Source organism: Moheibacter sediminis (assembly GCF_900176425.1).
Lineage (GTDB): Bacteria > Bacteroidota > Bacteroidia > Flavobacteriales > Weeksellaceae > Moheibacter > Moheibacter sediminis.
In genome coordinates, this window is record NZ_FWXS01000004.1 from 115,344 (window position 1) to 173,014 (window position 57,671).

Annotated in this window: 59 protein-coding genes (1 of these 59 only partly in view); 12 read left to right on the top strand and 47 right to left on the bottom strand. The window is 35.6% G+C overall.

The window, feature by feature from the left end; translation table 11 throughout:
* Positions 1 to 181: 181 nt before the first annotated feature.
* From B8977_RS07255 to B8977_RS07280, 6 genes are read right to left on the bottom strand one after another with little or no spacing between them, the layout of a single operon-like run.
* Complete coding sequence (locus B8977_RS07255) at positions 182 to 856, bottom strand: HNH endonuclease family protein (RefSeq protein ID WP_084017033.1); 675 nt, start codon at positions 854 to 856, stop codon at positions 182 to 184.
* A 2-nt stretch (positions 857 to 858) separates the two neighbouring features.
* The gene (locus B8977_RS07260) at positions 859 to 2,385 is read right to left on the bottom strand and encodes an AAA family ATPase (RefSeq protein ID WP_084017034.1); all 1,527 of its coding nucleotides are present in this window, start codon (positions 2,383 to 2,385) and stop codon (positions 859 to 861) included.
* Positions 2,386 to 2,388: 3 nt separating this feature from the next.
* On the bottom strand, positions 2,389 to 2,847 hold the full coding sequence (locus B8977_RS07265; RefSeq protein WP_084017035.1) for a hypothetical protein: 459 nt from the start codon (positions 2,845 to 2,847) through the stop codon (positions 2,389 to 2,391).
* A complete protein-coding gene (locus tag B8977_RS07270) occupies positions 2,847 to 4,256 on the bottom strand; it encodes a restriction endonuclease subunit S (protein ID WP_159447469.1) in 1,410 nt (469 codons plus the stop codon). Before B8977_RS07270 ends, B8977_RS07265 begins: the two co-directional genes overlap by 1 nt.
* Positions 4,256 to 6,595 (bottom strand): N-6 DNA methylase, encoded by a 2,340-nt coding sequence (locus B8977_RS07275; RefSeq protein ID WP_084017037.1) that lies wholly within the window; start codon positions 6,593 to 6,595, stop codon positions 4,256 to 4,258. The genes B8977_RS07270 and B8977_RS07275 overlap by 1 nt, the downstream gene beginning before the upstream one ends.
* A gap of 3 nt (positions 6,596 to 6,598) precedes the next feature.
* On the bottom strand, positions 6,599 to 6,796 hold the full coding sequence (locus B8977_RS07280; protein WP_084017038.1) for a helix-turn-helix transcriptional regulator: 198 nt from the start codon (positions 6,794 to 6,796) through the stop codon (positions 6,599 to 6,601).
* Positions 6,797 to 7,153: 357 nt separating this feature from the next.
* Between B8977_RS07280 and B8977_RS07285 the strand changes: the two genes are divergently transcribed.
* Complete coding sequence (locus B8977_RS07285; RefSeq protein ID WP_084017039.1) at positions 7,154 to 7,903, top strand: hypothetical protein; 750 nt, start codon at positions 7,154 to 7,156, stop codon at positions 7,901 to 7,903.
* A gap of 490 nt (positions 7,904 to 8,393) precedes the next feature.
* Here B8977_RS07285 and B8977_RS07290 read toward each other — a convergent pair whose 3' ends face one another.
* The 4 genes from B8977_RS07290 to purM form a co-directional block, all read right to left on the bottom strand.
* On the bottom strand, positions 8,394 to 10,076 hold the full coding sequence (locus B8977_RS07290) for an AAA family ATPase (protein ID WP_084017040.1): 1,683 nt from the start codon (positions 10,074 to 10,076) through the stop codon (positions 8,394 to 8,396).
* 58 nt (positions 10,077 to 10,134) lie between these two features.
* Positions 10,135 to 11,331, bottom strand: coding sequence for a multidrug effflux MFS transporter (locus B8977_RS07295; protein ID WP_084017041.1), 1,197 nt, complete (start codon positions 11,329 to 11,331; stop codon positions 10,135 to 10,137).
* 167 nt (positions 11,332 to 11,498) lie between these two features.
* Positions 11,499 to 12,491: a succinylglutamate desuccinylase/aspartoacylase family protein gene (locus B8977_RS07300; RefSeq protein ID WP_084017042.1), complete on the bottom strand. Its 993-nt coding sequence runs from the start codon at positions 12,489 to 12,491 to the stop codon at positions 11,499 to 11,501.
* Between the two features lie 105 nt (positions 12,492 to 12,596).
* Positions 12,597 to 13,586 carry a phosphoribosylformylglycinamidine cyclo-ligase gene (gene purM / locus B8977_RS07305; RefSeq protein WP_084017043.1) on the bottom strand — a complete coding sequence of 330 codons (990 nt, stop codon included), beginning with the start codon at positions 13,584 to 13,586 and terminating at the stop codon, positions 12,597 to 12,599.
* A 219-nt stretch (positions 13,587 to 13,805) separates the two neighbouring features.
* Between purM and B8977_RS07310 the strand changes: the two genes are divergently transcribed.
* The 4 genes from B8977_RS07310 to B8977_RS07325 all read left to right on the top strand — a co-directional run bounded on the left by B8977_RS07310 (position 13,806) and on the right by B8977_RS07325 (position 17,879).
* Positions 13,806 to 14,330: a hypothetical protein gene (locus tag B8977_RS07310; protein WP_084017044.1), complete on the top strand. Its 525-nt coding sequence runs from the start codon at positions 13,806 to 13,808 to the stop codon at positions 14,328 to 14,330.
* 163 nt (positions 14,331 to 14,493) lie between these two features.
* Positions 14,494 to 15,045: a hypothetical protein gene (locus B8977_RS07315; RefSeq protein ID WP_084017045.1), complete on the top strand. Its 552-nt coding sequence runs from the start codon at positions 14,494 to 14,496 to the stop codon at positions 15,043 to 15,045.
* Between the two features lie 136 nt (positions 15,046 to 15,181).
* Complete coding sequence (locus tag B8977_RS07320) at positions 15,182 to 16,369, top strand: carboxypeptidase-like regulatory domain-containing protein (RefSeq protein ID WP_084017046.1); 1,188 nt, start codon at positions 15,182 to 15,184, stop codon at positions 16,367 to 16,369.
* A 52-nt stretch (positions 16,370 to 16,421) separates the two neighbouring features.
* Positions 16,422 to 17,879 carry a hypothetical protein gene (locus tag B8977_RS07325; RefSeq protein WP_143736378.1) on the top strand — a complete coding sequence of 486 codons (1,458 nt, stop codon included), beginning with the start codon at positions 16,422 to 16,424 and terminating at the stop codon, positions 17,877 to 17,879.
* Between the two features lie 31 nt (positions 17,880 to 17,910).
* On the opposite strand, the gene B8977_RS07330 is transcribed toward B8977_RS07325, so the two are convergent.
* Positions 17,911 to 19,158 carry a CinA family nicotinamide mononucleotide deamidase-related protein gene (locus B8977_RS07330; RefSeq protein ID WP_084017048.1) on the bottom strand — a complete coding sequence of 416 codons (1,248 nt, stop codon included), beginning with the start codon at positions 19,156 to 19,158 and terminating at the stop codon, positions 17,911 to 17,913.
* Between the two features lie 19 nt (positions 19,159 to 19,177).
* Positions 19,178 to 20,047: a lipoyl synthase gene (gene lipA / locus B8977_RS07335; RefSeq protein ID WP_084017049.1), complete on the bottom strand. Its 870-nt coding sequence runs from the start codon at positions 20,045 to 20,047 to the stop codon at positions 19,178 to 19,180.
* Positions 20,048 to 20,269: 222 nt separating this feature from the next.
* Here lipA and B8977_RS07340 point away from each other — a divergent pair, with 222 nt between their 5' ends.
* The 3 genes from B8977_RS07340 (at position 20,270) to B8977_RS07350 (ending at position 23,604) form a co-directional block, all read left to right on the top strand.
* On the top strand, positions 20,270 to 22,402 hold the full coding sequence (locus B8977_RS07340; protein WP_084017050.1) for a TonB-dependent receptor: 2,133 nt from the start codon (positions 20,270 to 20,272) through the stop codon (positions 22,400 to 22,402).
* 113 nt (positions 22,403 to 22,515) lie between these two features.
* On the top strand, positions 22,516 to 23,025 hold the full coding sequence (locus B8977_RS07345) for a hypothetical protein (protein ID WP_084017051.1): 510 nt from the start codon (positions 22,516 to 22,518) through the stop codon (positions 23,023 to 23,025).
* A gap of 93 nt (positions 23,026 to 23,118) precedes the next feature.
* Positions 23,119 to 23,604, top strand: coding sequence for a GNAT family N-acetyltransferase (locus B8977_RS07350; protein WP_084017052.1), 486 nt, complete (start codon positions 23,119 to 23,121; stop codon positions 23,602 to 23,604).
* An 18-nt stretch (positions 23,605 to 23,622) separates the two neighbouring features.
* On the opposite strand, the gene B8977_RS07355 is transcribed toward B8977_RS07350, so the two are convergent.
* The 16 genes from B8977_RS07355 to B8977_RS07430 all read right to left on the bottom strand — a co-directional run bounded on the left by B8977_RS07355 (position 23,623) and on the right by B8977_RS07430 (position 31,622).
* The gene (locus B8977_RS07355) at positions 23,623 to 24,465 is read right to left on the bottom strand and encodes a VOC family protein (RefSeq protein ID WP_084017199.1); all 843 of its coding nucleotides are present in this window, start codon (positions 24,463 to 24,465) and stop codon (positions 23,623 to 23,625) included.
* A 2-nt stretch (positions 24,466 to 24,467) separates the two neighbouring features.
* Complete coding sequence (locus B8977_RS07360) at positions 24,468 to 25,031, bottom strand: YdeI/OmpD-associated family protein (RefSeq protein WP_084017053.1); 564 nt, start codon at positions 25,029 to 25,031, stop codon at positions 24,468 to 24,470.
* 2 nt (positions 25,032 to 25,033) lie between these two features.
* On the bottom strand, positions 25,034 to 25,648 hold the full coding sequence (locus tag B8977_RS07365) for a DinB family protein (RefSeq protein ID WP_084017054.1): 615 nt from the start codon (positions 25,646 to 25,648) through the stop codon (positions 25,034 to 25,036).
* A 17-nt stretch (positions 25,649 to 25,665) separates the two neighbouring features.
* A complete protein-coding gene (locus tag B8977_RS07370; RefSeq protein ID WP_084017055.1) occupies positions 25,666 to 26,058 on the bottom strand; it encodes a VOC family protein in 393 nt (130 codons plus the stop codon).
* Between the two features lie 18 nt (positions 26,059 to 26,076).
* Positions 26,077 to 26,520, bottom strand: a complete 444-nt coding sequence (locus B8977_RS07375; RefSeq protein ID WP_084017056.1) for an SRPBCC family protein — start codon at positions 26,518 to 26,520, stop codon at positions 26,077 to 26,079.
* Positions 26,521 to 26,550: 30 nt separating this feature from the next.
* Positions 26,551 to 26,961: a VOC family protein gene (locus tag B8977_RS07380; protein ID WP_084017057.1), complete on the bottom strand. Its 411-nt coding sequence runs from the start codon at positions 26,959 to 26,961 to the stop codon at positions 26,551 to 26,553.
* 42 nt (positions 26,962 to 27,003) lie between these two features.
* A complete protein-coding gene (locus B8977_RS07385; RefSeq protein WP_084017058.1) occupies positions 27,004 to 27,387 on the bottom strand; it encodes a nuclear transport factor 2 family protein in 384 nt (127 codons plus the stop codon).
* Entirely contained in the window at positions 27,368 to 27,787 is a 420-nt protein-coding gene (locus B8977_RS07390) for an SRPBCC family protein (RefSeq protein WP_084017059.1), read from the bottom strand. Before B8977_RS07390 ends, B8977_RS07385 begins: the two co-directional genes overlap by 20 nt.
* 107 nt (positions 27,788 to 27,894) lie before the next feature.
* Positions 27,895 to 28,362 (bottom strand): DinB family protein, encoded by a 468-nt coding sequence (locus B8977_RS07395; RefSeq protein WP_084017060.1) that lies wholly within the window; start codon positions 28,360 to 28,362, stop codon positions 27,895 to 27,897.
* A gap of 1 nt (position 28,363) precedes the next feature.
* A complete protein-coding gene (locus tag B8977_RS07400; RefSeq protein WP_084017061.1) occupies positions 28,364 to 28,804 on the bottom strand; it encodes an SRPBCC domain-containing protein in 441 nt (146 codons plus the stop codon).
* 60 nt (positions 28,805 to 28,864) lie between these two features.
* Entirely contained in the window at positions 28,865 to 29,287 is a 423-nt protein-coding gene (locus B8977_RS07405) for a VOC family protein (RefSeq protein ID WP_084017062.1), read from the bottom strand.
* 17 nt (positions 29,288 to 29,304) lie between these two features.
* Complete coding sequence (locus B8977_RS07410; protein ID WP_084017063.1) at positions 29,305 to 29,679, bottom strand: DoxX family protein; 375 nt, start codon at positions 29,677 to 29,679, stop codon at positions 29,305 to 29,307.
* Between the two features lie 3 nt (positions 29,680 to 29,682).
* A complete protein-coding gene (locus B8977_RS07415; RefSeq protein WP_084017064.1) occupies positions 29,683 to 30,174 on the bottom strand; it encodes a DUF4199 domain-containing protein in 492 nt (163 codons plus the stop codon).
* The gene (locus B8977_RS07420) at positions 30,161 to 30,586 is read right to left on the bottom strand and encodes a DUF1801 domain-containing protein (RefSeq protein WP_084017065.1); all 426 of its coding nucleotides are present in this window, start codon (positions 30,584 to 30,586) and stop codon (positions 30,161 to 30,163) included. Before B8977_RS07420 ends, B8977_RS07415 begins: the two co-directional genes overlap by 14 nt.
* 64 nt (positions 30,587 to 30,650) lie before the next feature.
* Complete coding sequence (locus tag B8977_RS07425; RefSeq protein ID WP_084017066.1) at positions 30,651 to 31,046, bottom strand: VOC family protein; 396 nt, start codon at positions 31,044 to 31,046, stop codon at positions 30,651 to 30,653.
* 54 nt (positions 31,047 to 31,100) lie between these two features.
* Positions 31,101 to 31,622: an SRPBCC family protein gene (locus B8977_RS07430; RefSeq protein WP_084017067.1), complete on the bottom strand. Its 522-nt coding sequence runs from the start codon at positions 31,620 to 31,622 to the stop codon at positions 31,101 to 31,103.
* A 170-nt stretch (positions 31,623 to 31,792) separates the two neighbouring features.
* On the opposite strand from B8977_RS07430, the gene B8977_RS07435 reads away from it, so the two are divergent.
* Entirely contained in the window at positions 31,793 to 32,767 is a 975-nt protein-coding gene (locus tag B8977_RS07435) for a GlxA family transcriptional regulator (RefSeq protein WP_084017068.1), read from the top strand.
* Here the strand turns inward: B8977_RS07435 and B8977_RS07440 are convergent.
* The 7 genes from B8977_RS07440 to B8977_RS07470 form a co-directional block, all read right to left on the bottom strand.
* Positions 32,764 to 33,453 (bottom strand): Ig-like domain-containing protein, encoded by a 690-nt coding sequence (locus B8977_RS07440; RefSeq protein WP_084017069.1) that lies wholly within the window; start codon positions 33,451 to 33,453, stop codon positions 32,764 to 32,766. The genes B8977_RS07435 and B8977_RS07440 overlap by 4 nt on opposite strands.
* Before the next feature lie 97 nt (positions 33,454 to 33,550).
* The gene (gene lptB / locus B8977_RS07445; RefSeq protein ID WP_084017200.1) at positions 33,551 to 34,279 is read right to left on the bottom strand and encodes an LPS export ABC transporter ATP-binding protein; all 729 of its coding nucleotides are present in this window, start codon (positions 34,277 to 34,279) and stop codon (positions 33,551 to 33,553) included.
* A 48-nt stretch (positions 34,280 to 34,327) separates the two neighbouring features.
* Positions 34,328 to 35,518, bottom strand: a complete 1,191-nt coding sequence (locus tag B8977_RS07450; protein WP_084017070.1) for an aspartyl protease family protein — start codon at positions 35,516 to 35,518, stop codon at positions 34,328 to 34,330.
* A 14-nt stretch (positions 35,519 to 35,532) separates the two neighbouring features.
* Positions 35,533 to 36,252: a DUF4197 domain-containing protein gene (locus B8977_RS07455; RefSeq protein WP_084017071.1), complete on the bottom strand. Its 720-nt coding sequence runs from the start codon at positions 36,250 to 36,252 to the stop codon at positions 35,533 to 35,535.
* A 46-nt stretch (positions 36,253 to 36,298) separates the two neighbouring features.
* Positions 36,299 to 38,266, bottom strand: a complete 1,968-nt coding sequence (locus B8977_RS07460; protein WP_143736380.1) for a T9SS type B sorting domain-containing protein — start codon at positions 38,264 to 38,266, stop codon at positions 36,299 to 36,301.
* A 121-nt stretch (positions 38,267 to 38,387) separates the two neighbouring features.
* Complete coding sequence (gene metK, locus B8977_RS07465; RefSeq protein WP_084017073.1) at positions 38,388 to 39,668, bottom strand: methionine adenosyltransferase; 1,281 nt, start codon at positions 39,666 to 39,668, stop codon at positions 38,388 to 38,390.
* 150 nt (positions 39,669 to 39,818) lie between these two features.
* Positions 39,819 to 41,024, bottom strand: coding sequence for an aminotransferase class I/II-fold pyridoxal phosphate-dependent enzyme (locus tag B8977_RS07470; protein WP_084017074.1), 1,206 nt, complete (start codon positions 41,022 to 41,024; stop codon positions 39,819 to 39,821).
* A gap of 164 nt (positions 41,025 to 41,188) precedes the next feature.
* On the opposite strand from B8977_RS07470, the gene B8977_RS07475 reads away from it, so the two are divergent.
* Entirely contained in the window at positions 41,189 to 41,650 is a 462-nt protein-coding gene (locus B8977_RS07475; protein ID WP_084017075.1) for an Lrp/AsnC family transcriptional regulator, read from the top strand.
* 107 nt (positions 41,651 to 41,757) lie between these two features.
* Here B8977_RS07475 and B8977_RS07480 read toward each other — a convergent pair whose 3' ends face one another.
* From B8977_RS07480 to B8977_RS07500, 5 genes are all read right to left on the bottom strand, one after another.
* Positions 41,758 to 42,138 (bottom strand): nuclear transport factor 2 family protein, encoded by a 381-nt coding sequence (locus tag B8977_RS07480; RefSeq protein WP_084017076.1) that lies wholly within the window; start codon positions 42,136 to 42,138, stop codon positions 41,758 to 41,760.
* A gap of 259 nt (positions 42,139 to 42,397) precedes the next feature.
* Entirely contained in the window at positions 42,398 to 43,867 is a 1,470-nt protein-coding gene (gene rpoN, locus B8977_RS07485; protein ID WP_084017077.1) for an RNA polymerase factor sigma-54, read from the bottom strand.
* A gap of 23 nt (positions 43,868 to 43,890) precedes the next feature.
* A complete protein-coding gene (gene asnS, locus B8977_RS07490; RefSeq protein WP_084017201.1) occupies positions 43,891 to 45,339 on the bottom strand; it encodes an asparagine--tRNA ligase in 1,449 nt (482 codons plus the stop codon).
* 399 nt (positions 45,340 to 45,738) lie between these two features.
* Positions 45,739 to 46,959, bottom strand: a complete 1,221-nt coding sequence (gene odhB, locus B8977_RS07495; RefSeq protein ID WP_185116600.1) for a 2-oxoglutarate dehydrogenase complex dihydrolipoyllysine-residue succinyltransferase — start codon at positions 46,957 to 46,959, stop codon at positions 45,739 to 45,741.
* A 27-nt stretch (positions 46,960 to 46,986) separates the two neighbouring features.
* Complete coding sequence (locus B8977_RS07500) at positions 46,987 to 49,731, bottom strand: 2-oxoglutarate dehydrogenase E1 component (protein ID WP_084017079.1); 2,745 nt, start codon at positions 49,729 to 49,731, stop codon at positions 46,987 to 46,989.
* 297 nt (positions 49,732 to 50,028) lie between these two features.
* On the opposite strand from B8977_RS07500, the gene B8977_RS07505 reads away from it, so the two are divergent.
* The gene (locus B8977_RS07505) at positions 50,029 to 51,258 is read left to right on the top strand and encodes an isocitrate dehydrogenase (NADP(+)) (protein ID WP_084017080.1); all 1,230 of its coding nucleotides are present in this window, start codon (positions 50,029 to 50,031) and stop codon (positions 51,256 to 51,258) included.
* Positions 51,259 to 51,352: 94 nt separating this feature from the next.
* Here B8977_RS07505 and B8977_RS07510 read toward each other — a convergent pair whose 3' ends face one another.
* Positions 51,353 to 51,973 carry a hypothetical protein gene (locus tag B8977_RS07510; protein WP_084017081.1) on the bottom strand — a complete coding sequence of 207 codons (621 nt, stop codon included), beginning with the start codon at positions 51,971 to 51,973 and terminating at the stop codon, positions 51,353 to 51,355.
* Between the two features lie 154 nt (positions 51,974 to 52,127).
* On the opposite strand from B8977_RS07510, the gene B8977_RS07515 reads away from it, so the two are divergent.
* The gene (locus tag B8977_RS07515; RefSeq protein ID WP_084017082.1) at positions 52,128 to 53,210 is read left to right on the top strand and encodes a DUF3810 domain-containing protein; all 1,083 of its coding nucleotides are present in this window, start codon (positions 52,128 to 52,130) and stop codon (positions 53,208 to 53,210) included.
* Here B8977_RS07515 and B8977_RS07520 read toward each other — a convergent pair.
* From B8977_RS07520 to hemW, 6 genes are all read right to left on the bottom strand, one after another.
* Complete coding sequence (locus tag B8977_RS07520; protein ID WP_084017083.1) at positions 53,207 to 54,130, bottom strand: hypothetical protein; 924 nt, start codon at positions 54,128 to 54,130, stop codon at positions 53,207 to 53,209. The genes B8977_RS07515 and B8977_RS07520 overlap by 4 nt on opposite strands.
* Positions 54,131 to 54,187: 57 nt before the next feature.
* Positions 54,188 to 55,429, bottom strand: coding sequence for an ornithine--oxo-acid transaminase (rocD, locus tag B8977_RS07525; protein ID WP_084017084.1), 1,242 nt, complete (start codon positions 55,427 to 55,429; stop codon positions 54,188 to 54,190).
* 53 nt (positions 55,430 to 55,482) lie between these two features.
* Positions 55,483 to 56,277 carry a glutamate racemase gene (gene murI, locus B8977_RS07530; RefSeq protein ID WP_084017085.1) on the bottom strand — a complete coding sequence of 265 codons (795 nt, stop codon included), beginning with the start codon at positions 56,275 to 56,277 and terminating at the stop codon, positions 55,483 to 55,485.
* 150 nt (positions 56,278 to 56,427) lie between these two features.
* Positions 56,428 to 56,670 carry a hypothetical protein gene (locus B8977_RS07535; RefSeq protein WP_084017086.1) on the bottom strand — a complete coding sequence of 81 codons (243 nt, stop codon included), beginning with the start codon at positions 56,668 to 56,670 and terminating at the stop codon, positions 56,428 to 56,430.
* The gene (locus B8977_RS07540) at positions 56,667 to 57,461 is read right to left on the bottom strand and encodes an alpha/beta hydrolase (protein ID WP_084017087.1); all 795 of its coding nucleotides are present in this window, start codon (positions 57,459 to 57,461) and stop codon (positions 56,667 to 56,669) included. Before B8977_RS07540 ends, B8977_RS07535 begins: the two co-directional genes overlap by 4 nt.
* Positions 57,462 to 57,635: 174 nt before the next feature.
* Positions 57,636 to 57,671 carry the 3' portion of a radical SAM family heme chaperone HemW gene (hemW, locus tag B8977_RS07545; RefSeq protein WP_084017088.1) on the bottom strand. Its footprint extends 1,089 nt past the window's final position, so the window shows 36 of its 1,125 coding nt (coding positions 1,090-1,125); its start codon lies off the right edge, out of view; it ends in the stop codon at positions 57,636 to 57,638.

Genomic DNA, 57,671 nt, shown 5'->3' on the forward strand with positions numbered 1-57,671 from the left:
CACAACAGCAGGTTAGGAAAAATAGCGGGTTTGGTGTTAAATTCAACGACAGTTCTACGATTGCGTTTAATCTTGCTTCATCTATATTAGCGTATTAATTTCCTTTGGTATTGAGTACTCTTTTATTGGTTGCCACATAATTTTCCCAAATGGTATGAATCTGTTTTATCTTATAATATCATCATGAATTATATTTTGGCTGTTTTATCAGCTCATTAAATCTAAATATTATATAGTTACAAAAAGCACTGTACTTTCCATTACTCTTTTCAGTATAAAATTGTTTTTCAGTTTCCAGAATTTTTTTTGTCCAAGTTACTTTAGAGTGTTTGGCTATTAATTTAGTTTTTGCATCTTCCCACAAATTAATCCTTAACTCTTTCAAAGGCTGACAGTTTAATTTTAGCAATTCAATATCATATGCTACATTACTGTTATTCCTATCAACCACTTCGCCAATCAAGTTATACGTTATCAGACTTTCACATACATTTTGATGAGGATTTAAAATTCTAAAAGGAATATTCCCTCTGCTTTTGTCACAATGTTCACCATTATTTATACATACCCCAATCATATTGTTATAAATCAACGATAATCTTTTATGATATGCTTCACTATGAGGAGAGTCAACATGTTTTTCTTGCGAGATATAATGTTCAACTGAAACATACTTCTCATCAACAATTTTTTTCATACAGTAACCACATAGGTAACCTTGTTCGTTTAATAGTGCCTTTTTTAATTTTTTATCTGTATCTCCAAAACCTTTATATGATTTAGGTTCTGGTGTATTATTTCTGTAATCTCTTAGAGTATTGGGTTCTAATACAATCTTCTTCTGAATATACTTCATATCTAATCATAATCATCAAAATTATCTAAAGCTCTTTGGGTTTCTATATCATCAAGACCTCTTTCATTGATAATGTTGTCCAATACTTGTTTAGCCTTATCCAATTGCTTAGATTCTAAAAAATCATAAAAGGAAGATAGTAAATCTTTGCCAATGTCTGAGCTTTTTTCAGTACCGAAAGCTTCAAATAATATCGAATTATAATCTCGCCCCTTGACAAAATACTCTTTATCTGACACTTTTCCCTCCATTAATCTTCTTAGTAATATGTTATGTTTTATACCTCCAATAATTTCGGGAGAGTGAGTTGTTATGATATCAAAATCATTAAATGTGCTTTTAACTCCATCAGTATCGTAATACAAATTTTTAAAGAATTCTTTTTTCCATTTAGGATGTAGGAATGTATCAGGCTCATCAAACAAAAACAAACTTTCATCATTTGTTGAAATAATCTGTTTTAGTCCGTAAATAGATAAAAGTTGTTTCTCACCCTCACTTAAATCTTGGCTAGATATTTCAATATTTTTTTCTGGAGCTATCTCTTTGACTAGCGTAATTTGAACTTTATCCAATAGCCCCATTATATCTAAAGCCAACAGAGTTTGAAAAATGTCTTTTTCTGATGCAAATGAATCGTCTGTACTATACCCAGAAAGATTAAATAAAACGTCTGGAATAAAATAAGAAAATGATATGCCTCTCTTTAGGAATTCAGATTCTTGCGATGCCTTATTAAATTTATCAAGCGCATCTTTGATAATTCCTTTTGCTCCCCAAAATTCTTTTGACGAGCCTTTTGACCAACTTGGACTTTTTAAAACAAGAGTTATATCAGTAAAACCAACAATACCAAATTTTTCCCTTATAAATTTATACACATCGCCACTTTCCTTACAAAAAAGACTAAACAGCAATAAATTAAATTGATTAGGATTAAAGTGAAAAATAGGTGCATTAATATTTAATCCTAATGTTTGCTTGTCACTATCTTCACTAACAAATGTGAACCAATCTTTAAAGAAATCATAGGTGAATTTTTGAGTTAATTTGCTCAACCTTCCATCAAATCCTGCATAATACAGTACTACATTTTTAGGAAGTAAATCTTTTACAAGATACTGTGTTTTGAATAAAAAATTGTTCACATCATCATTGTCAAAAATAGAATCCGTATACTCCAGTCTTATCCAATTTTTATCAATGTTACTAAACTGTAGTTTTATATAATCAATTCTGGAATCCTTAGAGATCGAAGTTTCTTCCAATACTCTTTCTGCCCTAATGAAATACGATATAGTAAATTTGAAATCAATTGACTTGATTTTTTTTTCAATATCTTGTAATGTATTAGCTTCGTATAGATTCCCAAATATCTTTAAGATTCCCTCTAACAGGGTTGTTTTACCAGCACCATTCTCTCCAATAATGACATTGAAAGTATCTTCATTTTGGAACCCTTCTGTAAAGTTGATTTCAAAATCTGAAAGTAACTTATAGTCTTTTATATATAAATTAAGTAGTTGCATAATCTAAATTCTACCTGTTATAATCTGATCAACTAAATTTAAAAGATGTTGAGCCGATAATTGATTTAACTCATCTTGGACAAATGGGAATTCTTCGCCTCGATAATTAGTAACCTTTAATAACCTATAATTATGTGTATTGGCTAAATGTTCTATATGTTTCGATACATCATTATAAACTCTACTAGCACAAATAATAATATCACAATTGTGCTGTAGTATGTAAGCATTCAATCTATCATGTAAATTCCAATGCCATAAATAATCTCCCATACTTTCTATACCTACTTTGATTCCATTACATATCAATACATCTGAAATCTCACCTGATGGCAATGGTAATGAATATGTATGTGAAGTATTTATGTAGAACCTGATTAATTCTTCTCTAATAATCTTAATTGTTCCTGACTTCCCTCTATCTTGGGCACCCCAAACCTGTATGATTGTTTTTTGCTTCATTAGTTTTTAAATATTGTTTTTTCAAAGTCAACGAGAGCTTCTTTTACTAAATTATTAGATACATCGTTGTAATCAGAAGCTTGTAATCTTAACTTCCTGATATTATTAGAAATGATTTGCTGTAGATTTTTATCACTAGGCAAAGGGATTTCTAAATTATAAAAATCACTTGAACTTATTCTAGGCATTCTTACGCCACTATACTTATCACTAATCTGTCTTTGGACTATTGATGAAGAAAGTACATCTAAAAAATAAGACTTGTCAATTTTACTTTCATCAATATTAAAAACAAAAAATTCGGAAGAACAAACAATATCTGAAAAATCACTTGTATTGTGCCAATATTTATTTAAATAAGGTCGTAACTTTCCATAAATAATAAAGTCTTTAGGAACTTTTAGTGTTTGACTTTTTATCTGAGAGCCCTTAACAATTGGTAGGTCTATCAATTTTCCAGTATCTCTCTCTACATTTTCCATTCCTAGGTAATAAAACTCCTCATTAGGATATTTATATGTCTCAAAACGAAGGGACTTCCTGTCAATATCATAGTTAAAACATGTGATTAAAGAAGACAGCTTTACAGTGTTATATATAGACTTTATGTTCAAAGACTGAGATTGTAAGGATAATACATCCCATCGATCTAAATTTTTAAAATTAATAAAGGTCAATCCGTTAATCCCGTGTGAGTTTAAAATATTTTCAACTCCTAACTCCTTTAATAAATACTTTTCAATTTCTTTTTCCGTTTCTTTAGCTTTTATTTTTGCATTCTCTGCATCTATTATCTTTTGATAATAAGCATCTACAAGTTTCTTTTGAGTTATTTCATTAGAAACTTTTTTCTCTTTAGCATCTTCATCATCTAAAGGAGGAAGCGGAATTTCGACTGCTAAAAATAAATTTTCCTGTAAATAGTGTCTATTCGTAGTGCCTGTACTACTATTCTCGCAAAACTTAATAAATTCAGGTGTTGTTGTTATCAATGTCAAATAGTGTGGATTTATTTGAGTGTAATCTACATCAAATGTCCAAAAGTTTCCCGTGATTATCGCTCCATCAACATCTGAAGTGACAACACCAAACGCTCCATTTCTTGCATCTATTTTAGATAAGAGAAACTGACCTTCTTTAATCAAAAATTGATTTTTAGTGCCTATTTTATCACCTATTTGTATATCTCTTAAATAAACACCTCCATTATTTGTTTTAATAGTAACTCTCTTATATTGAATACCATTCAGTATCTCTACATTTGTTTTATTTCTCTTTAAGAATTTACCTATAGGTACAAAAGGGAAATCTTGCTTGAATGAAAACGTATCTTCAATCAGATATTGAACACTCCAATTATAGAGTTTAGAAAACTTAACAAATGTAATATTTGAAATATTATTACTCATTACCATTCAATTACAATCGGTTCAGAATTATTTTTTATCCTTTGTGCTTTACCAGTTTTAGTATTCCATTTATATTGGAATACAGGCTTTAATTCCTTCCATAATTCATTTTGTTTACGATATGGTACGTATTGTGGTAAAATAACATCTTTTAACTCATTATCAATGGATGTTCCAGTACTGCTTATTCCTGCTTTTTCAACAGTGGCAATAGGAATATCATAATCAAATCTTTCCTTTACAATTTGTCTAACTTCCAATTCTATATCTTCTGTAATTTTTCTTTTCCTTACTCTTAATTCTTTTTTTACAGAAGCTAAAGGGGCATCCTTACCTCTTAAAGCTAATTGACGCTCTATGTTTTTTAATTCTTCCTCGTATTTTGCTGATACTTCTGCTATAGCTTCATTTTCATATTGTTTCCAAAGAGAGACTTCATTCTCTGTGAATTTTTTCATAAACAGAAGACTTGATTTTACAGTAGCTCCACTTTTCATAAAGACATCTTGTGGAATAGAAACGATAAGTATTAACTTAGCGACACTTTCAAAATACTGTCTTACTTTTCCCAAATTCTGTGTATTCAACACACCTTCAGGTAAAACAATACCTAATCTACCTCCTGGTTTAAGTAGATTAATACACCTTTCAATAAACAAAACTTCTGTTAGTCCACTTAATCCTTCTTTCCCAATATATAAAGTGTCTAATACTGGCTTTCCTTTGGTCGTTTCTTCGTCAAAAAGAAGTTGTTCCATTGCTTTTTCATAAACCTCTGCTCCATACATTTTTTTGTATTTAGTAATTCGATTTTCATCAGATATTTGGTCAGCTTTGGTTATTAATAATGATTTCTCTACCCTCGCACCAAAAGGAGGATTGGTTAATATAACATCAAATCTATTTTCAAAAATACCGTTGATATTTAAAAGCCCATCTCTATGATGCACTCCACCATGTCCATCACCATGCATAATCATATTCATTTTGGCAGTTCTTGCCATTCTTGGATTAGCATCTGTACCAAAAATACAAGAAGCCGAAAGTTTTTCCAGTCTAGAAATAAACTTACTTTTTTCTTTAGCTATTTCTTGTTCACTACTTTTTCTAATTTGAGTTTCATACCCCAGTTTTTGAATGATAGTGTTGGAAACTTCTTTCAATTTTTCAAGTTCACTTTCCGCCTTTCCTTCCGATAACTCATCAAAAGCAAGGTTAACTTTATCTTTTTCAATTTTAATATCTTGTTCTATCTTGTCTCTAACATATTCAAAAGCTTTAATCAAAAATCCACCAGAACCACAACAAGGATCACACATCACTTCATCTTCTTGAGGATCCAATATATCTACCATAAAATCAACAATGGTTCTAGGGGTAAAAAATTGCCCTAATTCACCTCTAAATGTACCTCCTAAGAACTCTTCAAAGGCAATACCTTTTACATCATCGCTAGTTGTGGATAGATTATATTTTTGAAGTTTACGTACTATATCTTTAAAAGAAGCCTCCTTTATTTTTATCTTTTCATTTTTGTCAAATAATTCATCTTCTTCAAATTCATCCTTTGTCAATTCAAACCAATAATCCATATATGGAATATCATCTTTAGGTCCGTTTCTTTTAATATTAACTGGTCGAATATTTTTCTCGTAATTAGCTTCTTGCTTTTCAAATTGTTTTAGGGTGAAAATATTTTCCTCATCAGGATTTCTTTCGTACCTTATCTTCATAAAGAGAATTTTACTAATCTCATCAAAGGCAGCTTCAGGTGATAATTTATCATTGTTACGGATTACATTATGACATTGGAATAAAAGTTTAGAAAACTCATCACGTTCAAATGCCTTAGTTTGCCCCAATAATTTTTTAATTTTATCATCATTATTTGCTTCTTTGGCATTAGGTATATCTAAAATTTCATCACTTAATGTTTTCGGAGTTACATCCAAATTGACTTTGAAAACTTTTGTTTCCTTTTCGTTAGTTGTTACAAAAAATGGAGCATTTGCAAAACGAGCATAATTTTGACCTTGATAATAATCTTCACTTTTAATATCTATGTATTCTGCTTTACATTCTACAACAATTATTGGGTTCTTTCCTTCTTTTTTCTCTTCTTTACTACGCCAGACAACAATATCGGCACTTGCTCTCCCTGTTCCTCTCTTAGAACCAGTAAGCGAAACTTCTTGCTGCATTTGTTCTAATTCGTAACCATACGAATTGACTAATTTCAAAATGTATTTTTGCCTTACTTCCTCTTCGGGGGTTTTAACCAATTCTTTACCCTTTAGCGGGGCATATATTTTATTACCATTTATTCGAAGCTCTAACATTCTCTATTTAGTTGAGTTTAATAATTCTTTGATATCCACTTTTAACAGTTTTGCAATCTCCGCTAACGTTTCTACAGAAGGCTGCACTTCATTGGTACACCAACGGGAAACCGTACTTGCACTTTTGCCCAGCTCTTTAGCTAACCATTTACTGGTTTTAGATTGTTCTGTCAATACAATTTTCAGTCGATTGATTTTCATACGATGCTATTTAATACGCATATTGTGCGAATTTAATGTTATTAATTATACAAACAAAGCATTGAAAAGGGATTTTTCATTAAGTCCTACTTTGCAATAAGCCCCGAATTTATTCTCCTTTTCCGAACTCATAATTTAAACGTCTCCATGTCATCCTGAACATAGTACTGCGGCGTATTTGAGATTAAGAATTTGATATTAAGAAGGAGAAGCGCAGCTTCGGATAAAGTTCAGTAATCAAGCATAGCTTCGGGTATTTAGCGAAGGATCTAAAAAAAACCAAAAATCCAGATTCTATTCTCTATGAACCATTCTCTATTTTCTAAAAAAAGTATTAACATTTAAAACCCTATTATTATGACAACAAACACCAACGGCGGCGGTCACTCCAATAGTGAGACAGGACACGCCAAAAACGTAGCCCAGTTCCAGAAGATCATTACAAAATGTGAACTGCTCGCGGACTTCAACCCGCCCAATCCGCTCATCTACATGGTTGAGCTCAAAAAATTCTACATATCAGCAAACGAAATCATCCGTTTGGTACATGAGGCAAAAGGAGGAGCCGATGTCTTCATCAATGAACGCCAGATCGAATTCCAGAAGCTCGACTCGGTGTCAACACGTACCATCAACATCCTGGCGGTAATTGCCAACGAACCCAAAATTGTAGCAGATGCACGCACCATAGTGAGAAGAATTCGCGGAGAAGCATCCAAACCCAAAACCGATGAAAACCAACCGGGACAGGAAACCAATACCCCGCGCTCCAACTCCCAGCAGTCTTATGACAAGCTCATCGACCATTTTGTGGCATTGATAGAATTGGTAAAACAGGTCAATGGTTACGAGCCCAACGAAGAAGACCTTACCATTGCAGGGCTCGAAGTATATTTAGCAGACTTGGTCATGCGAAACAAAAACGTAATTCAGGCCAATGCAGAACTCGCAAAAACAAGAAAAGAAAGAGACAAAAAGCTCTACCATGCTGTCGAAGGTCTTGTCAACAGAGCAAAACTCGTAAAGCTTTACGTAAAAAGTCTCTATGGGTCATCAAGCACAGAATACAAACAAATCAACGCAATCAAATTCCGAACATTACAATAATAAAAACCCAACACCCGCAAAACATAGCTTTCTGTGGGTGTTTTTATCATTCCGACCTCCTCTCATTCTAAGGTCTATGTCATTCCGAGATTTGATATTAAGAATTTGATATTAAGAAGGAGAACCGATAGGTTCGGACAAAGTTCGGTCATCAAGCGCAGCTTCGGACAAAGTCCGGTCTGGGGATTAATGAAGGATTTCACCACAGAGATGTTTCATTCCGACCCTATTATCATTCCGTTTTCCTGACTGTGCCGCCCGTTATTGCGACTGCGCACTCCGTTATCCCAACTTCACATTCCGTTATTGCGACTGTACGCCCCGTTATAGTAACTGCGTGTTCCGTTATTCCTACTGCACGCTCCGTTATTGCGATTGTACCCTCCGTTATTGTAACTGCACGCTCCGTTTTTCTGACTGCACGTTCCGTTATTGTGATTGCGCTCTCCGTTTTTTGAACTGTACGCTCCGTTATATCTTCCGTAACATCTTAATTCACTAAAAAAATCATCGACTGCTTGATTTCATCAAAAGAAACTTCATTCTTCAGTTCAGCATAAATTTTTGCTAATGAAGTTTTTTCTTCTTTGGCTTGTTTTTGGGCAGCAGCTTTTACTTTTTCAAATATCACTTCTGAAGGACGGTAGATATCCAGATCAATTTCCTTGTCAATTTCCGCGATGTGGATCAGGTGACTGAGGATGGTTCCCTTTCCCAAACCTCGTCTTTCAGCCATCTGATCGATGGTCAGTTTTTCCTCAACCAATTTTTTTGTCAATTGATAAGTAGAAACTTTCTCGGCTTTTCCTTTTTGGGTCAATTTTTCTTTTTGCTTCGCCAATTCTTTCTTATCGGTAATCCCGCCGCAATGCACGATGAAACCTATGAACTCATTTTCCAGATCTTTTTCATCCAGAGAATCATCCCACTCCTGTGACAATTCCCGAAACCTGAAATCGGCACGCATCGCCAGTTTATCAACTTCCAGTGCCGTTTGATTAAGTCCTCTTAGTTTCAGTCCTGACAAATCGCGCAAACGCGAAAGAGCCACATAACCCTGTCCCTTTTCAAACGCACGGCTAAGATCGATCATCGCAGCATCCATCGTCATTCCCTGGCTTTTGTGTACTGTAATTGCCCAGGCCAGACGCAGTGGGATCTGCACAAAAGAAGCCAGAGGTTTTCCGGTTTCGTCTTCGATGGCCCAGGTTTCAACTTTCGCTTCGATGAGGTCATTGTCAAGTGTTTTTACCAACGGATTTCCCTTGTCTGTAAAACCTGTAACCCTCCCCAAAGTGCCGTTCACATAACCCACTTCATAATTGTTTTTGATGAACATGACCTGCGCACCCGTTTTGAGTTCGAGGTTTTCGGGAGCCAGAACAGATCTTTTCAGGATTTCAAGCAAGCCATCATTTCCTTTGAGCATTGCAGGAAAAAATTTTGATGAACTTCCGATTTGTTCGAGGTAAGCTTTATTGATTCTTTCCACATCGGCATTGTGCGTAAACAATTTGGTTTCCTGTTCGCCTTCGTCGGGATGAAATTCTACTCTTGATTCCAGTAAATCGATTGATCTTTGGGAAACTTCTCCGTTTCTGATTTCATTTAAAATGCTATTCAAATCATTTTCAGATTGGCGGTGCTGTTCGGTCAGGTAACAAATCACAGGTTCTGCTTCCAACCATGCATCGGACATGAAAGCGAATTTTTGACGTGAAGTTTCTTCCTGATTTCCAATCGGTGGTAACTGAAAGAAATCTCCTGAAAAGATGACCTGAATGCCTCCGAATGCCAATTCATTTTCTTTGAAAAATTTAAGTACGCGGTTGACCAATTCCAGTTGGTTGCGGTGAAGCATAGAAATTTCATCGACAATCAATACTTTGACATTGTCCATCTTGTCGCGGAAATATTTCTTTTCCTTGAGGTTGGACATTTGTTTGTAAGAAATTTCATCTTTGATACCGATTCCAGACCATGAATGAATGGTCTGCCCGTTCATATGCGTAGCCGCAATTCCCGTCGAAGCGGTCGTTGCCACCGGAATTTTATGTTCTTTGAGGTAAGTGATGTATTGGTTGAGCACATAGGTTTTTCCCGCGCCGGCCGAACCGGTAAGGAAAACATTTCGTCCGGATTTGAGTATGGCTAAGGCTTTGGATTGATTCATAATTTCTTAGTTTCAAGTTTAAGTTTTTAAATTCTAAGTTGAGAGGCAATCTAATAATTTATTTTCTTACAACTTTTTGTGCAATGTGCAGAAAAATGGTTGCTGAAATCGCCAATCCGCACATCGTGATGAACATTGTATTGGCTGAATTTCCTTGAAATATTCCAATTGTTGCAGCAACTACAGCACCGACGCCCATTCGGATAGAGCCCCCTAAAGCAGATGCAGCACCTGCATTGTTGGTAAATGGAGCCAAAGATGCGGCAGTTGCATTTGGGTTAATGAATCCTGTCGAAAATAAAATCAGAAACAATCCGGCAACAACCCATTGGTAAGGCATTTCCGGAATTACATTGATCAGAATTAAAATCAAAATGGAAATAACGCTCAGTATGATGGCTGCAAGGTTGGCAATTTTGATATAATCCACATATTTATTCAAAACCCCATTCAGGTAGCTTCCCGAAATCAGCCCTGAAGCATTTATAGCAAAAAGAATTGAAAATGTTCCTTTGTCCAATTTATACAAGGTTAGAAATACAAATGAAGCAGAGGAAATGTACGCAAACAAAATCGACATCGCGATACTTCCCGCCAAGGTGTACATCAGGAAAGAACGGTTTTTAAATATTTCGAAATAATCTTTGGAGATTTTTCGAATGCGTAATTTATTGGAGTGCATGTACAAACTGGTTTCCGGCAAGAGAAAATAAATCATCGCACTGACCAATCCCGCAAAAACTGCCAAAAAGAAAAAGATGTAATTCCAGTCTGCTTTTTCAATGAATAAACTTCCCGCCGTAGGTGCAATCAATGGCGCAACACCCATGACAAGCATAATGTAGGAAAATGCTTTGGCTCTTTTGTCTACGGCATAAACATCACTGATAATCGCATTGGAAGCAACCATTCCGACGCATCCGCCCAAGGCCTGCAACAAACGCATCCCTATCATCATTTCGATATTGACAGAAAATGCACATCCCAAACTTGCCAGAATGTAAATAGCTAAACCAAACAAAAGCGGTTTTTTACGTCCGTATTTGTCCACAATCGGACCGTAAATTAATTGCCCGACAGCAATTCCTACAAAATAAGAAGTCAGTGTAAATGCGACGTGTTTTTCATCTGTATAAAAATCCTCAGCGATCCTCTGGAAACCCGGAAGATACATGTCAATCGTGAAAGGACCAAGCGCTGCAAGTATCCCCAATAGAATGATCAGGAAATTCTTGTTAATCGTAGTATGTTGCATAATGAAGACTGCAAATTTACTTCATTTCAACCGAGGAAACCTAAAATTATGAGGTTATTAAATAAATTATCAAGAATTAATTTTATCCAGACGAAGGAGAAATCTAATTTTATTCAAGAGACTCTTCGTTTCGTTACACTACACTCAGAATGGCAAAACAAATTAATTTATTCCTCCATGTATTCGTTATCGGATAATTTCAATTTGGTGGATATATTGAAAATAGCATCACCTTGAAAGACAATTGCACCTTGGTTTTCATTGATGATGTAGCCTGAATTCGGTGCCAAAACAGGATTTTCTACTTTTCCATACGGATCGGTAATCCAAGCAACCGTTTGATTTTCTTCGACATAATCCCCTGCGGCAACAACACTTTGAAACAACCCTGAGAAATCAGCTCTGAGCCAAGTTGAATTTTCGATGCAAATCATCGGGCGTTCTGCAGCTTTTTCAGTGTGTTTTTCATTGAGCATTCCCAAATGCTTCAAAAATCTTTTGGTTCCATAAATCGCCTGCAACACCACATCTTTGTTAATTTCCAATGATTTCCCACCTTCAAACAAAAGGTATTTTACGCCTAAATTATCACAGGCACTTCTGAAAGAACCTTCGATATTTTTGGAATACAATAAAAACGGTGCCTGAAAAGCGTCTGCCATTGTTTTTAACTCCAGATTTTCTTCTTCAATTCGAACGTGAGGAACGTTGAAACGGCTTCTTCCTCCGGCATGAAAATCAATCACATAATCCACTAAAGGAACTATGTGTTCCATCAAATGATAAGCGAACTGACTTGCCAATGAACCATTGATACTTCCCGGAAAAACACGGTTCAAATCACGTCCGTCGGGAAATTCTCTTGATTGATTGACGAATCCGAAAACATTGACCAAAGGAATACAAATGATGGTTCCGATTTCGGGAATGTTGATTTCTTTCTGAATGATTTGGCGTACGATTTCTATACCGTTGAATTCATCGCCGTGCAATCCTGCACTCAACAAAACCACCGGGCCTTTTTGATTGGAATGTGAAACAATTACCGGAATTTTCAAATCAGTCATCGTGTGCAACTTGGCAATTTTTAGGTTGACAGTTTTGGTTTTGCCAGGTTTGATTTCTTTATTGAGGATTTTGAAATTTTCGGTTTGGGTCATTATCAATTCACTTTAAAATTCAAATTTAAGGATTTCAAATTTTATTAAATGAAAAAGTCCCGCTAAAAAACGGGACTTCAAATATTTTCATGAATTCTTAATTGACTAATGCAAAACAATTTTTTCTTCGTTGTTTTCGATTTTTCCAATCAACATACTTCCTTCAACCAAATCCAAAACGGTTTGTGCATCGGATTCATCACAAATCACAACCATTCCAACACCCATGTTGAAAGTTCCGAACATTTCATTTTCCTCTATACCGCCACGTTTCATCAATTCTTTCATAACCGATGGAACATGAACTTTTGATTTTTCAATTGTTGCACAAAGTCCTTCAGGAATGATTCTCGGCACGTTTTCGATCAATCCGCCACCTGTGATGTGTGCAATTCCGGAAAGTTTAACTTTTTCCTGAATTTTGAAAATATCGTTTTGGTACAATTTCGTAGGAACCAAAAGTGTTTCGTACAAAGGTTTTCCTTCAAATTCTTCATTGAAATCAGGAAAAATTTTTCTAACTAATGAAAATCCGTTGCTGTGAAATCCGCTAGCCGCCAATCCGATAATTACTTGTCCTGCTTTAATTTGAGAGCCATCAATGATGTCTTCTTTTTCCACCACGCCTACGCAAAATCCTGCAATGTCATAATCTCCTATTTTATACATTCCGGGCATTTCAGCAGTTTCTCCGCCGATCAATGCCGTTCCTGTTTCTTTGCAGGCTGTCGCAATTCCTCCTACAATTTCAGCGGCAATGTCCGAATCTAATTTTCCGCATGCCAAATAGTCTAGGAAAAATAAAGGCTTTGCGCCATGACAAAGAATATCATTGGCACACATAGCGAAACAATCAATACCGACTGTGTCGTATTTTTTTACATCCAATGCAATTCGCAATTTTGTTCCCACACCATCTGTTCCGGAAACCAAAACAGGATTTTTGTAACCTGCTAATTGGTAAAAAGCACCGAAACTTCCGATTCCGTTCAAAACATTTGAATTGTGGGTTTCCGAAACTGCTTTTTTGATTTTGGAAATTGTTTGATAACCTTCTTCTTTATCTACTCCTGCTGACTTGTAGGTATTGCTCATTTGATTTTGTTGAAATTATTGTGTTTTGCAAAAGTAATTAATTTAAGAAGAGATTCCTATCAGATTTTGAACTTATCTATTCACAATTTATTGGGTTTTAAATTTAGCAATTCATCAAGCTGAAATTACGATTGGTAAAATAATAGATGAATTATTGAAGTGAAAATTTAAAATTTGGCATAAATTATGAAAACGGGTAATTAACAAAAAAAGTAAAACATGAAAAAGTTATTTTTAACAGCTGCTATTGCAGTTTTCGGATTAGTTGGAGTAAATGCACAGTTTGAAGCAGGAGCTTACCTTGGAGCACCAATCGGAGATTCAGATGGAGCCAGTTTAAATGCAGGAGCAACATTTGCTTATTATGTTCCAATTGTTGAGGGTTTAAAAATTGGAGGTATTGCGGGAGTTGATCATTTCTTTGGTAAAGATTACCGTGGGTTTGATTATCCGGATGCCACATTCATTCCGATAGCAGCGTCTGCAAAATACAATTTCAATCCAAAATTATTCGTAGGATTGGATTTGGGTTATGCAATTGGAGTAAGTGACGGAGCCGGCGATGGGGGATTCCTCGTGCGTCCGAGATTTGGATTCAGTTTACCGATTGTAGATTTGTACGCATATTATAAATCTATCAGTTATTCTTACGATAGCCCTGGAAATTGGAATAATAACGACTGGGACTGGGATGATACTTGGAATTTAGGATCTGTAGGTGTAGGAGCATCGTTCAAATTCTAATTAGATAAATTATTATAAATTTTAAAAGCTGAGAGGTAAGTTTCTTCTCAGTTTTTTTTATTGAAATTCACCTTCTTAAAATTTATTAACATTTTTTTATGTTAAAGTTAATGTTTGGCATAAATATGGATAGAGGAAAATCAATTATTAAAATATATTTAACATGAAAAAATTATTTTTAACAGCTGCTTTTGCAGCTATTGCTATGGTTGGAGTAAATGCTCAGGCTACGGGTGTAGAAGCTGGTGCTTATGTGGGTATTCCGGTTGCAGATGCTTCTGATGGAAGTTCTATTAACTTGGGTGCTACAGTTGGTTATTATTTTGAGGTAATTGAAGGGCTGAAAGTCGGAGGTATTGTTGGTTATGATCATTTCATTGGAAAAAGTGGAGATGATGTAATCATCGGTGGTACTACTTTTTCAACTGATGCTGTAGATTATGGATTTATTCCGATTGCTGCTTCTGCAAAATACAATTTTGTGCCTAACTTTTTTGCAGGATTGGATTTAGGATATGCAATTTATGTTGGTGACGGAGAAGGTGACGGTGGATTTTATTTCCGTCCGCGTGCAGGTTACAGCACTACAAGTTTCGATATCTATGCATTCTTCAAAGGAATATCAAACAAATACACGACAGATTATGGAATTTATTCTACAAGTGTAAGTTCTACATTAGGATCAGTGGGCGTAGGTGCTGCTTATAAATTCTAATAAAAATAATTTATAAAATAAAATGTCCGGTAATAAATGCCGGACATTTTTATTTTCACTTTGTCTGTTCCAACAAATACATTTAATTTTGCATTTACTAAGCTAATCAATTTTAAATATACTAAACTAAGTAATTTTGTATAAATCTTTATTCCTCCTTTGTGTTATTCCTATATTTTCCTGGTCTCAGGGAATTGTTAGCGGATTTGTAATTGATAAAGACAATCAACCCATTGACAGTGTTATGGTTTTTTTTCATAAATCTGATGATTTAAATACCGTAACAGATAGGCAAGGCTATTTTAAAATTGATTATTCAGATATTGAAATCACAGGTTGGAAACTGACTTTTTATAAAGAGGGCTACAAAGAACAATCAATTGCTTTTAAAAAATTAAGTGATTTGATGGTTGTAACATTGGAGCCACTTGTCAAAAAAGCAGAAACTGTCATTTACGAAGATGAAATAGTAGAACTCGACGGAGGGATTGTTTACAGTAGTTTTGCAGTTGATAGTTCGAAAATAATTAATTCTATTTTAGATAACATAAAAGCCCGTCATTCATCAAATTATCCGCTAATAAATACGACTTATCAGGTGCGAGGTTTTCATTCGCTAACTGAAAGGCTAAGCGAGGAGAGAGAAGATACTTTACTTTATCTGAAAAATCCGCTTCATTTGGAATTGACTTCTTACAATGATAAAAGTATTCACCTCAATTCCAAAATTGCAGTTCAGCCAACTTCTACACTTTTCGTCAGAAATAATATTTATAATGTGCCTAAAGATTCGCCTTTCTTTTTGTACGAACAGTTTTCTTGGGTTGATTTCATCAATAAGGATTTTCTCAATAAAAAAAGGAATTATAAATATAAAATACTGAGTCAGGATGAAACAAGTTATGTCATAGAATTTAAGGTAAAAAAGCCGCAGGAAGGGAATTGGTCTGGCATAATGGTAGTAAACAAAGAAGATTTTGCAATCCTCAAACTTGAAGTAAATTTAGAATTTAACCGAAAAAACAGTTATTCTATCGTTTCTAAAAATCTTACAAAAAACTCAACTTCCATTATCTATTTCGAAGGTGCAAAAATTGGTTGGGAATTTAAAAAATCTAATTCCGGTTTTTACAAAATAAACAACCTCAATTCTGATTACAGAATCATTCACATAGGTGTAAGTCCAGATTATACACCTCAGTTTTTAGTGAAAACCAATATGAGTTTTGCGGAAGAATCTTTGCCGGAAGAGTGCAAAATTTTACCACTAAATGATTTGCTTTTCATTGCATTTCAAAAAAATTATGCTGCCTTTAAAGATTAATTTTTAAACAAAATAAACCGTTTAACTTTTACGTTATACAAAAAATGGTATTTTGAAATTCCGGGGGGAGCAAAGGCTGTATTTTTTGGGGATTTATATTTTCTCCAATTTGACTTTTGCACAAGATCCAATTATTTTCAATAATGATCGATACAGCGGGATAAGCACAGTAGGGATTTCTCCCACACAGCCATTTTTAAATCCAAATGGTTGGGATGTCCACATTTTTTCCGAAAATATTTTTGCCAACAGTGACTATATTTATATTTCTGAGACAAGTTTATTGGGGTTGACAAGTGGAGGAATTAAAAGTGCTGACATCAGTAACGGAATTACCGGAGAAAATACAGCCAAAATATCAGATTATTACAACCATGATAAATTCGGATATCATATAAGCTCTGATTTGATGGGTCCTTCTTTTTCTTTGAATTTGAATATTTTTGAAAAAGATTTTTCAGTAGGGCTTTTCACAAGGCTTCGCATACAAAGTTCTGCAAAAGAAATAGACAATTATTTGCAATACACTAATCAGGAAATAACAGAACCGGTTTTGTATGATTTGAGTCCTTTTAAAACCAATTTTATGAATTGGGCAGAAGTGGGTTTAAATCTTTCGACAGAAATTTTTCCATATTCTCAATACCAATGGATTGTTGGTGTAAATTTAAAATATGAAATGGGATTGGATGCATTTTATGTAAACAATAAAGAAAACGCTGTTATGCGCAGGGAATATCTGCCCAATCCGGAAGATCCTGAGCAAAATATAAAAACGCTTTATGCCTCGGATTTTGATGTAGAGGTCGGTTATGCAACCAGTTATAATTTTGATGCTGACCGATATGAATTTAATCCTAAAGGAAAAGGATTTGGAATTGATTTAGGAATTGCGATAGTAAACCCTGACCGTTGGGAAGAGTCTTATGATTTCAAAATGAGCTTGAATGCGCTGGATATCGGATATGTGAATTTTACAGGAAACGTACATAATTTCATTGGGGACAATTTAAGATACACCAACAATCCTGTGTTTGATGATGTAGATTTTGAATCTCCGGAACAATTTGCTCAATTAATAAGCAATGAAATTTACGGAAATCCTACTGAATCTCTAAAATCAAATGCTTTCAAAATTGGTTTGCCGACAAGCATTCATTTTAATTTGAGTAAAAATGTAGGCGAAAATCAATTCTTAAATTTTGATTTAATTCAAAGAGCTCCGATTTTTGAAAATAGTCTGAAACGCGCTAACATTGCCAATATTTCTTATTCAGTTCAAAAACCGGGAATAGGTTATGGCGCATCGCTTTCTACATATGAATATGAAACTATTCAAATGGGAGGATTTCTACGTTGGGGACCTTTGGTTATTGGCAGTGAAAATATACTTCCGATTTTTGTAAGGCACAAAAAATTACATGCACTTGATTTCTATATCGGTTTGAAATTATACCCGCTTTGGGATAATGATATGAAAAGAAGAAGCCGTGAGGATTGTAAGTGTTAATGCAGGATGGGTGTATGATGTTAAATTTAATCTAATTTTTAATTTTAACAAATTCAAATACGTTTTGTAACGCCAGTTTTGAAACTTGAGAAATAAAATCTTCTCTTTCTAAATAGGGAAAGAAATACATTTTGGTTTCAGTCGAATTTCCATCAGTTACTGCAATCCAAACCGTGCCGACTTCTTTTCCGTCTTCGCCTTGTGCAGGACCGGCAACCCCTGTCGTGGAAACTGCGATGTCAGTTTTCAATAATTCCCTAACACCTTTTGCCATTGCGGCTGCAACTTCTTTACTTACAACTGTATAATTTTCAATTAATTCATTCGGAACTTTTAAAATATTTTCTTTTACGGAAGTCGCATAGGAAACTACAGAACCGTAAAAATAATTTGAACTTCCGGGAGCAGAGGTAAGCATCGTAGCGATTGTTCCACCCGTACAGCTTTCTGCCGTCGAGATTGTTAAATTTAATTCTTTTAACTTTTCTCCTAAAATTAATTCGATGGAATCTTTATTTCTTGAATCTAAACGAGAACCAATAATCGGTATTAATTTTTGAACCTCAGCCTCAATTCTATTTTCAATTTCTGTTTTGTAGTTTCCTTTTGCCGAAATTCGAAGTTTAACTTTACTTCTTTCAGGCAAATAAGCAAAATGAAAATCTGAAGGTAAATTATCTTCCCAATCGGTCAACGCAATCGCCAAATCACTTTCCGGATAATTGGAAACCGAAAGAAATCTGTGAACCACAAAAGGTAAATCGAATTTTTCTTGCAATCTTGGAACCACTTCCGTTTTGATGAGATTTTTCATTTCAAACGGAACACCTTGCAGGTTAATGAGGATAGTATCTTGAAACTCAGTCCAGATTCCCGGTGCCGTTCCCAATGCATTTTTCAAAGCTATCGAACCTTGCGGCATCAATGCTTGGGCTCTATTCAGCTCATTCATTGTTCGGTTTAATTTCAAATATCGTTCTTCCAATTGAGCCAAAATTTCTTCATCCATTACCAATTCAGTTTGTAGAAATTCGCACAAAGCATTTTTTGTCACATCGTCTTTTGTTGGACCTAAACCTCCTGTTGTGATGATGACATCTGAATCGGGAAGAATTCGATTTAGAGTTTCAATGATAATTTCGGAATCGTCATGTATGGAAAGAATTTCTTCAACTTCCAATCCTATTTCGTTTAATTTTTTTGCGATGTAAGCAGAATTGGAATCAACGATTTGTCCAATCAGAATTTCGTCTCCAATGGTTACCAAACGTACTTTCATTGATTAATTAATCTGAAAATTAAAGAATATGCTTTTCTGCATGATAAGAAGAGCGCACCAAAGGACCGCTTTCCACATGACGGAAACCTAATTCCTTTCCAAATTCCTCGTATTTTTTGAATTGTTCAGGCGTGATAAATTCTTTAACTGGCAAATGTTTCTTAGTTGGTTGAAGGTATTGACCCAAAGTGATGATATCAACCCCGGCATTTCTGATTTCCTGAATGGTTTCGAAAACTTCTTCTTCCAATTCACCTAAACCAAGCATAACACCGGTTTTGGTCCTATGTTGGCCTTGTTCTTTCAAGTAACGAAGCACCTCTAAACTTTTGTCATATTTCGCCTGAATTCTCACTTCACGTGTCAAACGGCGAACGGTTTCCATATTGTGAGAAATCACTTCAGGAGCCGCTTCCAATATTCTATCCAACATTTTAGTATTTCCCTGAAAATCCGGAATCAATGTTTCCATTGTCGTTCCCGGACTGATTCTGCGAACTGCACCGATGGTTTCAGCCCAAATAATTGACCCCATATCTTTCAAATCATCGCGGTCAACAGAAGTGATTACTGCATGTTTAATTTTCATTAATTTGATAGAACGCGCAACTTTCTCAGGTTCTTCCCAATCTACTTGTTCAGGACGACCGGTTTTTACACCACAGAATCCGCAAGAACGGGTACAGATGTTTCCAAGAATCATAAAAGTAGCAGTTCCCGCACCCCAACATTCGCCCATATTGGGACAGCTTCCGCTCTGACAAATGGTATTGAGCTTATATTTATCTACTAATCCGCGCAATTCACGGTGATTTTTACCGGTAGGTAATTTCACACGAAGCCATTGTGGCTTTTGAATTCTTCCGTCTTCTTTTACGATTACTTCCATAGAATTCCCAAAATTACGAATTAGGTTTTATATAAAACGATTTTACGATTGAAAAAGCCAATCTTTTCATTGTTTTATTAAATTAATTAAAATGTTATGATGAATTAAAATTATTCGGTAAAATGTAAATCTTTTCCAACTCATCCCTTAAAAATTACAGCTCATCCATTCAAATTTTTATATCAAATTTGCATTCATGAAATTCGCTTCAAAATTCATGACATGAAAAAATCTCTACTCACTGCAATCTTTACTATTATCGCCGCCTGCACAGTCTATTCACAAACAACCATCTCCGGAACCATTCTCAAACCATCGGGTTTACCTGCACAAAATATAAACGTTACTTTAGTCGGAACTTACGATGGTGCATCTACCGACGAAAAAGGATTTTTTACATTTGAAACTGAAGAAACAGGCGAATTTGATTTAGAGTTAGAAGGTACGGGTTTTGTTTCTCAAATTATCACCATCACTATTCCCATCGAATCTCCTTTGGAAATTACCATAGAAGAAGCTACTGAGCTCGATGCTGTGGTTTTTGGTGCCGGAACGATGAAGGCAGTTGGGAATACTAATCAAACCGTTATGAGTTCACTCGATATCGTTACGACTGCAGGTTCAGACGGTGATATCATCGCAGCGATGCAAACACTTCCCGGAACCAATAATGTTTCCGAAGATGGGAGATTGTTTATTCGTGGAGGAGAAGGGGATGAAACTTCGATTTTCATCGATCGACTTCGGGTGTTCCAGCCTTACAGCCAAACCGCACCGAATACTCCTGCTCGCGGGCGATATTCTCCTTTTCTTTTCAAAGGAATTAATTTCAGTACGGGTGGATATGATGCGCCTTTTGGGCAAGCACTTTCCGGAATCCTTGCGCTCGAAACCCAAGATTTTCCCACAGAAAACAGCATCGATTTAGGTTTTATGTCATTGGGCGTGAGCGGTGCTTTCAACAAGGTGTGGGAAAAGGACGCACTTAGCGCAAGTTTGGCTTATTACAATTTATGGCCGGCGTTTAAACTATTAAATACCCGTGACGACTGGAGACGTGCACCAGAAGGTTACAGCGGTGAAACCGTTTACCGACATCAGTTCAAAAAGGGTCTGTATAAATCGTATGCCGCTTTGGAATATTCAAGAATGGATATGAGTTACAACGACATCAACCAGATAAACCCTGTGAGATTCAGCATGGATAATACCAATTTTTACTGGAATAATTCTTATGTGCATAATTTTTCGAAGAAATTAGAGGGTTTCATCGGATTTTCTATTGCGAATGCAGACACTAATATTAATCAATCAGCAGATGAATTCAAAAAGAATGAATTTGGATTGAATGTAAAAGCTGAATTTGACTGGAAATTAAATTCAAAACATAATTTCAGATTCGGAAGTGAATTTGTCGGAAGAACAAATGAAAACCAAGACGTTTTGCAAAATACAACTTCCGAAATCACCGAAAATCTTTTTGCCGCTTATGCTGAATATACTTGGTATTTCATCAAAAGGTGGGGAATCAAAGCGGGAGTCCGTTCTGAGCATTCAGATTTTGTTGATGAATGGAATGTTTCTCCGCGAGTTTCGCTCGCTTACAAACCTTCGAAAGACCATAATTTATCCATTTTTTATGGCGAATATTTTCAATCCCCAATGTCTGAAATAGGATATTACAATCCAGCAGATTTCATGAAATCAAAACAATATTTGCTGAATTATTTCTACCAAAAAGAAAAACAAATCGTCCGTGTGGAATTGTACCAAAAAGATTACGAAGATTTGGTTCGAAATGATGGGAATTTCAATTATACTCAAAACGGAAACGGTTATGCAAGAGGAATTGATGTTTTCTGGCGAAACAGAGGAAGCCATATCAAAAATATGGAATATTGGGTTTCTTATTCATACATCGACACCAAACGTTTGTATAAAGATTTTCCTGTTGAAGCACAGCCTTCATTCGTCGCGAACCATAATTTATCCGTTGTGGGAAAATATTGGATCCAGGAATGGCGTTCGCAGATTGGATTTACCTATCAGTTCGGTTCAGGAAGACCTTACACCAATCCTAATACAAATGGATTTCTTTCCGAAAAAACAAAAACATTTAATACAATTAATTTAAGCTGGGCATATTTAATTGACCAACAAAAAATACTTTACATTTCATTTTCAAACCCAATGGGATTCAAAAACGTGAATGGTTACAATTATTCTTATACGCCAAATGATAATGGAATTTATGACCGAATGGCTTTGAAACCTTCTATGGACAGATTTTTCTTCATCGGGTTTTTCTGGACAATCAGCGAAAACAAAGAAAGAAATCAACTCGATACTTTGTAAATTTTCATCCATTAAACCTGTCAATTTGTCGATGAATACAGTATTCCATCATGTAACACTTTTTTTGGTATGCGATTTGATTTAAAAAATTTAACAAATAAATATTCAATGTTATGAAAAGAATTATTCCCTTGTTTTTACTTGCAATCTTTGCAGTAACTTCATTTAGTTGTACAAGTGATGACGAAGTATCAGTAGATTACGACACGTTTCCGGTAGTTTATGATTTGAGAAATGTAAACTTCCAATTGGTTGATAATGTTTACACTATCGCCAGAACGATGGACAATCCTATGTATGAAACCGATATGATGCTGATTTATTTACAAGTTGGAAATACGGGAAACGGTTCTCCGATTTGGCAGCAAATTCCAATCAATCTTTATTTAGCTGACGGAAATGAAGTTGATTATAACTTTGATTTTTCGAGATATGATTTCCAGATTTATGCAGGTGGAACTTTTAACCTGGCAGGAACTTCTTATGTAAATAACAAAACATTTAGAATTGTTTTTATTCCCGCAAGTTATGGTAAAGGGACTGACAACCAAGTAGATTACAGTAATTATGAAAGTGTCATCAATTTTTATAACATTGATGATGTGAATGTAGGAACGCTGTAATAGACTTTTAATATAGATGAAATTTGCTCTGAGAATCCAAATGGAAATTCAGAGCAAATTTTTTATACATTTATTCCAAGATCAAATTTGATTATGATATTTCCTCCATTTCATTCATTTCCAATTTTAGAAAATCAAAATATTCTACTTCGTGAAGTTCAACATGAAGATTCAGAATTTATTACAGAAATTTCTTACTATGACGGACAAAAAGCAAATTCAATTGCGCAAGCGAAAGAAATGAATAACAAAATCAATAAAAATTACAAAGAAGGCGATTCTATACATTGGTTGATTTTGGAAAAAAATACTCATCAAATTGCAGGAACGTGTGGTTATTATCGTGGATTTACAAATAATAGTGGAGAAATAGGATGCATTTTACTGCCGGAATTTCAAGGCAAAGGAATCATGCAAAATGCACTTCGATTAATAATTGATTTTGCAACAAATGAAATGAAGCTAAATAGAATCTGGGCCGCAACATCTATTGAAAACCATCAAGCTATTAAATTGTTCAACCGACTTGGATTTCATGAAACGAAAAGTGATGAAAACACTGTAACTTTTGATTTTTAAATGAATTTGAATTCTCTATTATTCAATCGCTTTTTTATAAGCTTCCAAGTCAAATTTTTTCATTTTCATTACAGCTTCCATTGCTTTAGATGCTTTGTCAGGATTGACCATTGTTTCTTCTACAATCGAAGGGAATATTTGCCACCACACACCAAATTTATCCTGAATCCAGCCACACATACTTTCCTTTCCTTCTTTGGCAAAAGCATTCCAGTAAAGGTCGATTTCTTCCTGTGTATTTGCTTCAATTACATTTGAAATTCCTTCCGAAAAAGTAAAGTCATGCCCCGTTCCCCCATCCATCGCCATCCACAAATGACCGTTGAGCGAAAACTGTGCATGCATCACATTGCCTTCCATAGCACCCTCCTGGTATTTTGAAATTCCGTCAGATTTGGAATTGGGAAATAAATCCATGTAAAAGTTCATAGCTTCTTCAGCCTTTCCATTTTGATTTTGAGTAAACATAAGTGTAGGAGTAAATTTCTGTCTATGAACATCAGAAAGTTTTCCAAACATCAATTGCCACGAAATCCCGAATTTATCCTGCACCCAACTGTATTTTTCGCTCCAATCATATTTATCCAAAGGCATCAGGACAAATCCTTCATCTGCAAGTTGACTGTATATTTTATCCAATTCATTTTTATCTTCCAATACGACCATAAATGAAGTTGAAGGGGTAGGTTTGAATTCCGGGCCGCCATTTAATCCCATGAATTTCTGACCGCTCAGTTCAAAGTTTACAACCATTGACGTATCAACTGTCGTTTTACCTTCTCCGAAAACTGAAATGTAAAATTCAGCAGCTTCTTTTGCGTTGCCTTCAAACCAAAGGCATGGGTACATTTTATTGTTCATAATCAATCTTTTTTATATTTATCGTACAACCCGATTCCTTGTAAAATCATAGGTTTAATTTTTTCGATTCTAGACATTTTTGTTTTTTCTTGTTTTGCTTCGTCTATGAAAAGGCTGTATTCTTTTTGTTTTCCAGGTATTAATTTTTCAAAGGCAGATTTCAGATTTTCATCCAGATTTAATTCATCTTGTAATAATTCAGGAACCGAAACTGATTGGAATTTTTTGGCTTTTATTTCTTTTCCTTCCTCAGAATTTTTAATCGCTTCTTTCACATATTCAAGAATTTGTTTTTCATCAATTTCCTCCATCAAATTAAATCTCCATTGACGCAAAGCTTTTGTTTTTTCTTGTGCGCTAATCAAAACTTTGTAAGGATCAGTGAGGAAAACACCATTGTAAAACCAAAGGGTAAAATAATTTTTGAAACCTACAAACCCCACAATGTTTTTTCCATTATGTGTGTAAACAGTCGTTCCCCACTTGATTGTTTCAGTCAATTCCGTTTTGTTGAGAATTTTCTGAAGCAATTCCAATTCTTTTCCCCAATGGTTGATTTTATCCATTTTTATTTCTTTGGAAAATTCGGATCATTTTTCACTTCATCAATTTGGAGCGTATGTCTTGCAGTATGCCCTGCAATGAACAAAAGACTTTGATAAGCATCGGTTGCACCAGCGGGAGAATCGTTGATGCGATTTCTCAGCTCGTTGATGTCTGTTTTTTTTATGAAATTAATTAACTCTTTTCTTTGGTTTTTAAAATCTTTCAAAGCCACTTTCGGCTGATTATAAATCCCTTTTTTCTGAAGCATTTCAGGTGCCTTGTATTTCTCCGATCTATTGGTCATAAATCCGAGAATATCGTCATCCGAAAGAACCACATCTTTCTTTCGATCAGGATTTTCGGGTTGTTCCATGTAAGTTTTCAGCATTCCGAAAATCATATTTTCTGTGGCGATGATATGTTCTACACATTGACTCACAGACCATTTGTCTTCTGAAGGTTTGAACTGCATTTGCGCCTCGCTCAGTCCGGAAATACTTTTGCTTAAATTATTTTTGGTTTGTTTGTAATAATCCAAAAGAAATTCTTTGTCGTGAAAGACAAGTTGTTTTTCATCTGTTTGAGCTGAAATGAAATAAGTTGGTAAAAGAAACAGTATTAAAATTACACTTTTCATAATGATTTTTTTTTAAATTAAATTTTAGCAAGTGCAAAAACCGCTCCTGCCGGGTCTTCGATCATAGCATAGAACAAAGTACCTTCTTTGGATTTGTATTCTTTCAATAATTTTCCGCCCAATTTGAGCGCGTTTTCCACAGATTCATCTACATTTTCTACGCTTATGTAAGCAACCCATTGTGGCGGAACGCCTGTGTTTGCACCGCGGCTGTGGCAAATTCCCGCAACTGAATTCCCCTTGGCATCTTTCATCACATAATCCTGATATGCGTTCTCGCCGTCTTTCATGTCCAGTCCTTGCGAAGTCCAACCGGCAACAGATTGATAAAATTCTCGTAATTCGTCCGCTTTATAAGTTGTCAAATCGCGCCAATTGATGCTTCCCTGCACGTATTTTGGTTTTTCCATGTTTAATTGATTTCGAAATTATTCAGAAATTTCTTTCAACTTCTGCAAAGCTTTTGGCCAAGTTGTATCAAAATAATCTAGGTATTCTTCATTGGTGTCGACTTCCACAGAAACAGTCGTTATTCCGTTATTTTCATCAAAAGAATAATTTTCCAATGCACCCGCCCAGCCTTCAACCTGTGGGCCGCTTGTGATTTCATTATCGCCTTCGAGCATTCCGATGTGACGGATGGAAATGAATTTATTAGGAATGTTTTCTGCGATCTCAGCTATCATGCCTCCTTTTTTCCCTTCATGCTCTCCGGTGAAATAGATTTTATCGCCCTTGTTCCAGCTGCCTTCAAAATCTGAAGTCGGATTGAATTCTGCTGTCCACTGTTTGTAAGTTTCTTTGCCAATAATGGTTTCATAAACTTTTGAAACCGGTGCATTGATGTCGATTTTATAATTTGATTTTTTCATTTGATTGAATTTTAAATGATTAATTTTTAATTATTCTTCACTTGGAATTTTAGACATATCCATGAAGAAAACCTCCCAGGTATGTCCGTCAAAATCTTCCAATGTTCGTTGCTGCATAAAACCATAATCACGCAGTTCGGTAGGTTCCGTTCCACCTGCCTGAAGCCCAGATTCCATGATTTTATTCATTTCTTCCACACTCTCTACGGACAATGCAAAAAGTCCGGCTATGTTAGATTTTGTATCTGCAATGGGTTTGTTTGTAAAAGTTGAAAATTTCTCATGACTTAACAGCATTACAAAAATGCTGTCGCTCCAAACCATACATTTTCCAGTATCGTCTGAAAATTGAGGGTTGTTTTCGAAACCTATCGAAGTATAGAAATCCATTGATTTTTGAATGTCTTTTACTGCTAAATTGATGAAAATTTGTTTTGTCATAATTTTAATATTTTGATGAAATCTGAATGCAGATTCTGTTATTTATTTTGAATTAATTGGATTTAAATGCGAGATTAATTTTTTGATTTTCCCGTTTTCAAATTCGAATACATCACAAAATGCGAGAAGAATGGGATTTTGATTTTTAGGTTTTGCAAGCACTGTGCCTTCAGCTATCACGACGTTATTTTCTTCCGTCATTCGGTTCAAAGTAATTTCAGGTTTGCCTTCGAAACCTTCATTTTCAATTTCCGCATCAAATTCCGTTTTCCCTTGTAATTTTCTATGCCCATGGATTTCCCAAATTACATCTTCGGTCAGACAGGAAAGAATTTTTTCATGGTCTAACTCATTGAATGCATTCATGTAGCATTCTACTGTATTTTTGTTGGTCACCGATTCAACTTTAAGAAATGCGCTCAACATAATTTTTAAAACTATTCATAATCGCTTGCCAGCCATCTTGCTGCATTTCGATTGGATTTTGATTTTCAGGATCAAATGTCGTGGTTACTTTTGTCTGATTTCCGTCCGAAATAAATTCAATAGTAGCATTTCTACCATCGAGCATATTGTAAGATAATTTCTTTCTATCAACGATTTCGTCATAAATTGCTTCAAAATCAAATCCAAAACTTCCGTCTTTGGCTTCCATTCTTGCATTGTATTTTCCGCCGACTTTTACATCATTTTCAGCATGCGGACAACACCAATCTTCCGAAGCCTGGTTCCATTTAGTGATGTGTTGAGGTTGCGTATAGGCATTCCAAACTTTTTCGATGGGAGCCTGAACGTCAGCGGCTACAGTGATTTTTTGATTTTCCATAATTTTATTATTTCAGGTTTAATTTATACTATAATGTAAAATTATAATTTAGTTAGAAAATTGCAGATGTCAATTTATGCCATTTTGTGGGTGAATTTGTGACAATTTTAATTTTGGTTCAAAATCTTTTTTATCAAAACAATTTGCCCTAAATGATAATGGGAATGTTCAATAATTCCATGGAGGTTTCGATAATAATTGCCGTATTGGTCTTCGAAGAAAATTTCATCCAATTTTTCTTGCGGAAATGTTTCAATTGTGTGGGCTAAATTCTCAGCATGAATCCAAAATTCAGTTAAGAAATTTTGCCATTCTTCTTCAGAATTGAACTCCGGCATTTCCCAACTTAATTTATCTTTTGTGGTCAATGGCTTTCCTTTTAAAAATTCAGCTACTCCGACTGTGTAATAATCTATATGGTAAACCAAAGCCGCAATGGTATTGAAATCGTGAACTTTTGCTGTTGCCTGTTCCAAATTAATTCCATCCAAAGTTTCTTTGAAATTGACCCAAGTCCAGTTTCCTCCGAAATGGACATCTCTGAATTGTTGGGCTATTTGTTTTGCGATTTCCATTTTATTTAAGCATATAATCAAACGCGCCTTTTCTCAAATGAATTCCATATTCCAACCAAGCTTTCATACAAGAAAGAAAATTGCCCCAACCTTCGGTTTGTCCGATTGCCCATTTGATGACTTTTTCATCTGCCTGATAACCTTCTTCGCTGACGCGCACTGTCGTGTTTTTATTCCTGTCTTCTTCCAATTCAATTTTTACAATGGAATTCGGGTCCCAATCCAAAATGATCAGTTGATTTGGAATAATTTCTTTTATCTGAACCGGATAACTTCCATCAAATTCAGGAAATTCCCACATGACTTCTTTTCCTTGCTCCAATCTTCCAGAACCTTTTGAAATAAAATATTGTGACATGATTTCAGGATTAATGATGGCTTCGAAAACTTCGTCAATTGGTTTATAAATGGTTATCGCTGCTTTGGATGTGATTTTTCCCATGATTTTATATTTGATTTAATTAAAAAAGGAGATAAAAATTCATCTATCTCCTTTTAATTTTTAGTCTTGTTGAGGATTTGCACAATTGATCATCCAGCAAACGCCAAATTTATCGGTAAATGAACCGAAATAATCCCCCCAAAACATATCTTCCATCGGCATTTCAATTTTGCCTCCAGCTGAAAGTCCGTTGAAAATTTTGTCAGCTTCCTCACGACTGTCAGGCGAAACGGAAATGTAATTGTTGTTTCCGACGTTTAAAACATGACCTGCGGAAGGCAAGCAATCTGAAGCCATCAGATGCTGGTCTTTTCCGATTGGAAGCGAAACGTGCATCGCTCTGTCTTTTTCATTTTCGGGAATTTCCATTCTGGGAACGCTGTCCATTTTCTGAACAAATAATTCTCCGCCAAAAACGGACTGATAAAACTTGAAAGCTTCTTCAGCATTTCCATCAAAGTTTAAATAAGGATTTAATTTCATAATAATTTGTTTGATAATTAACTACAAATAAGTTTTTTATATTTTTCACGGTTATCAATGATCATCCAAATATTGATCAAAAGCAATACCCCTGCGATTGCCAGACCTTCAGGCATATATACTGCGTTGTGGATAATAATTCCAACCATAACAGGTAATATTACGATTGCTCCCAATGCTCTTGTTTTGGGAATGATGAATAACAATCCACCAATTAATTCTATAAACCCAATTAAGGGCATCAACCAGACAATAGTTCCAAAAGCTTCGTTTACTTTTTGCATTTCAGGTTCTATCGGGGGTATGGGCATATAATGTAAGAATTTATCCAATCCGGCGTTGATGAACATCAATCCGAAGAGTGTACAGAGTATTAATTTTATAATTTTCATAATTTAATTTTTTACAGTTTTCGTTCGTACAAAATAGGCAACTACCAAAGTGGTGATGATTCCCATCATAAAAGAAGCGATAGTGCTTTGAACGGCATAATTTTTATAATTAAAATTTGCGGTGGCTTCTGTGGTAGTTTTGTAATAACCCAATTCTACCGAACGTTTGATTACATTAGGGAAATATTCAGGCGAGATGATGTAAGAAATAATCCATTGCGTTAAAGGAGCAAAAATGGTAACAATAACTGTGATGATCATTCCGGAAACGAATCCTTGTTTGAAATTCATTTGACCATTGTAATAATTTTTCCTGATGTCTTTGAGTGCGAAAACAAATACAGCAATAGCAGGAATCGCATACAAATTGGTAAGATACAAATGATAATCAATGTATTTGCCATGTAAACCGGACAGCTTTTCTAAAACCATCCACAGCAGGGACATGATGATGAAAATCAATGCCCACTTCATTTCAAATTTAAATCGTGCCATATTTTTCTTCTAAAAATTTTATTGTTTCTTTCATCATTTTATCCAGAACATTTAAATCGATATCAGACAATTTATTGACATAAATACAAGCTTTTCCCATTTTGAATTTCCCTAAATCTTGCAGCAAATGTTCATGCTCTTCCAATCCTGTAAAAGTGTACAGTGAAATGGCAGCTTTGCGCGGTGAAAATCCCAATAATGGAGCATCGCCTTCGTGGCCGCTGTCGTATCTGTAATGGTAATTTCCAAATCCTACGATGCTTGGACCGTACATTTTGGGTTCAAAACCCGATACATTTCGCATGAGTTCGATTAGCTCATAACTGTCTTTCTTTTTCTGTTCGGAATTACTAAATGTTTCGATGAATTCATAAACGTCGGCATCGGTTGTTTCGGTTTTATTTTTTGCCATTTTTTTTAAATTAAATTTTTTAAAAAATAAGGGAGAACTGAATTCAATTCTCCCTTATTTTAAACTATTGCATGGAAAACAACCCGAACGGATTTCCTTCGCTGTCTACACAAATGGAACAGAAACCAAATTCTCCAATATCCATTTTTGCATGCTGAACTTGCCCGCCGGCAGCTTCTACTTTCGCAGCTTCTACGGCACAGTCTTCACATGGGAAATAAACCATCGTATTGACGCAAGCGCCGTCGCCTTCTTTGGTTCCGGGCATTTCGATGAGCGCACCGCTCACACCTTGGTTTTCCGGTGAGGAGAAAAATGACATTTTCATATTTCCGGGAGCTTCGCCTGGCGGCATTGGTGCGTCTGTGAAATTAATTCCCAATACAGCGTTGTAAAATTTCTTGGCGCGTTCGATGTCTTTTGCATAAATTTCAAACCAGCAGATGATGTTTTGATTCATAGTTTTTTATTTTTTTATTATAGAATTTAGAAATACTTTAAACATCCAACATAATTATTCCTCTAATTGATTTTTGAGATTTTGTAAGCCTTCTTCGAAATCCTTGTCCATATTAAAGAACAAATTCATGAAATTCCACGGATAAGGAGAAGTTCCTTTAACTTCCCATTTGATCAAAGTTTTATCAGCTCCTTGCGCTTCAGTTGACATTACGGATTTTGCGGGTCCCATAGTTTCATCAAAGAACAAGTCAGATTTCATGTTGGAGCCGTCTAGGTCTGTGATGACTTGTTTTCCTTTTCCGACCATCCAATTTTCGCTGCTCCATTTGTAAGTAAATCCAACTGTTCCGTCGGTGCCTTCGTAAGAAGTTTTCATTTCCGGATCCATTTGGTGCCATGTTCCGTATTTTTCCTGGTTTTTCAGAAATTTTATGTGGTTGTAAACTTCCTGCTGAGGTTTGTTGATGACGATTTCACTCTTTCCGCTAAATTCTTTTGGCGCAAATGCTGCTCCAATTAGTACGATTGCGACCAACGCCACAATAAAGATTAAGATTCCTTTTAAAATTTTCATATTTTTTTTATTTGTTTAAATAAAGTTAGATAAAATTTCAATACCTAATAAATGTCATGTTTTTAATTAATTCAAAATTAAACTTAAATCCAAAAAGAAAAGTGGCTCATTTTGCTAAATGATGGGGTGATTTGTGACAAATTTTATAAGTTTGAATAAATATTTTGAATATGCAATTAGCACTTTTGGTTACCAAAAATCACCGTTTATTGAGTCTTGTAGCGGCTTTGGATTTGTTTGAAATGGTTAATAGGATGTTGGTGGAGTCAGGGAAAGAGGCAGGTTTGGAATTGTCTTTTTTAGGACTTTCACCCAATTCTCCTTTCGGGGAAAATTTAAATCATATCAATTATTACCAAATAAATGAATCAATTCCGAAACTGGATATGATTGTAGTTCCGGCTTTTGCCAATCGGGAAATGCCCAATAATATCGCAATGAATCAGGAATTCATAGGTTTTCTAAGGCAGCAATATGAAAAAGGGTGTGAACTAGCGAGTTTGTGCACCGGTTCTTTTTTGCTGGCGGCAAGCGGATTGCTGAATGGTAAAGCTGCTACAACGCATGTGGATGCGGCAGAAGGTTTTTATTATGCTTTTCCGTTGGTGGATTTGCAGCCGCATGCAGTCATCACGAGTGATTCAAATATTTATACGAGCGGCGGTGCTACGAGCAGTTTTCATTTGAAACTTTTTATCGTTCAGAAATTTTTCGGGAGAGAATTGGCACTTCAGATAGCGAAAGCATTTGCGATTGATATGGACAGGGATAATCAATTGTATTTTGATCAGTTTAAACCAAGTTTAGCTGAAGGTGATGATTTGGTAAGAAAAATTCAATTGATGATTAATGAGCGTTATTCTGAAATCAGAAATGTGGAAGAAGCGATGGAGGAAGTGCCGTCGAGCCGTCGAAATATCATTAGAAGATTTAAGCAGGCAACTGGAATCACGCCGATTCGCTATTTGCAAAAAACTAAAATCGAAGCTGCAAAGAATTTATTGGAAACCACCAATAAAGATATTTTGGATGTGATGGTTTGCTCCGGATACAACGATATGAAAAATTTCCGTCAATTGTTTAAAACCTTTACAGGACTAACTCCGAAAAGCTATCGTGAAAAATATGGGATGAGGCTGGGTTAGTTTACATAATGATCTACACAATTACTAATTATTTCAGGTATTCCTGATATCTGAACTCTTGCTGACATGCTGAAACTTCCTGTTTCACCATTGTTAAACTGATAGCTTAATCCGTCAACATTTCCATCTGTGAAATGATGAAAATTAATATAATTAAATGCTCCAGGACAATTTAATCCGTAATGTCTTGTGAAATAAATAGTGCCACTTTTACCTGGCGCTCCAATCAATTTTGCTTTTGGAACAATGCCATCTGTTGGTGTATAATAAGTTTTTTCAAGTGTAATTTCCAAAACGGGAACTTCTCTTTCTACATTTACCCGAATTTCTTTTTGTTCTGATGTTGATGTTTTATCTGATAAATCATGTACTATAGCGTGATATCTTTCATTACCATAAGCGTTTGCACCATAATTTAATTCAAATTCATAAGGTTGTTCCAAATCCGTAAACCGCAGATTTTCCAATTCATCATAAAATTCAACTTTTGAAATTCCTGTATCGTCTGAAACATTGGCTATAATTTTAGTCGAACCGGGTTGTATGATGTAAGGATTGGTAACAACTAATTCAATCTTAGGAAATTCTGAATCGTTTGAATTATTATCACTGTCATCATTATTGCATGATAGAAATAGAAACAATAAACAAATAATTGATAATTTTAAATATGCTTTTGATTTCATAATATTTTCATTTAATAATTGTAAAATTCTTAATGAAAATACTTTTTTGAAAATGATTTTTCTCTAACTGTAAGTTTGAATTTGTGAATTGCGAATTTTAAAACTGCTCAAACCTGAAATTCTCTCCGAGATAAACACGTCTTACATCTTTGTCATTGGCGAGTTCTTCCGGGGTTCCTTCTTTTAGAATTTTTCCTTCGAACATGATGTAGGTTTTGTCAGTAATCGCCAAAGTTTGAGAAACGTTGTGATCGGTAATGAGTATTCCGATGTTTTTGTCTTTCAGTGAACGGACAATTTTCTGAATGTCTTCCACCGCAATTGGATCTACCCCTGCAAAAGGTTCGTCCAATAAGATAAATTTCGGTTCGGTAGCGAGGCAGCGCGCGATTTCGGTACGGCGTCTTTCACCCCCGGAAAGCAAATCTCCGCGATTTTTCCGTACGTGTTCCAAACTGAATTCTTCGATTAATTCGTCAGTTTTTCTTTGTTGCTGCGTTTTGGAAAGTTTTGTAAATTGTAGAACGGATTTGATGTTGTCTTCTACCGAAAGTTTTCTGAAAACCGATGCTTCCTGCGCCAAATAACCGATTCCTTTCTGTGCACGTTTGTACATCGCATCGTTGGTAATATCCAGTTTATCGAGTGAAACCTTTCCACTGGTTGCTTTTACTAAACCGACAATCATGTAGAACGAAGTGGTTTTTCCGGCACCGTTTGGGCCGAGCAAACCGATGATTTCTCCTTGTTCCACCTGAAATGAAACATTTTTCACTACGTGTTTTTTACCGTAATCTTTTATCAGATTTTCTCCTTTCAGTACAATTCCCATTGGGTCAAAGATAATTCAATTTGAAATATTAAAGAATTAATTTTAAAGCGCCACAGTGGTTCTATCATCAGAAAAATATGAGGTCTTATTTATTTCAAGATTTAAAACTTCATCATTTCTTTTTATTTTTAATTTCAGATTTTCCTTTTCGTTTTTGGGAGAATTTGCTTTGATTTCACACGCTTCATCATCACTTAGATTCTCAAGATTTTTATCATTTAAACTTAAAATAATATCACCCAATTGAAGTGGGAAACCATCGGTATTGTAAACCAAAGTAACCACTGCTTTTTTTTCCATAAATCTATAGCCGAAACCATAAGTTTCAAGTTCTGGTTCGATATTTTTTATTTTTTTCAGATAGATTTTACTTTGATTCCAATCAATTACAAATATGAAATCTTGTAGAAATTCATTTCCGATTAAACTTGATAATCCGGTACTAATTATTTCATTTTTAAATACATTGTCAGCGATTTTAAATTCATCCGTTTTGAAAATATATTCTGTCGAACTTTCGGCTTTTCCATAAATCCCAAATGAACTTGCTCCGGATGTTTCAATTTTATTCATATGTCCATTTTCTTTAATTTCGGACGGGATTTTATTCAATTTAAATCTACCATTATAACCGGTGTCAAAAGTAAAATTGAATTTATCATCAAATAAAATTCCTTCCACTTTAGGAGTTTTCTGCTGTTGATAAGTAAATTGAAAAACATGGTCGAACCCGTTCATATCAAAATTGGAAATATCTGTTGTGATTTCTGCGGTTTCTTCATCGTAATTGAATTTCCATAAAGCTTTTGCCATTTGATTCGCACCTAAAATTCCTTCCAGTTCCAAACATTTAAATTCCGGTGCCTGAAAATCAATCACTACACTTCCGATGTTCGTAAATGTGATGTTTCCAACTTTCATTTCGGGCAAAATCGTGAAAATTTGTGTTTCTTTTTCATTTTGAGAATCCGATATTTTATTTTTTGTTGCCGGTTTTAGATTGAGTTCGTTGTAAATTTTATTGGAAATAACAGTTGGAGCACCTGTATCAATCAAAAAATTATAATCTTTTCCATTGATACTTACAACCACTACAGGAAGTTTATTGGTATAATTTAAAGGTATTTTTTCAACTGAATTGGGAAGGTTTATTTCTCCTTTTGTAAATAATTTCGAAGTTGTACAATTGTATAAAAATAATGATGCAAAGAGTAAAACGAATATTTTTTTCATTTAATAAATTATAATTAATCCTGTAAAGCAAAAATTTCCTGTAAGAGTGGAGTAGTACGTAATCCGATGTTGTTCCGAATGCCTTCTTCCTTTTGTGCTACCATTTTGAAAACACCGTTGATGGCTTGTTCGGTTACATAAGAATTCAAATCTGTATTGACGCTTTGTCCTGTAAAAGTATTGTATTTTCCGATAATTTGCTCCCATATTTTATCTGCGCCAACTTTCCCTAATGAGTTATCAATTTTAGGTTTAAATGCGCTGAACAATTGGGTTTGTGTAGTTCTTTGAAGATAATTTGTAGCTGCATTGTCATTTCCCAAAAGGATTCCTTTGGCATCGTTGAAAGTCATGGAAGTAATCGCGTTGGTAAAAATCGGAGTTGCTTCTACAACTGCATCTTCAGCCGCGCGGTTCAACAATTTTAAACCTTCATCCGCCAAACTTCCCAAACCGATATTTCTTAAAGTATTATCTACTTTTTGTAATTCCTGCGGCAATAAAATTTTGGTCAAGCTGTTCCCGAAAAATCCGTCTTTTTTACCCAGACTTGTGATTCCTTCCTGAATGCCGAAATTTAATGCTTGCTTGAGCCCTTCCGCGATTCTTGTGCTGGAAACCCCTGCGATCCCACCCGTTTGTGTAGGGATTTGCGTTGCGATTTGCTGTAGTTCTGTACAGCTTGAAAATGATAAAAGCGAAATGAAGCCGATGGTCAGGTATTTTTGTTTCATTTTGAAATTTTTAATGAACTTCAAATTTAACAAAATTTATTCCGAATTAGTTTTTTACCAAAATTGAGCCCGAGACTCTTTTCTCATCTTTTAGTTTTATGATGTACCAATAAGTACCTGACGGAATTTCTCTTCCTAGATATTTTCCATCCCAAACCGTATCATTATTTCCTGCTTTTCGGTCAATAAATAATTTACCATAACGGTCAAAAATCTGAACATGCGCATCAGGATATTGCGTAATCCCCCGAATCGTCCATACATCGTTGTAGCCATCGCCGTTGGGAGATATGAAATTCGGAACATTGAAGAAAATAAATTCATATCCATCATTTCTACATCCTGTAAAATCTCTTACATAAATTTCGTAATCGGCAATTTCTACATTATGGAAAGTATTTGAACTCTGCCAAAATATGCCATTGAGTGAATATTCATATTGTCCCGAAGGAGAAACTTCTACTGTAATGGAATTTCCATTGATAATGACATCTGTAACTTCCGGCATTCCATCCAAAATTGCTGTAAACGGTACATTAAAGGTACAATTGTTAATATCTGTAACGGTCAAGAAATAGTTTCCGGGATGTGTGATGATGACTTCATTTGAATTTAAATTTTGGTCTAAATCATCGTCGATCAGCCCATTCCATTGATAACTGACAAACTCATTTGGAACGCTTAAAACTTCACTCGTTCCCAAACAGAAAACCACATTTGGTTCGTAATTCACATTTTCAGCAGAAGGAACAATCAATTCAATTTCCGCAACATTGTAACAAGCACTTGCAGAATTGTCCTTTACTTTTGCATAAATGGTTTTGTTTGCAGGAATTTCATAAATTATTGGTAATGGATTTATATTATTGTTTAAATCTTCAATCGAAGCATAGTATGTGAAATTGGCAGCTGTCGGATTGATTGCATTTGAAGTTTCATTTAAATAAAATGTTGCCCAACCTAAATTTTCATCCAAACATTCAGTTAAAGTTGTATCATTTGCCTCCGGCTTGATGTCAACAATTATGCTGACAGGAATTATATAAGTGTCATTATTAGTGGATTCATGAATTCTAATGTAAATCATATCCGCAAATGGAGTAGAATTTGTGTAAGGATCGCTTAACGGGTTAGAGCCATCAAGTGCTTCATTTAATTCTTCATGATACGAAATCTGCATATTCAATGCTTCATGCAAACCGGCCGCACCCCACCAGTCACTTCCGGAATTAGGTCGAAAACGTATAATAGTTCGCTCCATCGTTTCCAGATTGATTTCATATAGATAATCAGTAGTGTTACCATACAAGCGACCGTATTCAGAAGCAAGTCCGAAAGTACCTTGTTCAATAGGTCCCAGGCTTTCGTGGCTTACATATTCATTGTTTGTACCTAAGGTAACTTTATAAAGATAATCACGCCCATTGTTAGTCCATGCAACATATAAAAAATCTCTAATTTGAACAAAATCACCCGAAGCGCGTCCGTTGCCGAAGTTATGCCACAACGAAAACTGTGTTAAATCATTTGCTTCGGCTCTGTAAACCTGGCTTGTCCAACCTCCTTCATATAAATTGTTTAATTTATCAAAAGAAAGTGCAAGCACAGTTTGTCCGTCAGAATGAACTTGTCCGATGTTTGTTATTTGACAAGTTTGCGTATCTATTTTTTGTAAAATTCCGGCTCCGCGAACAACAAAAACTTCTTGTTGGTCATTGATTGCAATATCGTAATATCCGCTTCCACCATCACTAGAACAAACATTTACTACTTGTGGATTGTTGTATAAACTGGTAATCTTCGCAATCCCATCGTAGGCTTGTGTAACATAAATTTCAGGCTGGTGGTTGAACTGCTCCAAAACATCCAAAGCATAACTCTGAAATTGGCTGAAAGGAATTGTAACAAATCCATCACCATCTTCATCACAAACGCGGTAATCTACAGGGTCAGTAATAATTTGTGCTTGTATTATCAGAGAAAATAAAAGCATCGTAAAAAATAGAAGTCTCAAAAATGAACTGAATTAATTTGCAAATTTCCGAAAAATTGCGGGATTGAAACGTGAAATTTATATTAAAAAAAGCCAATAGTGTAAGAACGATTGGCTTTTTTAATTTTTATTTTAAATTGAATTATAAACCGAATTCAGACTTTACTTTGTCAACATGATCCAATTTTTCCCAAGTGAAAAATTCAAGATTTTCCAGTGTTTTTTCGTTTAATTTCCCTTTGTTGAATGTTTTGTTCCCAACGAAATATTCTCTTCCCATGTGACCATAAGATGCAGTTTCCTGGTAAATTGGATTTCTCAATTTCAAATTTTGTTCAATTGCATACGGACGCAGATCGAAGATGTTTTTCACTCTTTCAGCGATTTCACCATCGTTCAATTCAACTTTAGAAGTTCCATACGTGTTGATGTACAAACCACATGGTTCTGCAACGCCAATCGCATAAGAAACCTGTACCAAAACTTCGTCAGCCAATCCGGCAGCAACCAAATTTTTAGCAATATGACGCGTCGCATACGCTGCTGAACGGTCAACTTTTGAAGGATCTTTTCCACTGAATGCACCACCACCATGAGCACCTTTCCCGCCGTAAGTATCCACGATGATTTTACGCCCGGTCAATCCTGTATCTCCGTGTGGCCCACCGATTACAAATTTTCCGGTTGGGTTGATGTGGTATTTGATTTGATCGTTAAACAAAGCTCTGATTTCAGGTTTTTGTTTCAACATCACTCTTGGGATCAAATTTTCAATGACGTCTTTTCTAATTTTCGCCAGCATCGCTTCATCACTTCCAAATTCATCATGCTGCGTAGAAACGACAATGCTGTCAATTCTTACCGGTTTGTGGTCGTCTGAATATTCAATTGTAACCTGAGATTTTGCATCGGGACGCAAATATTTGATGACATCACTTTCTCTGCGGATTGCTGCCAATTCTTTCAAAATCGAATGTGCCAAATCCAAAGCCAAGGGCATATAATTTTCGGTTTCGTTGGTAGCATAACCAAACATCATCCCTTGGTCACCTGCTCCTTGAGAATTTGCACGAGTTTCAAAATCTGCATCATTCTTTGCGCGGTCAACACCTTGATTGATGTCCGGTGATTGTTCATGGATGGCAGAAATTACTCCGCAAGAATCTCCATTAAACATATATTCTCCTTTTGTATAACCAATTTCATTGATAACTTCTCTAGCAATGTGCTGTACATCCAGATAAACATCTGATTTTACTTCACCTGCCAAAACAACCTGACCTGTCGTTACCAAAGTTTCGCAAGCTACCTTTGAAGATGGATCGTAAGCTAAAAAGTTGTCAATCAAAGCATCCGAAATTTGGTCGGCTATTTTGTCGGGATGTCCTTCAGAAACGGATTCTGATGTAAATAAATATGGCATAATTTTATTTTAAATTAATCGGAGAGAATATGCGTAACAGTTCCTGTTTTAGCAATTTTTAACGAGGTTGCAATCAGACAAATCCTTCCTCCGAAGATTTTACCGAGCAAAATTAAAGAGAATTTATCAATTAAAAACCGATTCACATTTTTATTTTAGAATGTTGAGTTTAATCATACATTCTTTCATTTTTTGGTAAGTTCTTTCGATATCATCATCCAATCCGATTGAAAAACGAATCAAACCGTCTGACAATCCCATTTCTTTTTGTTCTTCCAATGGAATTTCACTTGAAGTAGAAGTTCCAGGCGCACTGAATAAAGTTTTATAAAAACCTAAACTCACCGCCAAATATCCCAGATTTTCCATTTGCATCAATTCCATCAATTCATTGGCTTTATCGAGCGAACCTACGTCGAGCGTCATCATTCCTCCAAAACCATATTCCGGATTGTATAAATTTTTCAAAGTTTCGTGTCCAGAATGTTTTTGTATTCCCGGATAAACCACTTTCAATCCGTCTTTGTCAAATGCTTCGGCTAGAAATTGCGCATTTCGACTATGTTGTTTCATGCGGATGTGCAAGGTTCTCAGATTTTTCAAAATGCTCGCTGCACGCAAACTGTCCATCGTCGGGCCGAGCAACATACAAGCACCGTCGTTCACATTTCGCAAATCATCGATGAATTGCTGCGTGCCACAAATCACTCCACCTACCGCATCACTACTTCCGTTGATGAATTTCGTCAAACTATGTATTACGACGTCTGCACCTAGATTAACAGGCGTAACCATGAAAGGGGAGAAGGTGTTGTCCACAACCAATTTCAAATTGTGTTTTTTAGCGATTTTGGATAAGGCTTCGATTTCTGCGATTTCCAAAAGAGGATTGCTAATGGTTTCGCAATAAAGCACTTTTGTGTTTTCATTAATTGCTTTTTCTACTTTTTCCAAATTCGTAATGTCCACAAATTTTGTTTGAATTTGCAGCTTTGGTAGAAAATTTTTCATGAAAGCATACGTGCCACCGTAAATCGTTCGGCTCGAAATGATTTCATCTCCGCTTTGACACAATTGGAGCAGGACAGAAGTAATTGCGCCCATTCCAGATGCTGTTACATTAGCGGCTTCCGTATTTTCCATTGCAGCCAATGCTTGTCCCAAATACAAATTACTCGGTGTGGAGTGTCTCGAATACAAATAGCATCCTTCTGCGTTGCCTTCAAATGTATCGAACATCGTTTTAGCGGAAAGAAATGTGTAAGTAGATGAATCTGTAATGGATGGGTTTACACCTCCGAATTCTCCGAAATATTGTAAATCCTGTATCCTGTCAGCAGGTTTGTGTGTTTTCATATGTTGATTATTATTTGTTTTACAAGGGCTAAATAAATTATTATAAAAACAATAATCAATAAATATTGCCTATTTTAGATTTTAATTCTAATTAATTTTAATTATTTAGATAAATTTTCTATAAATTAAATTAATTTTGGAATAATTTAAAAAATTATCCTTTTATGAATTTAGATGAAAAAGATTTTGAGATTTTAAATGCACTGCAAATCAATTCCAAAATCACTCATAAACAATTATCACTCAATCTGCATCTTTCGACAACTGCAGTTTATGAAAGGATTAAAAAACTAGAACGCACCGGAATTATCAAAAATTACGCAGCAGTTTTGGAAAGAAAAGCTTTGGGGAAAGAATTATTGGTGCTTTCACACATAAAATTAGAGAAACATTCGCAGCAAAATATTGCTGAATTTGAAAAGAAAATTTTTTCTTTAAACGAAGTGCATGAATGTTTCCACGTCAGCGGCGATTATGATTATATTTTAAAAATGACTTTCCAAAATATGGACGCTTACCGCGATTTTATGGTCAATAAATTGACTGCGATTCCCAGCATTGGGAGTACACACAGCATTTTTGTGATAAATGAAGTGAAAAATGAGATTGGGTTTAGGTTGGAATAGATTTAACGATTGAGGGCTTTTCGTTCGGGTATAAAGTTCGCAGGAAATCTAACGTTTAAATGTTAGCCTATCTGACACAAAAAAAACTTGTTAGTAGCTGGCAAATTCTATGGTAGTTGCATAAAACTTGCGCCAATCACCTTCAATGTGTCGTCAAAGCATTTCCAAACTCTAAAATAGCGAAATTTTCCTTCTATTGGTGTTCCTATCATTTTTCCTTTCGCTGTCATTGTAACGATTGAAAGTGCGGTGTCGCCTGTTATTTTAATGTCATCAATTTCTGTTGAAGCATTCTCAATAATCATGGTTTTTGCTTTATGTGAGTTCAAGTCCATTTCTTTGGTTACAACTTCTCCTGTCGGTGCGACTGCAATCAGGTCATCGTGCAATAGTTGGTCAAGAATTTCCACATCGCTTACAAGTTGAGCCGAAAAAAGTTTATTCTCCGCTTCAACTACGTCTTCTCTGTTGATTTTTGTTTTTTCCATATTTCAATGTTTTCGCTTTCAGTTATTATAAGTTTTATAAGTCAGTCATGTCTTTCTTGCCACTAACACTCACAATTTACAAAGCCTTCCTATTATACAAATAACTTTTGAATCATTTCTTGTATGGTCATGACCATGTTCAGAATTTAAGATACACAGCCTAAATGCGAAGTACAAAGCTTGGAATTGGGATTACAAAGTTTTGAATTCTAAGTTTAATTATTAAAAACTCATAACCATAACTCACAACTTCCTAAATCTAAATCTCCTTCCTTAACCTCGCCACAGGGATGTTCAGCTGTTCACGGTATTTTGCAATCGTTCTACGCGCAATCGGATAACCTTTCTCTTTCAGTATTTCAGTTAACTTTTCATCGGTCAAGGGTTTCTTTTTATCCTCTTCACCGATGACATCTTGCAAGATTCTTTTGATTTCACGTGTCGAAACTTCTTCACCTTCTTCATTCGTCAAACTTTCAGAAAACAAATCTTTGATAAGAAAAGTACCGTAAGGCGTATTTACATATTTACTGTTGGCAACGCGGGAAACTGTAGATATGTCCATCCCAATCAAATCCGCAATGTCCTTCAAAATCATCGGTTTGATTTTCGTTTCGTCACCCGTCAAGAAATATTCCTGCTGAAACTGCATAATTGCCTGCATGGTGATCAGAAGCGTATTTCTGCGCTGTGTGATGGCATCGATGAACCATTTGGCAGCATCTAATTTTTGTTTTACAAACAAAACAGCTTCTTTCTGTTCGTTTGATTTTTTCTCGGTATGCTTGTAAGTATCAAGCATTTCCGCATAAGAATTTGAAATTCTTAATTCAGGAACGTTTCTCCCGTTGAGCGACAATTCCAAATCTCCTTCAACTATTTTTATGGTAAAATCAGGCGTGATATGCTCAACTTCTTTTGTATTTCCCGAGAAAGATTTTCCCGGTTTTGGATTCAGTTTTTCAATTTCCGAAACCGCACTTTTCAGTTGAGATTCTGTCACATCATGCTTTTGCATCAAGCGCGTATAATGTTTTTTGGTAAAAGCTTCAAATGACTTTGACATCAAATCGATTGCCAGCTCAGTTGTTTCTGTCTGAGGTGTTTTATTTTCCAGTTGAATCAAAAGACATTCCTGCAAATCTCTTGCGCCGACGCCAATTGGATCTAATTTCTGAATGTAATTTTTTAACAATTGTTCTACTTCAGCTTTGTCGGTATAAATGTTTTGTGTAAATGCCAAATCATCTACAATCGCCTGTAGGTCTCGGCGTATGTAACCGTCGTCGTCAATGTTTCCAATGATAAATTCAGCAATTAAAAATTCTTCTTCGTCCAACCGGAAAGTTCTCAATTGACTTTCCAGAAAATCGATGAAACTTACTCCCTGTGCATAAGGCGTAGAACGGTCTTCGTCGTCATCGCTGTAGTTGTTGGTGTAAGTTTTATAGTTGGGAATTTCATCATCACTGAGGTATTCATCGATGTTGATGTCACTGGTATCGATGTTGCTTTCACCCTCGTATTCACCATCTTCCCAAGTGTCAGATTCAGCGGCAAAATCTTCATCAGAAAATTCGCTTCCCTCTTCCAGTGCAGGGTTTTCCTCCATCTCTTGTTTGATTCTCTGCTCAAATGCAATCGTAGGCAATTGAACCAATTTCATTAACTGAATTTGTTGCGGAGAAAGTTTTTGTTGGAGTTTTAAGTATAATTCCTGCTTTAACATATTTTAAATATAACTAAAATTAATTAGAATTCTGCGTTCTTAGGCGTTCTCGGGAAAGGAATCACGTCGCGGATGTTGCCCATTCCGGTGACAAACAACACCAATCTTTCCAATCCCAAACCAAATCCGCTGTGCGGAACTGTCCCGAATCTTCTGGTATCGCGGTACCACCAAAGTTCTTCCTTGTCGATTCCAAATCTTTCAATCTTTTGATCCAGAATGTCCAAACGTTCTTCACGCTGTGAACCACCTACTATTTCACCGATTCCAGGGAAAAGGATGTCCATCGCACGTACGGTTTTTCCGTCATCGTTCAATCGCATGTAAAAGGATTTAATTTCGGTTGGGTAATCAAATAAAATCACTGGTGTTTTGAAATGTTTTTCAACCAAATATCTTTCGTGTTCAGACTGTAAATCAGCACCCCAATCTTCGATTTTATAAGTGAATTTTCCTTTTTTGTTGTGGTTCGAATTCTTTAAAATATCAATTGCTTCGGTATAAGTCAAACGAATAAATTCGTTATTTAAAATATAATCCAAACGTTCCATCAAAGTCAATTCAGAACGTTCGTTTTGTGGTTTCTGTGTTTGTTCTTTGTCAAATCTTTCTGCCAAAAACTGCAAGTCATCTGCGCAATTGTCCACTGCATATTTGATGACATATTTGAGTAAATCTTCCGCCAAATCCATGTTCATGTCCAAATCATAGAAAGCCATTTCAGGTTCTATCATCCAGAATTCCGCCAGGTGGCGTGTCGTATTTGAATTTTCAGCACGGAAAGTAGGGCCAAAAGTATAAATTTTACCCAATCCCATCGCCGCAACTTCACCTTCCAATTGTCCCGAAACGGTAAGGTTTGTATGTTTTCCAAAGAAATCTTGTTCGTAATCTACTTTTCCTTCTTCGTTTTTTGGCGTTTTATCCAAATCAAAATTGGTCACGGTAAACATTTCTCCGGCACCTTCAGCGTCAGAACCTGTAATGATTGGTGTATTTACGTAAACGAATCCTTTTTCGTTGAAATATTTATGAACTCCGAACATCAAAGTATTTCGCACACGCATCACAGACGCAAAAGTATTGGTCCTGAAACGCAAATGTGCCTGCTCACGCAATTTCTCTAAACTGTGTTGCTTTGGTTGTAAAATTGTTTCCTGAACATCATCCGGATTGGCTTCACCCAAAATGATGATTTCTTTGGCAACGACTTCTATTTCTTGTCCTGAACCTTGGCTTTCGATTACTTCTCCTTGAATTTTAAGCGAAGCAGCAGTGTTGATTTTCTTCAATAAATCTGCATCGAAATTCTCAAAATCAACTACAACTTGTATGTTTTTGATGGTAGAACCGTCATTCAAAGCAATAAATCGATTGCTTCTAAATGAACGAACCCAACCTTGTACGGTTACTTCCTGTGAAATTGCCTCTTTTCCTTTGTCCAATAATTCTTTTACGTGGTACGTATGCATAGCTTGATAATCTGAAAAGCAAAAATAATCATAATTAACAAAGAGAAAATTTATTAGGGTATAATTTTTGCTGAAGGGATGGATTTTTCTTTGAATGATATGGTTTGTTTGTGTTTGATCGAGGATTGAAATTTGAAAAAGTCTGTGGATTTTTGTTTTGAAAGAATTGATTTGCTTTTGACTGGATATTTGGTAGGTGTGGGATGTTGGAGGTTTGCCCGCGGCCGTGATGTGCAGGGCTTGGTGTGCCGCCTTACCAAGTTGTCTTTTTGGAGGCGGCATACGGAACCCCGTAGCAGCGCGATAAGCCGCCCTCTTTCAATATTTAATGTATTTATCAAAAGAAAAAATGGACACTTTCTGAGTGTCCATTTTCTATTATTTTAACTTGGAATTGGATTACAGTTCTAATGCTTTTCTTGCATTTCCATCCAACAATAAGTTCAATGGATCTTCCAAACCTTCTTTTACAGCTACCAAAAATCCAACTGACTCGCGTCCGTCGATGATTCTGTGGTCGTAAGAAAGTGCGATGTACATCATCGGGTGGATTTCAACCTGACCGTTTACGGCGATTGGACGCTCTATGATATTATGCATTCCCAAGATACCTGATTGAGGCGGGTTGATGATAGGCGTGCTCAACATAGACCCGAAAACTCCACCGTTTGAAATGGTAAAAGTACCTCCGGTCATTTCGTCTACTGTGATTTGTCCGTCACGTGCACGCAAAGCCAATCTTTTGATTTCGTTTTCAATTCCTCTGAAACTCAATGTTTCTGCATTTCTCATTACCGGAACCATCAAACCTTTTGGTCCTGAAACTGCAACTGAAATGTCACAGAAATTGTAAGCTACTTTGTAGTCTCCGTCGATCATTGAATTCACATCCGGATACATTTGCAACGCGCGTACAACAGCTTTGGTAAAGAAAGACATAAACCCTAATCCAACACCGTGTTTATTTTTAAATTCTTCTTTGAATTCGTTTCTAATTTCATTGATAGGCTTCATGGTTGCTTCGTTGAAAGTAGTCAACATAGCTGTTTCATTTTTAGCCGCAACCAACCTTTCTGCTACTTTTCTGCGCAACATAGAAAGTTTAGTTCTTTCAGAGCCTCTGTTTCCTCCGGTTGGAGTTCCCATTGCAGCTACTTGAGCTGTGTTGGCGTCATCTTTGGTGATGCGTCCGTCTTTTCCGCTTCCGGTTACTTGCGCAGCATCGATTCCTTTTTCGTCCAAAATTTTCTTGGCAGCAGGAGAAGGCGTTCCTGAAGCATAAGTTGCAGGTTTTGCTTCTTCTTTTTTAGGTTCTTCCGCTTTTGGAGCTTCTTTGGCTTCTTCCTTTTTTTCTTCAGCAGGTGCAGCACCATCAGGTTTTGCAGCAGAAGTATCAATTAAACAAACTACTTGTCCAACCGCAACCGTATCACCTTCTTCAGCTTTCAACGTAATGATTCCGCTTTCTTCAGCAGGTAATTCAAGTGTGGCTTTGTCTGAATCTACTTCAGCGATTGCCTGATCTTTTTCTACATAATCACCGTCCTGTACAAGCCAGCTTGCAATTTCAACTTCTGTGATTGATTCTCCCGGTGAAGGGACTTTCATTTCTAATACCATAATGTGTTCAGTATTTTGGTTGCTAATTTATTCAAAAACTTTGTTAATTGTATTATTGTGTATGTGGTGGAATTTTTGGTGTGAACCGGTTGCAGGCGAAGCCGCTTCTCTAGGAGAAATGATTTCGAACTGAACTTCTCTGAATTTTCTCAAAAGATAAGTCCATGCACCCATGTTTTCAGGTTCTTCCTGTGCCCAAATTAATTGTTTTTTGTTGGAATATTTTCCTATAATTGAATTGATTTTTTCTTTGTCTAATGGATATAGCTGCTCCAAACGAACCAAAGCTACATTTTCTGCGTTCAATTCTTCTTTCTTTTTCAAAAGATCATAATAGAATTTACCCTGGCAGAAAACTACTTTTTCAACTTTGGAAGCATCTGCGCTTGCATCGTCGATAACTGTTTGGAATTCACCATTCGCCAATTCATCTAAACTTGAAACCACCAAAGGATGACGCAACAAACTTTTTGGCGTGAAAACCACCAAAGGTTTACGGTATTTTGCTTTCAATTGTCTTCTCAATAAATGATAGAAATTGGCCGGTGTTGTACAGTTCGCCGAAATCATATTGGCTTGTGCGCTTAACTGTAAAAATCTTTCCATACGTGCAGAAGAGTGCTCAGCTCCCTGACCTTCATAACCGTGAGGTAACAACATTACCAATCCGTTCTGGATTTTCCATTTGTCCTCTGCAGCGGAAATGTATTGGTCAATTACGATTTGTGCGCCGTTGGCGAAATCTCCAAACTGTGCTTCCCACAAAGTAAGAGTATTTGGCGTTGCCATCGCATAACCATAATCAAATCCTAGAACCGCATACTCAGAAAGATGTGAATTGTAAACGGTATATTCACCTTGTTCTTCAGAAATATGGTTGAGTAAAATTACTTCTTCTTCCGTTGCTTCTGTTTTCAAAACAGCATGGCGGTGAGAGAAAGTTCCTCTTTCCACATCTTCACCCGAAAGACGGACATCGTGACCTTCTTCCAAAAGTGAACCGTAAGCCAGCATTTCAGCCATTCCCCAATCTAGTTTATTGTCGGCAACCATTTGTTTGCGTTGTTCCAATAAACGTTCGATTTTTTTGATGAATTTTTTTCCTACCGGAATGGTTGTAATAGTACTGGTGATTTGTTCTAATTTCTCTTTCGGATACTTTGTATCGACAGGTTTCAGTACTTCCGCTTCATTTGCAATTTCAAATCCTTCCCATCTTTGTGGCATGAAAGGGTCTAAAGTGTTCTTTTCAATTTCTTTAGATGCATCAAAATTTTCATCTAATAATTGTTTGAATTCTTTTTCTTTCTTCGCTAAAATTTCATTTCCTAAAACACCTTCTTTTTCCAAGTGCTGTCTGTAGATTTCTCTTGGATTCGGATGTTTAGCGATTAAACTATACAATTGAGGCTGAGTGAAACGAGGTTCGTCACCTTCGTTGTGCCCATATTTTCTGTAACCTAATAAATCGATGAAAACGTCTTGTCCGTAACGCATGCGGAAATCCGCAGCAAAATTCAAAGCATGAACAACCGCTTCAGCATCATCTGCATTTACATGTAAAACGGGTGAAAGTGTCGTTTTGGCAACATCTGTACAATAAGTACTCGAACGTGCATCTAAATAATTGGTTGTAAATCCAACTTGATTGTTTACAACAATGTGAACTGTTCCTCCGGTTTTGTACCCATCCAGACTCATCATCTGAACGACTTCATAAACAATTCCTTGTCCAGCAACTGCAGCGTCTCCGTGAATCAAAATCGGGAAAACTTTGCTGTAATCTTTTGCGTAATCATTGTCAGCTTTTGCTCTGACAATTCCTTCCACAATCGCATCTACTGTTTCAAGGTGCGATGGGTTGGGAGCGAGGTTGATTTTTACTTTTTTGCCGGAATGAGATTCCACTTCGGTCGAAGAACCTAAATGGTATTTCACGTCACCTGCAAAAATATCATCTACGAATTCTTTTCCTTCAAATTCGCTGAATATCTGTGTGTATGATTTTTTGAAAACATTTGCCAAAACGTTCAAACGTCCGCGGTGCGCCATTCCGATTACGAATTCTTCAACTCCAGCGTCAGAAGCTCTGTTGATAACCGCATCCAAAGCAGGAATCAATGTTTCGTTTCCTTCTAGAGAGAAACGTTTTTGTCCTACAAATTTGGTATGCAGGAAATTTTCAAAAGCAACAGCTTCATTTAATTTCAATAAGATTCTTTCTTTTTCTTCCACGCTCAACTGGGGATGGTTCCAGTTGTTGTTGAGCCAGTTTTGAATCCACTCTCTCTTTTCAGGGTCGCGGATGTACATATATTCAATCCCGATGGAATCACAATAAATCTTTTCAAGATGTTCGATGATGTTGCGCAAAGTGGCTCCTTCACCTATTTTCAGGATTTTACCTGCATCGAAAAAAGTATCTAAATCACTTTCAGACAAACCAAAATTTGTTAGGTCAAGTGTTGGGGTATATTGTCTTCTTTCTCTTACCGGATTGGTTTTGGTAAATAAATGCCCACGTGTTCTGTAACCGTCAATCAAGTTGATTACTTTGAATTCTTTCTGAACTTGTTCAGGAATTTGCGCTGTGGCAGCATTGGCTTGTTCGCCCTCGAGCGAATGACCGTTGTAAGATGAATTTCCAAAGTCAAATCCTTGAAAAAAAGCTTTCCAACTAGGTTCTATGCTGTCTGGATATTGTTTGTACTGGTCGTACAAGTCGCTGATATATTCGGAATGTATAGCGTTTAAGAATGAAAATTTCTCCATTATAACTAACTCTTATTGAGAATTGGCTTACAAATTTAAGGCATTTTATAGGTTTAAAAAAACTTGTCAGTAGTTTATTTTTATTTAGGTTAATTTTATGATAAGGATTCAGATGTTAGTTTGTTTTATTCCTATTTATTAAATTAATTATTTAATAAATTTTCATTAAACTATGATGAATAGTGAGGAATCTGTAAAATCTGTTAAGAATCATTTTTCCAAATTTTTGCCAACCCAACTAATTTGCTATTTTTGTGAACTTTATAATTTTAAAATAATAGAATACAATTTTACATAATGGAAAAAATTAAAGTAATAAACCCCGTTGTAGATTTGGACGGAGACGAAATGACTAGAATCATTTGGCAATTCATCAAAGACAAATTGATACTTCCTTATCTTGAAATCGACATCAAATATTACGATTTAGGAATGGAAAATCGCGATGCAACAAATGACCAGGTTACCATTGATGCGGCGGAGGCTATCAAAAAATATAATGTTGGAATCAAATGTGCAACCATTACTCCTGATGAGCAGCGCGTTGAGGAATTTGGTTTAAAAAAAATGTGGAAATCTCCAAACGGAACCATCCGTAATATCGTGGGAGGAACTGTTTTCCGTGAGCCAATCATTATGAAAAATGTACCTCGTTATGTTCAGGGTTGGACGAAGCCGATTGTAATCGGTCGTCATGCTTTTGGAGACCAGTACAAAGCGACTGATACCGTTATCAAAGGAAAAGGAAAATTGACCATGAGTTTCGTTCCGGAAGATGGAGGAGAAGCACAGACTTGGGAAGTTTACGATTTCAAAGGAGACGGTGTTGCGATGTCTATGTACAACACAGATGAGTCTATCTACGGATTTGCTCATTCGTCTTTCCAAATGGCTTTGACTAAAAAATGGCCACTTTATCTTTCTACAAAAAATACAATTTTGAAAGCTTATGATGGAAGATTCAAAGATATTTTTCAGGAAGTTTTTGAACAAAATTATAAAGCTCAGTTTGAAGAAATAGGAATCACCTACGAACACCGTTTAATCGATGATATGGTTGCTGCGGCAATGAAGTGGAACGGAGGTTTTGTTTGGGCTTGTAAAAATTATGATGGTGACGTTCAGTCAGATACCGTTGCACAAGGATTTGGTTCTTTAGGATTGATGGCGTCTGTATTGGTTACGCCTGATGGAAAAACAGTTGAAGCTGAAGCTGCACACGGAACGGTTACACGTCACTACCGTCAACACCAACAAGGAAAAGAAACTTCAACTAACCCAATAGCATCTATTTTTGCGTGGACAAGAGGTTTGGCACACAGAGGGAAATTGGATGAAAACCAAGAATTGATTCACTTCGCCGAAACTTTGGAGAAAGTTTGTATCGATGTGGTTGAAGGAGGTAAAATGACCAAAGATTTAGCAATGCTTGTTTATGGTGATGCGATGACTTCTGATAATTATTTGAATACTCAGGATTTCTTAAATGCAATTGATTCTGCATTGAAATCAGCATTGAATAAATAATTAATTCATTTTATATAAATTGAAAAACCCACCAGTAAGGTGGGTTTCGTTTTTATAGGTATTCAGGTTAAGGTATTAAACCTGATACAATAGGTTAAGGCAAAGATATAAATTCTTTGAATACCTTTATGTCTTTGACATCATATTGTTGTGTTTGAGGATTTAATTCTCCCAATAATAAATATGGATAGTATCTTCCTGCTGGCAATGGTGTTTCTATTTTAAGTTCAGAGATAAAAGATTGACTTTCCTTTTTTCCTTGGGCTGCAATTGTTTCTATGTCACTTGTCAAAAATTCAGTTCCAATCAAATCAGGCTTTTGTAAATCGAACTCTTTATCTGCAAAATAAACCATGATTCTTAAATTATTGGATGGCTTATCAGTTAGATTTTTCATCGTCCCTCCAGTAACTACAATTTCCTTTTTAGCCAAATTTAAATCAACCTTCCATATTCCTTCAAAGGCAAGAGCTTGTCCAAATCCTGAATTTTCAGCGACTGATTTCACACTATATACATGAGTGGTATCTTTTACAACGATCTCTTTTCCTTCAGCTAAAGCAACTTCAGCCTCAGATTTTTGAGCAGCCACTTCTTTTTCTTGAATTGCTGTGGCAGCATTTTCTTTCTTTACCTGTTCTGGTTTCAAAGGTTTTTCCTGTGCGTTCAGTACTAAAGGTGTTACAAATAACGCTGCTAAAATAATTTGTTTCATAATTTTAATTTTTTAACTTTTCAGATACCATAAAGACAATTACTATTCCATTCATAACTTAAAGAAATGTTAAAAATTACACCAATTTGTTAAACCAAATTATAAATTGAAAAGTGTGTGTGGAATTTATAGATTTGTAAAAGATGTAAATTTTATGCTGAAATTAGAAAAACCGTTTTACCATTTTTTATTATTTGCAGTCACTTTTTTATTTATTAGGATAATCGCTGTTTATACTAGTTTTGCCGACGTTATTTTTCCGGGGATAAATTATTTTTTTGCAAAAATCGGAAGTAAATTTTCTTCAATTTTTCCATTTTCTTTGGGAGACGTTTTTTATTCCATTTTAGGATTAATGATCATCATTTTTATTGTTAAAATAATAATTGCCGTTATTAGGAAAAATTGGTTAAAAATCAAAAAAATGATTTCAATTTTATTTATCGGCTTGACAATTATTATTCTGATTTTTCATTTTTTCTGGGGATTTAATTATTATAAAACACCTATAAAAGAATATTACAATTCCGAAAAAATCAATACAGAAGAATTGAAAAGACTGGCTGAATTTTATTTAAAGAAATCCATTGAAACAAGAGAATTTGTCTATGAAAATCAAGAAGGAGTTTTTACAGTTTCTCTTACTCCCGAAGAATTAAATGAAAATATTTTGATTTCTTCCTCTAATTTAAAAAAATACAACGAACTACAATTGGAGAGAATTACTAAACCCAATCTCAAAAAATCCCTTTATAGTGAAGGCTTCAGCTATATGGGTGTTTTAGGATACTATAATCCTTTCACTGCTGAAGCGCAATACAATTCCAAAATGCCTGACACAAAACTGCTTTTTACGAAATTTCATGAAGTTGCTCACCAATGGGGATTTGCCGCAGAGAGCGAAGCTAATTTCGTGGGTTTTTTAATCGGGGTTCAAAGTGAAAATAAAGAATTTAATTATGTCTCTAATTATAAAGCGCTGAGAAGTCTGTTGAACAAAATCATTTGGGAAGACCCGATTTACGTTCAAATAATGCTAACTGCTTATTCCACTAAAATGAAAAAAGACAGAGAGTACGAATTGCTCATTCAGGAAAAATACCTGCACAGCGCTGACGATACTTTTTCAATGCTCAATGAGGCCTACTTACAACTCAACAACCAAGATGGGTTAGAATCTTATGGTCAATTTGTGGAGCTGTTGGTTGGTTATCATAGAAAACATAACCTTCCTTAGAAGGTTATGGGATTCTTAAATGTTTTTGAATTTACAACTATTTGGTTTCCAGAATCATCTAATTCTGATACAGTGAGTAATAAATAATATGTTCCTGATGGAGGAATGGCTCTTAAGTTCGTTTTTATGCTTGCACCTATCAACTTTTTAGCATTTTCAATTGGATCCAATGGAACCATAGCTATTTGTATTCCTTCAAAATTACTAGAAAATACTGTTTGATTGTCCTTGGTCAAAAATACATCTAAAACAATTTTTCCTGTGTTCTCCGATTTATTGTTTGCCATGTCGCCTCCGATGATCTTCACCATGAAGTTTTTGAAATCGATTTCAATTTTCCATTCATTTTCAAGAGAGATACTATTGTCAGATTTGATAGTCAATTTTGTAGGTTTACTTAAATCAGTAACGCCAGACATATCTGTTCTAGAAGTATTGTTTGGAGTTTTATTAATTTCAGTATTGTCAACTTCCTTTTTGGGTTGAAGTTTACCGTTTTTAATTATAATTTGACTTCGTAATTGAGTCAAATCTTTTACTCCTCCGTTTACATCAGTTAACACTAAAATCTGATAATAAATACCATCTTCAGGAACTTGTTTGATACGGTTTTGCAGGGAGATTCCCGAAATAGAAGCATTTCTATTTAAAGAATTGACAGGGTTCTTTGCTATCAAAATCCCATATGAATCAGGATTTGATACATCATAAGGGTTTTGAGATAAATAAAAATCTAAGCTTAATTTTTTTGTGGATTTGTTTAAGTGATTTGAAACACTTCCGTTAGATAATCTCAATTCATTTCCGTCAAGGTTAACTACTGACATCCAGTTTTTTGAAACTGAAACTTCTTTGCCTAGTTCTTGAGCATTGATAAAGCTAAGTAAAATCAATGCAAGCGCTGATAATGCTTTTTTCATGTTTGGTGGTTGTTTAAAGGTTTTGGTTTTTTAACTGTGTAAATGTAAGAAAAGTATTTATTCTTTAAAATTCTTAAATGTTTTCTTTAAAATATTTAATGCTAAATTTAATTCTTCTTGATTCATAACCAATGGTGGGGCGAATCTGATAATGTTACCGTGTGTAGGTTTTGCCAGTAAGCCGTTTTCCATTAATTCAACACATAAATCCCATGCTGTCGAACTTTCAGGTGTATCATTGATAAGAATTGCGTTCAACAATCCTTTTCCTCGCACGGCTTTCAGGAAATCAAATTCTGCAATCATTTTTTCAATTTCGCTTCTAAAAATTTTTCCTAATTCTTCGGAATTTTCTGCTAATTTTTCATCTAAAACTACTTGTAGAGCTTCCAAAGCAACTGCACAAGCCAATGGATTTCCGCCGTAAGTAGAACCATGTTGTCCCGGTTTGATGACGTTCATGACATCGTCGTTTGCAAAAACTGCAGATACAGGATAAACTCCGCCAGACAATGCTTTTCCTAAAATCAACATATCAGGTTTGATGTTTTCATGGTCGATTGCCAGCATTTTTCCTGTGCGTGCAATTCCGGTTTGGATTTCGTCTGCTATGAAAAGAATGTTGTTTTCTTTACAGATTTCACGGCAAGCGGATAGATATCCTTCAGAAGGAACATTTACTCCGGCTTCACCTTGGATAGGTTCTACTAAAAAACCGCAAATGGTATCTTTATTTTCTTTAGCAATTTTTCTGAATGCTTCGATATCGTTGTAATCAACGCTTAAAAATCCGGTTGTATAGGGATTGAAATTGTTTCTTGCATCTTCGTCATTGGAGAAAGAAATAATAGTCGTCGTGCGTCCGTGGAAGTTTCCGTTGCAAACTACAATTTGCGCTTTTCCGGATTCGATTCCTTTCTTTTCGTAACCCCATTTTCTGGAGATTTTGATAGCTGTTTCAACAGCTTCGGCACCTGTATTCATCGGAAGAACTTTGTCGAATCCGAATAATTTGGTTACGAATTCTTCGTATTTTCCTAACTCTGAATTGTAAAATGCACGGGAAGTCAAAGTCATTTTTTCTGCCTGAGTTTTCAAAGCTTCAATGATTCTCGGATGACTGTGTCCTTGGTTAACCGCAGAGTAAGCAGAAAGAAAGTCAAAGTATTTTTTACCTTCGACATCATAAACATAAACACCTTCTCCTCTTTCTAAAACAACCGGAAGCGGATGGTAATTGTGGGCGCCATATTTTTCTTCTAACTGAATTAATTCCTTTGAATTTAAAACCTCTTGCATTTCGTGAAAATTTTTGCCAAAGGTAACAAATTTATAAGAGTTATAGCTTTTGATTAAAGCTGTTTCTGTTCGAGCGTGATGGATTTTCCGAAAAAATGTTTGGCGAGTTTGGCGAAGTTTTCTGTGTAGTCTGAAAGATAGAAATGATAATTGGGTTCTGTGGAATCTGTCATCAGATTTAATTTTCTCATTTCGTGAATCAAATGATTGACGACAATCAAAGGTGAATCAACGACTTTTACTCGTCCTTGGAAAACTGCTTGTACTTCTTTTTCAATCAATGGATAATGTGTGCAGCCTAAAATAATGGTATCAATGTCTTCAAATTTCTTATTGGAGAGGTATAATTCCATTGCGTATTTAGAAACCTGAGTGTTTCGGAAGCCTTCTTCGATGATGGGAACTAATAAGGGAGTTGCGAGTTCGATAACCTTTAAATGGCGGTTGTATTTGCGGATGTATTTTTTGTAAGCGTGGGAATTGACGGTGGCTTTGGTGGCGATGACTCCGATTTTCTGGTTGAGTTCGTAGGCTACTTTTTTGGCGACAGGTGAAATCACGTCAATGACTAAAACGTCTCCGGCTGCTTCGCGGATTTCATCAATTGAATTGGAAGTAGCGGAGTTGCAGGCCACGACTATTGCTTTGCAATCTTGCTCTACCAAAAACCTGGTGATGGCGGTTGTGAATTTTGTGATGGATTCTTTGGATTTTTCTCCGTAGGGCAGGTGTTGGGTGTCACCAAAATAAATGATGCTTTCGTTGGGGAGCAGTCGTTTTATTTCTTTGGCTACTGTGAGTCCGCCTACTCCGGAATCGAATACGCCAATGGGTCTGTTGTCATTCATCTGGCAAATGTATTTTAAAAAGTATAATTGTACAAAGTATAAAGTATATTGGGAAAAGTAGTTGGAAATTAAGGATTTTCTGCAAATGATAATTCGGATACACTATTTTTAGTCAAATTAATAACCAAACCACCGTCGCAAATTTCTCCATCAAACATTTTTAATCTTTAATTTCCCTTTGAAAGTTTCATTTTTATAATAATCTCTGATTCTGTCTTGTATAGTTGAAGTAAATGAAAAAATAGACTCTTTAAATATCAAAAATTGGTTTTGAATATAATCTATTGAATTAATTGATTTTCCTGAACGCAATAAGAATGGAGATTCTTTTTTACATGAAATAACGATAAAACTTATGACCAGTAATAGTGAAAAATATACTAGTGTTTTCATAAAATCAATTTCAATTTGCTTAAAAACAGTGGATGTTCATTGACGGCGTTGTGTCCGAAGTTTTCGAGGGTGGTGTATTCGTCTTTTTCTTTGAGGTGTTCTTTGAGCTTGATGGAGTTGTGGTAGCTGATGACCAAATCGCTGTCGCCGTGAAATATGTAAACGGGGCATTTGGTTTTGGAGATATTTTGGGCGTTTTCAAATTTGTATTTGAGCAAAGATGTAGGGGTAAAGGGAACCCTCATTTTCATAATTTCGGTGAGGTTGTAATAAGGCGATTGCAGAATGAGTAATTTCGGGTTGTTGGTGCTTGCTAGGTGGGAAGCCGTTCCGGTGCCGACGGAATAACCGACCATGATGATTTGGTTTTCGTCAAATGATGCTTTCAGAAAATCGTATCCCAATTGAGCGTCTTCGTAAAAGTGTTTTTCGTTGTGGATCTGGCCTTCGCTTTTGCCGAATCCTCTGTAATCGATCATCAGAATATTATATCCTAAATCGAGGTAAGCACCTGCCACATCACCCCAGCCGCTCAAATCTCCTGAATTTCCGTGTAAATAATAGACAACGCCTTTGGGATTTTCTACTTCAAAATAAAGACTGTGAATTTTGGTGCTGTCGGATGCGGTGAAATAGATTTCTTTGAACGGGTGTGGGAAATCGTATTTGAAATCTTTGGGAACTTTGGTAGGATGAAATATGAATTTTTCCTGATTGAAATAGAGTAGAATGCAAATAAGGAGGTAAATTCCTATTAATACCAATATGATTTGGAGGATGAGTTTAGGCATTTTCTTAATTTAAGAATTCAGATTTTAGATTTGACTTGGTTGAAACTTCGTTGTCAAAATTCAACATTTTATTTTAAATCAGCAAAAAACTAATCTGCCGTTATTGGTAAGAATTGAGGTTTTTTTTAATAATAATTGGTAATAGTGCCGATACCGGGATCAAAATGAATTTCATCAAACCCGAAACAAATTGGAAGCAATTCCGTCTGC

Coding starts and splice junctions, on each gene's coding strand:
- B8977_RS07255 (WP_084017033.1), bottom strand. CDS start 856: ATGAAGTATATTCAGAAGAAGATTGTATTAGAACCCAATACTCTAAGA.
- B8977_RS07260 (WP_084017034.1), bottom strand. CDS start 2,385: ATGCAACTACTTAATTTATATATAAAAGACTATAAGTTACTTTCAGAT.
- B8977_RS07265 (WP_084017035.1), bottom strand. CDS start 2,847: ATGAAGCAAAAAACAATCATACAGGTTTGGGGTGCCCAAGATAGAGGG.
- B8977_RS07270 (WP_159447469.1), bottom strand. CDS start 4,256: ATGAGTAATAATATTTCAAATATTACATTTGTTAAGTTTTCTAAACTC.
- B8977_RS07275 (WP_084017037.1), bottom strand. CDS start 6,595: ATGTTAGAGCTTCGAATAAATGGTAATAAAATATATGCCCCGCTAAAG.
- B8977_RS07280 (WP_084017038.1), bottom strand. CDS start 6,796: ATGAAAATCAATCGACTGAAAATTGTATTGACAGAACAATCTAAAACC.
- B8977_RS07285 (WP_084017039.1), top strand. CDS start 7,154: ATGACAACAAACACCAACGGCGGCGGTCACTCCAATAGTGAGACAGGA.
- B8977_RS07290 (WP_084017040.1), bottom strand. CDS start 10,076: ATGAATCAATCCAAAGCCTTAGCCATACTCAAATCCGGACGAAATGTT.
- B8977_RS07295 (WP_084017041.1), bottom strand. CDS start 11,331: ATGCAACATACTACGATTAACAAGAATTTCCTGATCATTCTATTGGGG.
- B8977_RS07300 (WP_084017042.1), bottom strand. CDS start 12,491: ATGACCCAAACCGAAAATTTCAAAATCCTCAATAAAGAAATCAAACCT.
- purM (WP_084017043.1), bottom strand. CDS start 13,586: ATGAGCAATACCTACAAGTCAGCAGGAGTAGATAAAGAAGAAGGTTAT.
- B8977_RS07310 (WP_084017044.1), top strand. CDS start 13,806: ATGAAAAAGTTATTTTTAACAGCTGCTATTGCAGTTTTCGGATTAGTT.
- B8977_RS07315 (WP_084017045.1), top strand. CDS start 14,494: ATGAAAAAATTATTTTTAACAGCTGCTTTTGCAGCTATTGCTATGGTT.
- B8977_RS07330 (WP_084017048.1), bottom strand. CDS start 19,158: ATGAAAGTACGTTTGGTAACCATTGGAGACGAAATTCTGATTGGACAA.
- lipA (WP_084017049.1), bottom strand. CDS start 20,047: ATGGAAGTAATCGTAAAAGAAGACGGAAGAATTCAAAAGCCACAATGG.
- B8977_RS07340 (WP_084017050.1), top strand. CDS start 20,270: ATGAAAAAATCTCTACTCACTGCAATCTTTACTATTATCGCCGCCTGC.
- B8977_RS07345 (WP_084017051.1), top strand. CDS start 22,516: ATGAAAAGAATTATTCCCTTGTTTTTACTTGCAATCTTTGCAGTAACT.
- B8977_RS07350 (WP_084017052.1), top strand. CDS start 23,119: ATGATATTTCCTCCATTTCATTCATTTCCAATTTTAGAAAATCAAAAT.
- B8977_RS07355 (WP_084017199.1), bottom strand. CDS start 24,465: ATGAACAATAAAATGTACCCATGCCTTTGGTTTGAAGGCAACGCAAAA.
- B8977_RS07360 (WP_084017053.1), bottom strand. CDS start 25,031: ATGGATAAAATCAACCATTGGGGAAAAGAATTGGAATTGCTTCAGAAA.
- B8977_RS07365 (WP_084017054.1), bottom strand. CDS start 25,648: ATGAAAAGTGTAATTTTAATACTGTTTCTTTTACCAACTTATTTCATT.
- B8977_RS07370 (WP_084017055.1), bottom strand. CDS start 26,058: ATGGAAAAACCAAAATACGTGCAGGGAAGCATCAATTGGCGCGATTTG.
- B8977_RS07375 (WP_084017056.1), bottom strand. CDS start 26,520: ATGAAAAAATCAAATTATAAAATCGACATCAATGCACCGGTTTCAAAA.
- B8977_RS07380 (WP_084017057.1), bottom strand. CDS start 26,961: ATGACAAAACAAATTTTCATCAATTTAGCAGTAAAAGACATTCAAAAA.
- B8977_RS07385 (WP_084017058.1), bottom strand. CDS start 27,387: ATGTTGAGCGCATTTCTTAAAGTTGAATCGGTGACCAACAAAAATACA.
- B8977_RS07390 (WP_084017059.1), bottom strand. CDS start 27,787: ATGGAAAATCAAAAAATCACTGTAGCCGCTGACGTTCAGGCTCCCATC.
- B8977_RS07395 (WP_084017060.1), bottom strand. CDS start 28,362: ATGGAAATCGCAAAACAAATAGCCCAACAATTCAGAGATGTCCATTTC.
- B8977_RS07400 (WP_084017061.1), bottom strand. CDS start 28,804: ATGGGAAAAATCACATCCAAAGCAGCGATAACCATTTATAAACCAATT.
- B8977_RS07405 (WP_084017062.1), bottom strand. CDS start 29,287: ATGAAATTAAATCCTTATTTAAACTTTGATGGAAATGCTGAAGAAGCT.
- B8977_RS07410 (WP_084017063.1), bottom strand. CDS start 29,679: ATGAAAATTATAAAATTAATACTCTGTACACTCTTCGGATTGATGTTC.
- B8977_RS07415 (WP_084017064.1), bottom strand. CDS start 30,174: ATGGCACGATTTAAATTTGAAATGAAGTGGGCATTGATTTTCATCATC.
- B8977_RS07420 (WP_084017065.1), bottom strand. CDS start 30,586: ATGGCAAAAAATAAAACCGAAACAACCGATGCCGACGTTTATGAATTC.
- B8977_RS07425 (WP_084017066.1), bottom strand. CDS start 31,046: ATGAATCAAAACATCATCTGCTGGTTTGAAATTTATGCAAAAGACATC.
- B8977_RS07430 (WP_084017067.1), bottom strand. CDS start 31,622: ATGAAAATTTTAAAAGGAATCTTAATCTTTATTGTGGCGTTGGTCGCA.
- B8977_RS07435 (WP_084017068.1), top strand. CDS start 31,793: ATGCAATTAGCACTTTTGGTTACCAAAAATCACCGTTTATTGAGTCTT.
- B8977_RS07440 (WP_084017069.1), bottom strand. CDS start 33,453: ATGAAATCAAAAGCATATTTAAAATTATCAATTATTTGTTTATTGTTT.
- B8977_RS07450 (WP_084017070.1), bottom strand. CDS start 35,518: ATGAAAAAAATATTCGTTTTACTCTTTGCATCATTATTTTTATACAAT.
- B8977_RS07455 (WP_084017071.1), bottom strand. CDS start 36,252: ATGAAACAAAAATACCTGACCATCGGCTTCATTTCGCTTTTATCATTT.
- metK (WP_084017073.1), bottom strand. CDS start 39,668: ATGCCATATTTATTTACATCAGAATCCGTTTCTGAAGGACATCCCGAC.
- B8977_RS07470 (WP_084017074.1), bottom strand. CDS start 41,024: ATGAAAACACACAAACCTGCTGACAGGATACAGGATTTACAATATTTC.
- B8977_RS07475 (WP_084017075.1), top strand. CDS start 41,189: ATGAATTTAGATGAAAAAGATTTTGAGATTTTAAATGCACTGCAAATC.
- B8977_RS07480 (WP_084017076.1), bottom strand. CDS start 42,138: ATGGAAAAAACAAAAATCAACAGAGAAGACGTAGTTGAAGCGGAGAAT.
- rpoN (WP_084017077.1), bottom strand. CDS start 43,867: ATGTTAAAGCAGGAATTATACTTAAAACTCCAACAAAAACTTTCTCCG.
- asnS (WP_084017201.1), bottom strand. CDS start 45,339: ATGCATACGTACCACGTAAAAGAATTATTGGACAAAGGAAAAGAGGCA.
- odhB (WP_185116600.1), bottom strand. CDS start 46,959: ATGGTATTAGAAATGAAAGTCCCTTCACCGGGAGAATCAATCACAGAA.
- B8977_RS07500 (WP_084017079.1), bottom strand. CDS start 49,731: ATGGAGAAATTTTCATTCTTAAACGCTATACATTCCGAATATATCAGC.
- B8977_RS07505 (WP_084017080.1), top strand. CDS start 50,029: ATGGAAAAAATTAAAGTAATAAACCCCGTTGTAGATTTGGACGGAGAC.
- B8977_RS07510 (WP_084017081.1), bottom strand. CDS start 51,973: ATGAAACAAATTATTTTAGCAGCGTTATTTGTAACACCTTTAGTACTG.
- B8977_RS07515 (WP_084017082.1), top strand. CDS start 52,128: ATGCTGAAATTAGAAAAACCGTTTTACCATTTTTTATTATTTGCAGTC.
- B8977_RS07520 (WP_084017083.1), bottom strand. CDS start 54,130: ATGAAAAAAGCATTATCAGCGCTTGCATTGATTTTACTTAGCTTTATC.
- rocD (WP_084017084.1), bottom strand. CDS start 55,429: ATGCAAGAGGTTTTAAATTCAAAGGAATTAATTCAGTTAGAAGAAAAA.
- murI (WP_084017085.1), bottom strand. CDS start 56,277: ATGAATGACAACAGACCCATTGGCGTATTCGATTCCGGAGTAGGCGGA.
- B8977_RS07535 (WP_084017086.1), bottom strand. CDS start 56,670: ATGAAAACACTAGTATATTTTTCACTATTACTGGTCATAAGTTTTATC.
- B8977_RS07540 (WP_084017087.1), bottom strand. CDS start 57,461: ATGCCTAAACTCATCCTCCAAATCATATTGGTATTAATAGGAATTTAC.